Below are 57671 nucleotides of genomic sequence, written 5' to 3'. Positions count from 1 at the left end.
CGGCGGTGAGCGGTGCGTGACGCGGACGCTGGCCCGCGCGAATCCTCCTCACACACCGCCCGGCGATGGAGCCTGGCCGGCGTCAGCGGATCCGCTGCACCCGCTCGCGGTGCTTGGCGCTGTTGTCGCCGTCGATGTCGGAGTCACGGGTGCGGGAGATGTGGTCGACCTTCTCCTCCGCCCCCTGCACCGGCTGCGCCTCGATGAGGGTGTCGCGCTCGTAGGCGTGCGACTTGTCGGTGTTGCGGTAGTAGCGGTAGATCGCCCAGTAGGTGCCGATGGCGCCTGCGGGCCCGGCTGCGAGGATCCACACCGGCGCGTTGTCGCCGGCCATGACCGCCACCTGGACGGCGAGCAGCACGCTCACGACATCCCCACCAGGATCGCGCCGGCCACGCCCTCGAGGAACGTGCCGACGGTCAGGGCCGCGGCGAACAGGCGCCACTGCGAGACCGGCACGCTGCCCATCGTCTCCCCCGTGCGCGCGTTGACCGCGATGTAGTGCAGCATCTTGGTGTTCTCCTGGAAGTAGGAATAGATCCACACCGGGAGGTACATCGAGACCCACCGGGACCCGCCGACGTCCACCTTCTCGCCCTCCCAGCGCACGCCCCGGTCGAAGCGGTCGAGGGAGCCGTGGACCTGCGAGCGTCCGATCGAGAGCAGCTGGTCCTCCAGCTTGGGCTGGAGCTGCGCGACGTCGAGGTCGCGCTTCTCGCTGGTGAACCCGACCATGTAGCTGGCGTTCCACCGCACGGCGTTCTTGGTGTCGAACGGGAGGATCGTGTTGACGATGTTGTTCGTCGTCGAGCCGTCGAAGCTCGCCCGGTCGGCAGCGCCCTCCATCGTGAGGTCGTCGACGGTGAAGGCGACCGAGCGGTCGACGCGGTAGACGTCTGCGGCGTAGTAGGTGGTGGTGTTGTCGCCCGTCTTCTCCGTCCAGCGCCTGGTCTGCACCTCCCCCGTGCCGACGTACGACGCCTCCGCGCGCGCGTCGACGACGAGGTAGGGCAGGTAGACCCCCAGCACGTTCTCCGGGACGAACTCCTTCTTGAACCGCGGGTGCGCGAACAGACGGCGCTTGCCGGCGAACTCGCGGATCTTCTCCACCGCCTCGTCGCGCGTCAGGCGGAACGGCAGGACCGCGTCGGGCACGGCGCCGTTGGGCGTGCGCCTGTTGACGTTGAGGGTGTGCCGGCACCAGTGGCAGCGCGCGTTCATCGCGTGGGCGGTGTCGATCACCACGTCCGCGCCGCAGCCGTCGCAAGTGAGCGTGACGACGTCCTCGGCGTCGGCGGCGATCTGCTCGGCCCCGCTGGCGATGACGGTGCCCCGGAGGTCGTCGATGCCCTCGCCGAGCCCGAGCTCCTCCTCGACGCGCGCCTCCTGCCACTCGTGGCGGCAGAACAGGCACACCAGCATGCCCGTGGACCCACGCAGCCGCACGTCGGTCGACCCGCACTTCGGGCACCGGTTGACGCCGTCGGCGAGCGACTCGTTGACCGTCTCGATGCTCGGGCCGGGCGCCGGCTCCGCGCGTGCGGCAGCCAGCTCCTCCTCGAGCGAGAGTGGCGGTCCGTCGAAGACCGGGTCGCGGGGCCCCGCTGCGGGAGCGTCGGGGCCTTGGTCGTCCTGCGCGGTCATCTCAGAGACCCAACGCCTTCGCCTTCGCCGCGTCGTAGTCCTCCTGGGTGATCAACCCGGCGTCGAGCATCTCCTTGGCACGCTTGAGCACCGCGACCGGGTCGTCGGCAGCCGGCGCCGCGGGGGCGGCAGGAGTGGCGGGTGCAGGCGCGGCAGCGGGCTGCTGGGTGGGCTGCTGGAGACCACCGAGTCCCATGCCACCGGTGGCCATGCCCATGCCCACCAGGCCTCCGGGCCCGGCGTTCTCCCCCGCCGCCTCGATGCCGGCCGCGACCGACGCCTGGAGGTTGGAGTTGCCACGCGAGCCCGACAGGGCGTCGGCGCGCTGGACGTTCTTGAGCAGCTCGCGCGTCGTGGCGTCGTACTCGATGGAGATGATCGCGGTCTTCACGATCTCCAGCCCGCGGTCGGTGCGCCAGCGGTAGTTGGCCTCCACCGCCGCGGACAGCGACTGGGCGAAGCCCACGGAGTCCTGCTGGAGCCGGCTGATGCGGTTGCCCTTGGCCGGGTCGTTGGTGTACATCGAGAACGCCGGCGCCAGCGACCCGACGACCTCGTTGAACAGCTGCTCGCCAGCCGGGTTGTCGATGTCGGTGAAGTCGAAGACCGCCTGCCCACCGATCACGCCGGCCGGCACGAAGTTGCGGATGAAGGTCAGCGGGTCGGTGATCTTGAGGGTGTAGGTGCCGCGGGTGATGGCGCCGACCTGGGTGTTGAGGAAGGCGTCGTCCCAGTAGATCTCCGACTGGGTGCCGAACTTGTTGTTGGGCAGCTCCTTGAGCGCCACGAAGATCGCCGTCTGCTGGCTGCCCGGCCGGCCGCCGAACTTGAAGCGCTCCCAGCTCTGCTTGACGATCGAGTCGACGAGCCCGCCGCCGGAGAAGACCGACTGCGAGGCCGCCTCGTCGGAGTCCCAGACGTAGGCCCCCGGCTGGGCCGCGAAGCCGGTGAACGCGCCGTCCTGCAGCAGCACCAGGCCGTAGCCCTCCGGCACGACGATCTTCGAGCCGTTGGTGATGACGCCGTCGGAGGCGCGGTCGTTGGCGCCGCGCCCGGCGTTCTCGCCCTTGCGCACCGCGGGGAAGAGCGCCGCGGTCGGCGCCAGCCCGTCGGGCACGCCGAAGAAGTCGAGCCACTGGTCGGCGAGCGTGCCGCCGACGGCACCGCTCACTGCCTGGAAGAGTCCCATCGCGATTCCCGTCCCTGTCGTGCGGGCGTGGCGAGGTCGCCCCGCGCTCGTCGGCCGCAACACTAGCGCTCGCCGCGTGCCTGGTCTGGACGTTCGACGCGTCAGCGTCGACCCTGCTGCAGCGCCGTCCAGGTGTCGGTCGTGACCACGCCGGTCGGGTCCGCCCCGAGGCGCTGCTGGTAGCGGCGCACGGCCTTCGCGGTGCGCTCGGTCACGACCCCGTCGGGGTCCACCGAGCGAGCCCCGGCCGCCCGCAGGGCCCGCTGCAGCCGCAGGACCGCCGGGCCGGTCGAGCCGACCTTGAGCAAGGGCGCAGACCCCTGCGCGAACAGCGCGGTCCAGGTGGCGGTGTCGGCCTTGCCGGTCACCCGCAGGTCGTGGTGACGCTGGTAGGACGCGACGGCGCGGGCGACGTCGCGGTCGAAGCGCGCGTCGAGGCGGCCGCGGTAGCGCGCCTGGCTGCGCAGCAGGCACTGCAGGGCCCGCACACGCGGCCCCGTGCTGCCGTTGCGGAGCCGGGAGTAGCGGGGGAAGTCGAGTCGGGTGCCGCCGCACTGGCGCGGCACGCGGATGGGCCGCGAGCCCCCGTCGAGCTCCATGAAGTTGCGGTCGATGGTGAGCGCCACCCCGCCGTAGGCCGCGGTGGTGTGCAGGGCGTACTGGTGGACGCGCTCGCCCGACCAGCTCGCCGCGCGGACCCAGCGCGGGTCGATGTCGGCGTCGGCGCGCGCGTTGTCCCACGCGTACCAGACCTGGTCGGGCATCGCGTAGGAGCCCGGAGAGAGGTGGTCGGCGTTGTCCAGCGCGTGGATGCCGGCCGAGATGCTGGAGTAGACGCCCGAGCGGAAGCCCAGGTCGTGCAGGGCGAGCGTCCACCCGCTCAGGAAGCGCAGCGCGGAGCGGCGGCAGTCGTCCGACGTCACGTCGAACCCGCCCTCGAGGTCGTACCAGACGGTGCTGCCGGCGGGCAGCCCGAGCTCGCGGGCGCGGGTCACCGCTGCGGCCGCCTCAGCGCGCCCGCGCGCGTCGGCGGCGGCGTAGTCGGCCGCCGGGTCAGGGTCGATCAGGTCGCCGTAGCCGCTCTGGCACGCGGCCTGGGGTCCGACCCAGATCGGGAGCAACCGCCAGCCGGCGGCGCGCTGGCGCGCGACCCAGGTCGCGTCGAGGTGCTGCTGGCCGGCGTCGGTGGCGGTGGGCCAGCACGACGCCATCGAGCCGCCGATGTAGATGCCCGCGCCCCAGAAGGGCGACGAGGTCAGCCAGGCGTCCATCTGCTCCTGCGTCGGCGCGCACCGCGCGTCGAAGGCATAGCCGGTGATGCCGTCCGTGCGGCGCTCGGCGGCGACCGCCGCACCGCCGGACAGCATCGTGGCGCAGAAGGCGAGCAGGACCGCCACGACAGTGGCAGCGCGGAGTGGTGCGACGTGCATGTGTTCTCCCCCGAGACGTGGTGTGCGCAGACCCTAGCGTGGATGCCCGCCCGGGATGTCGACGTCGGGGTCGTAGGGCACGCGGGTGTAGACGAAGGTGGCGCACTCGAGGTGGTGGACCGTGCCGTCCGGGCGACGAACGACGTCGAGGCGCTCGCCGCGGTGGTAGCCCGCCACCCCCACGAGCCCGCCGTCGACCACCTCGAACCGCTCGCGCACCGGCCCCGGGCGCGCCATCAGGCGCAGCTCGAGCCCGTCGTTGTGCCAGCGGGTGTCGTAGGCGGTGTTGCCCCAGAACCACACGCCCGGCACGTCGTGCGCCTCCGGGGGCAGCGTGGTGGTGGGGCGCCAGGGCGCCGGGCGTGCGTCGTCGGCGTCGGGGTCGCCCTCGATGAGGGAGACCGCCAGCTCCTGCGGCGCGATGCCGCTGGTCGCGTTGGTGAGCACGACCGCTCCGATGCCACTGTCGGGGTCGACGTGGAGCGAGGCCATGAAGCCCGGCATCGACCCGTCGTGACCGACGAGCCGGCCGCCCGGGTGCAGCCCGAGCATCAGGCCCAGCCCGTAGTCGCGGGTGACGGGGCGCCCCATCTCGGCCAGCGAGTCGGGGGTCAGGACGTGCGGGTGCGCCCCGGCCAGCACCTGGCCCCACGTGACGAGGTCGGCGAGCGTCGACCACAGCTGGCCGGCCGGCGCCATCGCGCCGGTGTCGGTGAGCGGCTCGTGCACCCGGACGCCCGTGAAGTGGTCGACGCTCCAGCCCGGCTGGGCGCCCGGCCGGGGCAGGTACGACGTCGCCCGCATCCCCAGCGGCTGGAGCAGGCGGGTCGCGACGAGCTGGCGCCACGGCGCGCCGAGGCGACGCGACACCACCTCGCCCAGCAGGCCGTAGCCGAGGTTGGAGTAGTGGAACCACTCCCCCGGCCCCGCCACCCGTCCGGTGCCGTCGTTGGCGGCCACGAGTGCCCCGAAGTCGCCGCCGCGGGTGCGCTCCCACCAGCGGCCCCGCGGCTCGCTCTGCATGCCGGAGCTGTGCGACAGCGCGTCACGGATGCTCACCTCGCCGTAGCCCACCTCGCCGAGGTGGGCCGCCAGCGGGTCGTCGAGGTCGAGCAGTCCCTCGTCGCGCGCCTGCATGACCAGCACCGCGGTCAGGGTCTTGGTGATCGACCCGATCCGGTACTGCCCGTCGAGACCCGGTGCGTCGCCGGCGCCGCCCGCCCACACCGCGCCGTAGCGGTCGAAGACCGCGCCGACGACGGACGTCAGCCGGCCCTCAGCCTGCGCGACATCGAGGAGTCGCTGACGCTGGTCACTCACGGCCCAGACACTAGCCCCGGCTCAGTCCTGGGCGAACGCCTCCGGCGGCGGGCAGGCGCACACCAGGTTGCGGTCGCCGTAGGCCTGGTCGATGCGCGCCACCGGCGACCAGTACTTGTCGGGGTCGATGCCCTGGGGAAAGACGCCGACCTCGCGGCTGTAGGGGCGGTCCCACTCCCCGACGAGCGCGCGCGCCGTGTGCGGGGCGTGCCGCAACGGCGAGTCCTCCGGGGTCCACTCGCCCGCCTCGACCCGCGCGATCTCTCCGCGGATCGCGATCATCGCGTCGCAGAAGCGGTCGATCTCGGCGAGGTCCTCGGACTCGGTGGGCTCCACCATCAGGGTGCCGGCGACCGGGAACGACATGGTCGGGGCGTGGAAGCCGTGGTCGACGAGCCGCTTCGCGACGTCGTCCACCGTGACGCCGCTCGACTTGGTGATCTCGCGCAGGTCGAGGATGCACTCGTGGGCGACGAGGTCGCCGTGGCCGCGGTAGAGCACCGGGAAGTGCTCGCCGAGACGGTGGGCGACGTAGTTGGCCGAGAGCACCGCGACCGCCGTGGCGCGGGTGAGCCCCTCCCCGCCCATCATCCGGATGTAGGCCCACGTGATCGGCAGGATGCCGGCCGAGCCGTAGGGAGCGGCGCTGATGGGCCCGATCCCCTCGCGCTTGGCCGCCTCGGGGTGCGCAGCGTGCGAGGGCAGGTACGGCGCGAGGTGGGCACGCACGGCCACCGGGCCCACGCCGGGTCCGCCACCGCCGTGCGGGATGCAGAAGGTCTTGTGCAGGTTGAGGTGCGACACGTCGCCGCCGAGCTCCCCCGGCCGCGCGAAGCCGAGCAGGGCGTTGAGGTTGGCGCCGTCGACGTAGACCTGGCCGCCGTGGTCGTGCACGATCTTGCACAGGTCGGTGATGGTGTCCTCGTAGACCCCGTGCGTGGAGGGGTAGGTCACCATGATCGCCGCGAGCGTCTCGGCGTGCTGCTCGCACTTGGCCAGCAGGTCGTCGAGGTCGACCGAGCCGTCGTCGGAGGCCTTGACGACGACGACCTTCATCCCGGCCATCACCGCAGAGGCGGCGTTGGTGCCGTGGGCCGACGACGGGATGAGGCACACGTCGCGGACCGACCCAGTGCCGTCGGCAGACCTGTTGGCAGCGTGGTAGCCCCGGATCGCCAGCAGCCCGGCGAGCTCCCCCTGGGAGCCGGCGTTGGGCTGCACCGAGACCTGGTCGTAGCCGGTCACCTCGGCCAGCCATCGCTCGACGTCGTCGACGAGCTCGCGGTAGCCGGTGGCGTCCTGGGCGGGGGCGAACGGGTGGAGGTCGGCGAAGCCGGGCAGGCTCACCGGCTCCATCTCGGTGGTGGCGTTGAGCTTCATCGTGCACGAGCCCAGCGGGATCATGCCCCGGTCGAGGGCGTAGTCGCGGTTGGACAGCCGGGCGAGGTAGCGCAGCATCTGCGTCTCGCTGTGGTGGGAGTTGAAGACCTCGTGGGTGAGGAAGTCGGTGGTGCGGCGCAGCGGCTCGGGCAGGCCGGAGGCGGCGTCACCGTCGGCCGGGGCCACGCCGAAGGACCTCAGCACGGCCGCGACGGTCGAGGGGCTGGTGCGCTCGGACGTCGAGACGCCGACGTGGTCGGCGTCGACGGGACGCAGGTGCAGGCCGACCGTGCGTGCAGCTGCGACCACCTCCGCGGCGCGGCCGGGCACGGCGACGGTGAGGGTGTCGAACCACGTGTCGTTGACGACCTCCAGGCCGCCGGCGCGCAGCGCGGCCGCGATCCCGCTGGCGTGGTCGTGGGTGCGTCGGGCGATCCGGCGCAGTCCCTCCGGCCCGTGGTAGACGGCGTACATCGAGGCGACGACGGCCAGCAGCACCTGCGCGGTGCAGATGTTGGAGGTCGCCTTGTCGCGGCGGATGTGCTGCTCGCGGGTCTGGAGCGCCAGGCGGTAGGCCGGGCGACCCTCGGCGTCGACCGAGACGCCGACGAGACGACCGGGCAGGTGCCGCTCGAGGCCGGCCGAGACCGACATGAAGCCGGCGTGGGGGCCGCCGTAGAACAGGGGTACGCCGAAGCGCTGGGACGAGCCGACGACCACGTCGGCGCCGAGGGTGCCGGGAGCCTCGAGGAGCGCCAGCGCGAGGATGTCGGCCGCGACCACGGCGAGGCCGCCGCGCTCGTGCACCTCCTCGATGACCGGGCGCGGGTCGACTACGGCGCCCGAAGCCCCGGGGTACTGCACCAGCACCCCGCTGACGGGCCCCTCGGGGAGGCCGTCGGCGAGGTCGGCCACCACGACCTCGATGCCCAGGCCGGCCGCGCGGGTGCGCACCACGTCGATCGTCTGGGGCAGCGCGTCGGCGTCGACGACGAACGGACCGCTGGCGTTGCGCTGCGCACGGCGTACGAGCGTCATCGCCTCGGCCGCGGCGGTGCCCTCGTCGAGGAGCGAGGCGTTGGCGGTGGGCAGGCCCGTCAGGTCGGCGACGACGGTCTGGAAGTTGAGCAGCGCCTCGAGGCGACCCTGGGAGATCTCGGGCTGGTAGGGCGTGTACGCGGTGTACCAGGACGGGTCCTCGAGCACGTTGCGGCGGATCACCGGCGGGGTGATCGTGGCGTGGTAGCCCAGGCCGATCATGGCTTCCGCGGGGCGGTTCTGCGAGGCCAGCGTGCGCAGCGCGCGAGCGGTGGCCTCCTCGTCGAGCGGGGCGGGCAGGTCGAGCGCGGCCGCGCTGCGGATGCCCCCGGGCACCGCGGAGCTCATCAGGGATTCCAGCGACTCGTGCCCCACCGCCGCGAGCATGTGGGCGACGGCGGCGTCGTCGGGGCCGATGTGGCGAGCGACGAACTCGCCCAGGACGGTGTCGCCGGCGGACGAGGCGCTGGTGGGGGTGGCGTCGGGCACGAGGGGCTCCCTGAGGTCGCTTGCGTGACCTCCCCCTCTGTCGGACCGGTGACCTCCAGAGTGCCAACCCAGTGCGGTCCGGGTGCCTGAGAGGTTCCGGGGAGGAATTGCCCCTTCGGCGCACCTCGACCGGTCAGCACCGGCCTCGATGACTCTCCCGCATGGGATGTCGGCGCTGCGAGTCTAGCCCCCGCAGGCGCCAGCGCCATGCCGAAGGTGGGGTACGTGGACGCGGCCGGGCCCACAGACAGCACCAGGCCGCCCGATGGTGCGGGCGGCCTGGTGGGAGGGTCTGCGGGGTGGGCCCTGCGTCGAGGCGGGCTCAGCCGGTGTGGCGGGCGGCGCGACGCGCGGCGAGCTCGTCGCCGGCGACCGGCGCGGCCGTCTCGTCGGCGGTGCGCTCGCTCGGCAGCTCGGCGAGCGTGCCCTCGATCTCGCGCCACACGCCGCCGATCGCGATGCCGAAGACACCCTGACCGCCCTGGAGCAGGTCGATGACCTCGTCGTTGCTGGTGCACTCGTAGACCGAGGCGCCGTCACTCATCAGCGTCACGCGGGTCAGGTCGTCGGTGCCGCGCTCGCGCAGGTGGGCGGTCGCGGTGCGGATCTGCTGCAGGGAGATCCCGGCGTCGAGCAGGCGCTTGACGACCTTGAGGATCAAGATGTCGCGGAAGGAGTAGAGACGCTGCGAGCCGGAGCCCGCCGCCCCGCGCACGCTGGGCTCGACCAGGCCGGTGCGGGCCCAGTAGTCGAGCTGGCGGTAGGTGATGCCGGCGGCGTTGCACGCGGTCGGGCCGCGGTAGCCGGTGTCGCTGGGCAGCGGCGAGACGTCGTCGGCGAAGAGCAGGCCCTGCTCCTCCGCGCGGTCGGCGGCCTCGTGCGCTGCCTTCGTCTGGGCGGCGTCGGCGCCGTGCTCGTTCTCGTTGCTAGCCACAGTGACCCTCCAGGTCAATTCCTCCGCTGAGCGGTAACTCCTGGGGGAAGGGCCCGCCGGGAGCCGGACGGGCCGACAACCACAACGGTGGAGTTACAACAGAGACAGTTCAAGGTAAGCCCGGACGTCAGCCTTGTCCATCCACGCGACGGCGTGTCGCAACCCTCAACCTCAGGTTGAGAGTGAGGGTTGCGCGTCAGGTGGAGCTGTGGCTCACGGCGCTTCCTCGAAGTCGTCCGGGGAGACGTGGTCGAGGAACTCGCGGAACCGCTCGACCTCGTCCTCCTGCTCCGCCGGAACGGCGAGGCCGGCCTCCTCCAGCACCGCCTCGGCGCACACGATGCGGGTGCCCGTGCGCAGCGCGAGCGCGATCGAGTCCGACGGGCGGGCACCGACCTCGGCGCCGCCGTCGAAGACGAGCTGGGCGAAGAAGATGCCGTCCTGCACGTCGACGATCCGCACCTCGTCGAGGCGCTGACCCGTCGCCTCCAGGACGTCACGCATGAGGTCGTGCGTCAGGGGCCGCGGCGGGGTGACGCCCTGCTGGGCGAAGGCGATGGCCGTGGCCTCGACCGCCCCGATCCAGATGGGGAGGTAGCGCTCCCCCGTCACCTCGCGCAGGAGCACGATCGGCTGGTTGGAGGGCATCTCGACGCGCACTCCGACGACGTCCATTTCGCGCATGTCCCCACCCTACTCAGGTGTCCTGACCCGCGCGGGGCCGCCCGGCGGGGCGTTCAACCGCGGTCGAGCCCGACCTTCACGAGCGTCGCGTGGAGGCGCACCGACAGGGCTGCGATCTCGGACGTGGCGTCGTCGGCGCGCCCTCGCGCGGCCGCGTCGCGCCCGCGCGCGAGGGGCGCGACGACCTGCTGCACGAGGCCCACCTCGCGGTCGGCGGCGGTCTTGAAGGCGCGCAGGTGGCGGGGCTCGAAGCCGAAGTCGGCGAGCTCGCGGGCGGTCTGGGCGACCACCAGGGCGTCGCTGTCGAAGTGCCCGGTGCCGGTGCGTGCGCTGACCAGCCCGAACTGCTCGAGCTCGGTGAGCAGCTCATCGGAGATGTCGGCGACCTTGAGCAGCTCACGCCGTGACAGCCGCAGGTCGCTGGTGCGCCGGAACGACTCGGGGCTCGGCAGGCCGTCGGAGCTGAGCGCCACCTTCGGCACCGTGGGCACGACCGACTCGATGGCCGGCGGCTCGAGACCGCGGTCGATGGCGTCGAGGTGGTCGCCGATCACCTTCAGCGGCAGGTAGTGGTCGCGCTGCATGAGCAGGATGTAGCGCAACCGGGCGACGTCGTCGCCGGAGAACTTCCGGTAGCCGGAAGCGGTGCGCTCGGGCTTGACCAGCCCCTGGTCCTCGAGGAAGCGGATCTTGGGGATGGTCACACCGGGGAAGTCGGGGCGGAGCTGGTCGAGGACCTGCCCGATGTTGAGGCGGGCGCCGCGACTCGATGCCGAGGGCGTCGGGGCACTCACGGATCAGCTGCTCGGGTGCGAGGAGAAGAACACCAGGCGGTACTTGCCGATCTGCACCTCGTCGCCGTCGTTGAGCTCGACTGCGTCGATGCGGTCGCGGTTGACGTAGGTGCCGTTGAGGCTGCCCACGTCGCTGACGGTGTAGCCCGTGCCGGACCGGCGGAACTCCGCGTGGCGGCGCGAGACGGTGACGTCGTCGAGGAAGATCTCGCTGTCGGGGTGGCGTCCGGCTCCGACGACGTCGGTGTCGAGCAGGAAGCGGCTGCCGGCGCTGGGCCCGCGCTGGACCACCAGGAGGGCGTGGCCCTCCGGCAGCGCGTCGACGGCCGCGGCGTCGACCGCGCTCAGCTGGCGGTCGGAGGACTCGCGCTGGTCGGGCACGCCGAACGTGATGGTCGCGGTGGACTCGACCGGGGTGGCCCCGGTGTCTTCCCCGGCGAGCAGCTTGGTGCCGCACTGGGCACAGAAGCGGGCGTCGTCGGGGTTCTGCTTGCCACAGGCGGTGCAGAACGGCATCAGGAACTCCTCGGCGGATCGACTCCCAACCCTCAGCCGAGGGTTGAGGTTGATGGTTGCTCCGAACCTATCAGCCGGGCGGTGGCACGCGGGGGCCGATCGGCGCGGCGCTGGGTCGGGCAGGGGCAGGTCGTCGGCAGGTCAGCCGGCGAGGCCGCCCTCGTAGGTGGCGGCGTCCATGAGCCCGTCGACCTGCGAGCCGTCGGACACGGCGACCTCGAAGAGCCACCCCGCCTCGTAGGGGTCGCTGTTGACCAGCTCGGGCGTGGAGTCCAGGGCGGCGTTGGTGGCCACGACCTCGCCGGTGACGGGGGCGTAGATGTCGCTGACCGACTTGGTCGACTCCAGCTCGCCGCAGGTCTCCCCCGCGGTCACTGCGTCGCCGACCTGCGGCAGGGAGACGTACACGATGTCGCCGAGCGCGTCCTGGGCGAAGTCGGTGATGCCGATGCGCACCGAGCCCTCGGCCTCGCCGGGGGTGCGGACCCACTCGTGCTCGCTGGTGTACTTCAGGTTCTCCGGATACACGTCGAACTCCTTGGCAGAGGTGGCTGCGATCATCGGGGCACTTCGTCGGCAGGCTACTGGGCGCTGGCCGGCTCCGCATACTCAGGTCGCGACGGCTCGCGCACGCTGGTGATCTCGACCGACTCCAGGTCCTCGATCGTCACCGTGGCGCCGTCCAGGGTCTCGAGCGTCTGGACGGGGCCGGAGGAGAACGTGAGCGCGGTGCGCAGGATGTGGGGGTCACCGATCACGTCGAGGACGTACGGCGGCTCGAGCAGCTGGTCGTCGAGCTCGATCCCGCCGATGGCGTCCTCGAAGGAGCTGTCAGCACCGAGCCGGATCGAGTCGTTGAACTCCATCGCCTCCGCCCCCGCCGTGCGCAGCTCCTGCACGGTGTCGAGGAGCGAGCCGACGCTCACCGAGGTGGTCGACTCCGTGATCGTCACCCGCAGGCCCGGGCCCGAGACCGGCACCAGCCCGGCGATGACGTTGAGCGTGCGCACACGCTGCTCGGCCTCGTCGAGCGCGGCGGAGCGGGCCTGGTTCTCGTCGCGCAGCTCGTCGCGGCGGCTCTCGAGGCGGTCGACCTCGCGCCGCGCGCGCTCGGCCGTGCCGGTGAGGCCGTTGAGCACCTGCACCAGCTCGCTCTCACGCAGGCCGGCGTAGGTGTCGTTGGCCTTGGTGTCGCGCACCTGCACCACGACCGCGAACCCCAGCACGGCCAGGAGCACCGCCACCACGACCTGGCGCGACGAGGGCCGCGTCAGGGCGCTGCGGATCCGGTCGCGCTCGGGGTCGCGCTCGGGGTCGCTCGGGCGGGGCTCGTCAGGCATGGAAGACGTGCCTCCGGATGGCGGCGACGTTGGAGAAGATCCGGATGCCGAGCACCACGACGACACCGGTGGTCAGCTGGGCACCCACGCCGAGCTGGTCGCCGAGGTAGACGATCGCGGCGGCGATGACGACGTTGCTGACGAAGGAGACGACGAAGACCTTGTCGTCGAAGATGCCGTCGAGGTAGGCGCGCAGGCCACCGAACACCGCGTCGAGCGCGGCGACGACGGCGATGGGGAGGTAGTTCTGCAGGCTCAGGGGCACGTCGGGTGCGAAGACCAGACCGGCGATGATGCCGACGAGCAGGCCGAGTGCGGCGATCACGGGGTGCTCCCCTCTTCCTGTGCAGCGCCGTCGGGACCTGCGTTGAGCTCGATCACATCACGCAGCGGCCGCTCGGGCGCAGCCGGCAGCCGGATGTCGTCGACATTCTGCGGCTCGTAGACGAAGCCGTAGAAGCTGACCAGCGCGAACCACTCCTGGCCCTGGCTCGACTGGAGCAGCCGGGCCTGGAGGGTGCGGGGGTCGCCGATCGCCTGGACGACGTAGGGCGCGATGACGGGTCGGCCGTTGACGTGGATCGCCCGGGACGTGTTGCGGATGCCCCCGAGCACGTTGACCCGCTGGTCGTTGACGGCGATCGCCTCCGCGCCGGCCTCCCACAGCCCGTCGACGAGGTAGGCGAGGTCCTCGTCGCGGATCTCGTCGTTGACGTCGACGTCCGGCGGGTTGTCGACGGTGATCCGCACCCCCGGGCCCCGCACGGGCGAGAACCCCGTCACGAGCTCGGCGCGCTCGACGCGCGTCGCGAGGTCGTCGAGCTGGCCCTGGATCCGGGTGCTCGCGCCGGCTGCGGCCGCGTTGGACTGGGTGAGGTCGCCCACCTGGTGCTGCAGGTCGCGCAGCTCGCCGCTGCGGAGGTCGATCTGGTCGATCAGCGCGGCACGGCTCAGCTCGGTGACCGGGGCCTGCCGGTCGGTCTGGGCGGCGACCACGGCAGCCATCACTCCCAGCAGGGCCACCGCGGCGACGCTGGTCCAGTGGGGTCGTCCCCGCTGCGACGACGGCGCGACGCCTGCGGCGGCGCGCTGCTGGGCGACGTGCGCGTAGTCCTCGTCCATCGAGCGCGCCGTGATCAGCGAGAGCAGCGGCGTGGTCACGTGGGCCGGGAGCGGGTGCTCCGGCTGCTCGTGGGAGTGGCGCTCGTGGGAGTGGCGCTCGTGGGAGGCCCGGTGGGCGTGCGGCTCAGCCATGGTCGGTCGCGGGCGACGTACGACGCGGCGTCTCGCGCACCAGGGTGCGGACCTGCCACGCGTAGAGCACGCCGGCCCACCAGTAGAGACCGATGCCCCACCACGCGAACGCCCAGCCGAAGTTGCGGGCGAGGGTCGCGACGGTGCCGTCGCCCTCCCCGAGCAGCAGCAGCGGGAAGGCGTAGAGCAGGTTGAACGTCGCGGCCTTGCCGAGGAAGTGCACCGGGAGCGCCGAGAAGCCCCGCGTGCGCAGGATCGGCACCAGGCCCCAGAGGAGCAGGTCGCGCAGCGGGAGCGCGAGCGCGACCCACCACGGGATGATGTCGCGCAGGAACAGCCCGACGACCACGGCGAGGATGTAGAGGCGGTCGGCCACGGGGTCGAGGATCTCGCCGAGCCGGGAGAACTGTCCCAGCCGTCGCGCCAGCCAGCCGTCGAGGAAGTCGGTGAACCCCGCGACCATGAGCACGACCAGCGCGATCGCGTCGGACTCGGGGCCCAGGACGAGCCAGAGGAACAGCGGCACGCCGGCGAGCCGCACCACGCTGATCACGTTGGGCACGGTCCAGACGCGGGAGGCTTCCTCGGACACGCTCAGACCCTATCCAGCCCTCAGGGCGCGTCGACGGTGGACACGTCGTGGTGGGCGGCGTCGCGGATCTCGCCCACCAGCTCCTCCAGCACGTCCTCGAGGGTGACTAGACCGACGACCTCGCCGTCGCGCTCGACCACCCGGGCCATGTGGGCGCCCTTGACCTGCAGGCTCTCCAGCGCGTCGTGGAGCAGGTCGTCGGGGTGCACCGAGGCGAAGGGACGGATCCACTTGTCCTCGATCACGCGCGAGCGCTTGTCGTCGTCGGACTCCAGAGCGTCCTTGATGTGGAGGTAGCCGAGCAGCGTGCCGTCCGCCGCGGCCACCGGGAAGCGGCTGAAGCCGGTCGCGGCGCACACCGCCTCCACGTCGGCCACCGTCGACCCCGGCGCCACGGTGGCCAGGGTGTCGGGTGCCATGAGGATCGAGCCGACGGCCTTCTCGGTGAAGCCGAGCGCGCCCGCGAGCCGGTCGTACTCCTCGGCCTCGATGAGCCCCTCGCCCCGCGACTCCTCGACCAGGGCGGCGACCTCCTCGCGGGTGAAGCTGGAGTGCACCTCGTCCTTGGGCTCGATGCGCAGCAGGCGCAGCACCCCGTTGGCGAAGAGGTTCATGACCGCGATCACCGGGCGCAGCACGGTGACGATGACCATCATCGGCGGGCTGAGCACGAGCGCGGCGCGCTCGGCGCCGGCCAGGGCGATGTTCTTGGGCACCATCTCGCCCAGCACGACGTGGAGGTAGACCACGACCGACATCGCCACGACGAACGACACCGGGTGCAGGAAGTTGTCGGGCAACCGAGCTGCGTGGAAGAGCGGCTCGAGCAGGTGCGCCACCGCGGGCTCGCCGATGGCACCGAGGCCGAGCGAGCAGACGGTGATGCCCAGCTGGGCACCGGCCATCACCAGCGAGACGTTCTCCATCGCCCGCAGGGTCGTGCGCGCGGCGCGCGAGCCCTCCTGGGCGTGCGGCTCGATCTGGCTGCGCCGGGCGGCGAGCAGGGCGAACTCCGCGCCGACGAAGAACGCGTTGAGCACGAGCAGGACGAGGGCCAGGACCACGCCAAAGAGGTCACTGCTCACCGGAGACCTCCTCTGCGGGCGCGACGACACGCAGCTCGAGGCGGTCGATGCGCAGCCCGTCCATCCGCTCGACGGTGAGGGTCACCAGCCGCTCGCGCGGCTCGTGGGGGTCGGTGCGGTCGGGCACCGCGACCTCGACGCGGTCACCCGCGACCGGGATCTTCCCCAGCTCGCGCATCACCAGGCCCGCGACCGTGTCGTAGTCCTCGTGGTGCGGCAGCTCGACGTCGGTGGCGTCCTCGACCTCGTCGGGCCGCAGCAGCCCCGACAGCGTCCAGCTGCCGTCGCGGCGCTGGCGGATGCGTGCCCCGAGTCGGTCGTGCTCGTCGGAGATGTCGCCGACGATCTCCTCGACGACGTCCTCGAGGGTCACGATGCCGGCGTGGCCGCCGTACTCGTCGAGCACGATGGCCATCTGGAAGCCGTCCTGGCGCAGCAGCGCGAGCAGCGGGTCGAGGCGCAGGCTGTCGGGCACCACGACCGGTCGCACCATGACGTGCTTGATGCGCGTCGTGGCCCGCTCGTGCACGGGGACGGCGACGGCGTGCTTGACGTGCACGGTGCCGACGACCGTGTCCTCGGCGTCGAGCACCGGGAACCGCGAGTGACCGGTCTGGCGGGCGAGCTCGATGACCGAGGACACCCGGTCACCGTCCTCGACCGTGGTCGTGCGCACGCGCGGGGTCATGATCTCGCCGGTGGTGCGGGTGCCGAACTCCACCGAGCGCTCCATCAGCTCGGCGGTGTCGGCGTCGAGGGTGCCCTGGTCGGCCGAACGCTGGACGAGCGAGGCCAGCTCCTGCGAGCTGCGCGCCGAGCGCAGCTCCTCCTGCGGCTCGATCCCGAGGCGGCGCACGATGGCGTTGGCCGAGCCGTTGAGCACATGGATCGGCCGCTTGGTCAGCGCGGTGAAGCCGCGCATGAAGCCCTGGGTGGTGCGCGCGGTCTGCAGGGGCCGGGCGATCGCGATGTTCTTGGGCACCATCTCGCCGAAGACCATCGTGATGGCGGTGCCGAGCGCGAGACCCAGCGCGAGCGACAGCGGCGTGACCACCGACTCCGGCACGCCCGTGGCCGACAGCGGGCCGTCGATGAGGTCGGAGATGGCGGGCTCGGCCAGGAAGCCGATGGCGAGGTTCGTCACCGTGATGCCGACCTGGGCGCCGGAGAGCTGGGTCGAGAGCGAGCGCAGCGCGATCTGCACGCCTCGGGCACCTTCATCGCCCTCGGCGGCGGCGCGCTCGACGCTCGGGCGGTCGACGGTGACGAAGGAGAACTCGGCGGCGACGAACAGTCCGCAGGCCGCGACGAGCGCCAGGGAGGCCAGGAGCAGGAGGAGGGGGGTCACGACGCGCACCCGGTGGTCAGTGCGGTCGTGCGGGGACTTTGACTCTCGTCCATGGTCGGCGCGTGGGTTCCTTCGGTCGGCAGATTCTCGGCGTCGGCGAACCCACAGACTAGCCGTCCGTCACAGCTTTGCCCCAGTCGTCGTGTCGCTTTGGGGCGGTGCCCCCGACCGCCCTAGTGTGGCCCCGACATCTTGGGGCGAGCGAGAAGGACCCACGTGGGTCCGGCGGGGAATGACGACGATGCGAGCGTGGGCACAGTCGATCGCGGCCGCTCTCCTGGTGGTCCTCGTCGCCACCCTCGCCACGGTCACCGCCACCGGTGGCGCGAGCGGCGGAGCGCCCGGCGGCTCGGTGCGGATGGTCCAGACGACGCGCAGCCCGGACGCCGCCACGGGCGCGGGGCGACCCAACCTCGTCTTCGTCCTCACCGACGACATGCGCGACGACGACCTCGACCACATGCCGATCACCCGCCGGCTGCTCGTCGACCAGGGCATGCAGTTCACCGACGCGATCTCGCCGCACCCGCTGTGCTGCCCCGCCCGCGCCCAGCTGGCGACCGGTCAGTACGCCCAGAACAACGGCGTGCAGCACAACCGGGGCGTCCACGGCGGCTTCCAGGCCCTCGACCCGACGCGCGAGGCCAGCTCCTGGTTCCGCGACAGCGGCTACCGCACCGGCTTCGTCGGCAAGTTCCTCAACGGCTACGGCCCCCACGACGTGCGACCCTCCGGGTGGTCGCGGTGGGACGCGCTCACGCGCGGGGTCTACGACTACGTCGACTTCTCGATGACCGGTGACGGTGACCCGCAGCGCTACACCGACAGCTACATCACCTCGGTGATCGAGGACCACACCAACCGGGACGTGCGCGACTTCGCCGCGAGCGGCGACCCGTTCGTCGTCTACGCCTGGCACCTCGCGCCGCACTACCGCATCACGCCCGAGGGTGGTCGCGGCCTTCCGCCGGCAGCGCCGCAGGACCGCGGCCTGTTCCTCGACCAGCGGCCCTCGTCGTTCGACGCCCCGTCGTTCGACGAGAGTGACGTGAGCGACCAGCCGTCCTACCTGCGCCACCTCTCCCCCGCGCCCCGGGCCGAGGTGGCTGCGGAGAACACCGCGCGCCTCCAGGTGCTCCAGGCGGTCGACCGGGCGGTCGGCTCGCTGGTCGACACCCTCGACGAGGAGGGCGTGCTCGACGACACCTACATCGTCTTCAGCTCCGACAACGGCTACTCCCTCGGCGAGCACCGCTTCGTCGGCAAGGACGTCCTCACCGACGAGGCGCTGCAGGTGCCGCTGGTGGTGCGTGGGCCCGGGATCGCGCCCGGATCGACCTCGGACCTCCCGGTGACGCTGGTCGACCTGCCGGCCACGTTCGCCGCGCTGACCGGGGTCGCGCCCCAGTGGCTGGTCGACGGCACCTCGCTCGCCCCGACCCTGCACGGGGAGACGCAGTCCTTCCGCGACACCACCCTGATCCAGACCGGTCGCACTCTGGGCGACGGCTGGTCGCACCGCGGCGTGCGCACCGATCGCTACCTCTACGGCACCGACGGCACCGACGGGTTCCTCTACGACCACCTCATCGACCCCGACGAGATGGTCAACCGCATCGACGACCCGGCCTACGCCGACGTACGCGCCGCGCTGGAGCTGCGGCGCTCCGAGCTGGTCGGCTGCGCCGGCTGGACGTGCAACCAGCTCTTCGGGCCCGTGCCCGAGCCGTCACCCCTCGCCGACCGCCCTCAGCGCTGACGCACCGAGACCAGCACGAAGGTCTCGTCACCGCCCGCGAGGTCCTCCTCGCGCACGATGCCCACGCCCGGGGCGTAGAGCTTGGTCGACACCACGTCGGGCTCGAGCCGGCTCCACTCGAAGGTGCGCACGACGTCGCGCACCGTGCCGTAGGGGACGGTGGTCGTCGCACCGCGCTGCACCACCCACGCCTGGTCCTCCGCGGCACCCCGGTCGAGCTCCTGGCGGTAGGCGTCGGTGGCCGAGGGGTGCGCAGGCATGATCGTCCCCGCCACGGCGCCGTCGACCCCGGCCCGCCACGATCCGTCACGACTCTCGACGTCGCCGTGGTCGTCGTACGTCGCGGTGGCCTCGCCGAAGTACCAGACGTTGCCGTCGTCGTCGGCGGCGTACCAGTCGCGGGTGCGCTCTGCGAGAGAGCCGTCCGCACGACGCAGGACGTCGCGGACCACGGTGGTGGTCACGCCCTGGACCACCTTGGTGCGTGAGGTCACCACGACACGCTCGCGGAAGTGCTCCCCCTCGTCGGTGCCACGAAAGCGCGCGACGGTGCCGGGCACCAGCGGGAACCACGCGTTCGCGCGCGGGTGGTCGAAGTCGGCGGGGTCGACGACGCCGGAGCCGTGAGGGCTCGTGACCCGCGGGCTCGAGCCATGGCTCCAGGCTGTGGACGCCGTGGGCACGCCGGCTGCGCAGGTGACGGCAACGGCCAGCGCTGCGAGGTGGGTGGTCCTCATCGTGATCTCCTCTGAACGGGACGGCTCACCCGCCATCGTGCACCCGTGCGGCCGGCACGGGCACCCCCTCCCGGCGCCGGCGCGGGAGCCGGTCGTCATGCTGGCCCTCGTGCTCGACGTCCTGCAGCCCGTGCTGTCACAGGTGCTGCCGGTCGCGGTGTTCCTCCTCGCCATCACCGTGACGGCCGAGATCGCGCAGCTCGCCGGGGTCTTCGACGTCGCCGCGCACGCGCTGGCACGGCGAGCCCGGCACCGCGTCGTGCTGCTGTGGCTCGCCTTCTCCGGACTGGCAGTCGTCAGCACGGTCGTGCTGAGCCTCGACACGACCGCCGTGCTCCTGACCCCGGTCGGTCTCGCGATCGCCCAGCAGACCGGCATCGCGCCGATGCCGTTCGCCCTCACCACGCTCTGGGTCGCCAACACCGGCTCGCTCCTGCTCCCCGTCTCCAACCTCACCAACCTGCTCGCGGTGCACCGCTTCGAGGACCTCGGCGCCGACCACGCGGACTACGTGCGCACCGCAGCCCCGCCGGCGGTGGTCGCCGTCGTCCTCACCCTCGTGCTCATCGCGCTCCTGCAGCGCCGCTCGCTGCGCGGCACGTACGCCGTCGACCCACCCGCCGAGCCCCACGACCGCGCGCTGCTCGTCGTGTCCGGCGCGGTGTGCCTCGCTGTCGGCCCCCTGTTCGCCGTGGGACTCGAGCCCGCCGTGGTGGCGCTGGGCTCGGCCGCCGTGCTCGTCGGTGCGGTGCTGTGGCGCGCGCCCGCCCTGCTGCGCGACGTACGACCGCCGTGGCTGATGGCCGGCGCGTTCGTGCTGGTGGCCGGCCTGCTGCGCCTGGCGCAGGCCGAGGGCGTGCTCGACTGGCTGGGGCCGGCCGTCGGCACCGGGACGCGCCCGCTCGACCTGCTCCACCTCGCGGGCACCTCGGCCCTCGCGGCGAACCTGGTCAACAACCTGCCTGCCTACCTGGTCGTCGAGCCGTCCGCCGCCGACGACGTGCGCCGCCTGGTCGCGACGCTGGTGGGCGTCAACGCCGGGGCGATCGTCACGCCATGGGCCTCGCTCGCCACGCTGCTGTGGCTCCAGCGCTGCCGGTCGGCGGGCCTCGAGGTCCCCTTGCTGAGGCTGGCCGGGTGGGGCGCCCTGTGCGCCGCCGTCTGCGTCACGGCGGCGACGCTCGTCATCGTCTGAGCCGGGGCGGCCTGCGCCGCCCTCGACCCGGCCTGCGCCTCGCTTGCCCGGGTCTCGCGCTGGAGGAACGCGGACAGATCGCCGATGGTGCTCATCAGCGGGGCCGGGAAGACCACGGTGGTGTTCTTGTCGACGCCGATCTCGATCAGGCTCTGGAGGTTGCGCAGCTGCAGCGCCAACGGGTGCTGCATCATCGTGTCCGACGCCTCGCCCAGCGCCGAGGCCGCCGCGGCCTCGCCCTCCGCCGCGATGATCTTGGCCCGCTTCTCCCGCTCGGCCTCGGCCTGGCGCGCCATGGCGCGCTTCATGCTCTCCGGCAACGTGATGTCCTTGAGCTCCACGAGGGTCACCACCAGGCCCCACTCCGTCGTGGTCCGGTCGAGGATCTCGCGGATGTGGACGTTGATGACGTCGGTCTCGGCGAGCGTCTGGTCCAGGGTGTGCTGGCCCACGACGTTGCGCAACGTCGTCTGCGCGATCTGGTTGATGGCCGTCACGACGCTCTCGATGGCGAGGACCGACTTCACCGCGTCGACCACGTGGAAGTAGGCGACGCCGGCGACGTCGATGCTGACGTTGTCCTTGGTGATGATGCCCTGCGACTGGATCGGCATCGTGACCGTGCGCAGCGACACCACACGCAGCACGTCGACGAACGGGATGATCAGCCGGAGTCCGGGCTCCCGCACGCCGTGGAGCCGGCCCAGCCGGAACTGCACGCCCTTCTCGTACTGCCGCACGATCCGGATCGACAGTGCGAGCAGCAGCACGCAGACGATCCCGAGTGCGAGCACGATCCCCACCCATGTCTCCATGGTCCTCACCTCCGCTGGGCCCGGCACCGGGTGCGCACGGCTCCCTCCTCCACACTGCCGCTCGCACCGCCGGACGGGCAGTGGCGAACGTCATGGGGCGCGGTGGACCAAGGTCACGGTCCCGGGACGGTGGGACCTATGCCTCTCTCCGGTGGGTGGCCGATGGCCCACGCTCAGGGTCATCGCACGCGTCAGCAGGAGGTCACATGTCCGTCCAGAGCCCGCCACCGACCGCCTACCCGGCTCGCCTCGACATCGACTACGCGGAGCAGCACGACCGGGTCCGCACGTTGTTCCGGGTGGTGCTGGTCATCCCGATCGCCATCGTCTACGGGGTGCTCACGGCAGGAGTCACCCAGACGGTCTACGACCAGGGCCGCGAGGCGGTGACCACGACGAGTGGCGGGATCGTCAGCGGCCTGTTCGGCGCCACGCTGCTGATGATCGTCTTCCGTCAGCGCTACCCCCGCTGGTGGTTCGACTTCGCCCTGGAGCTCACCCGGTTCGGCACTCGCGTCTGCGCCTACGCCGCGCTCCTGACCGACGACTACCCATCCACGGTCGAGGAGCAGGAGGTCCACCTCGAGCTCGACTACCCCGACGCCGAGCGCGACCTCAACCGCTGGTTGCCGCTGGTGAAGTGGCTGCTCGCGATCCCACACTTCGTGGTGCTGTTCTTCCTGGGCGTGGGTGCGGTCGGGGCCGTGGTCGTCGCGTGGTTCTCGATCCTGCTCACCGGTCGCTTTCCGCGGGGGCTCTTCGACTACGTGGTCGGTGTCGGCCGCTGGGCGCTGCGGGTGCAGGCCTACGCGTTCCTCCTCGTCACCGACCAGTACCCGCCCTTCTCGCTGCGCTGAGGCCGGTGCCCGGCGCGGCCCATACTGGTCCCGTGCTGCTCACCCGTGACGAGGTCCTGGCCGCCCGCGAGCGGCTCGGGGGGCGCGTCCGCCGTACTCCCCTGCTCGCCCCGTCGGCAAGCGATGCGGTCTGGCTCAAGTGCGAGTTCCTCCAGCACTGCGGTGTGTTCAAGACCCGCGGCGCGTTCAACCGCCAGCTCACGGGGCTCGAGCGCGACGAGATCGGCGACGCCGGCATCGTCGTGGCGTCGGGCGGCAACGCCGGCCTGGCACAGGCGTTCGCGGCCCACGAGCTGGGGATCCGAGCCACCGTGTTCGTCCCGGAGACCGCGCCGGCCGTCAAGGTCGAGCGCATCCGCAGCTACGGGGCCGACGTGCGCCTGGTCGGCACCGAGTACGCCGAGGCACAGCAGGCCGCGCTCGAGCTCGCCCGGGTGCACGGGGCGGCGTACGCCCATGCCTACGACCAGCCCGAGGTCGCGGCCGGGGCCGGCACCCTGGCCGAGGAGGTGCTCGAGGACGAACCCGACCTCGACACGATCGTCGTCGCGGTCGGCGGCGGCGGGCTCTACGCCGGGGTCGCCGCGTCCGTGCGTGGCCGGGCGCGCGTGGTCGCCGTCGAGCCCGAGCGCATCCCGACGCTGCACGACGCGATCGCGGCCGGGCGACCCGTGGACGTCGAGGTCTCCGGGGTGGCCGCCGACGCGCTCGGCGCGCGGCGCGTCGGCGACCTCGCGTTCGCAGCAGCCGAGGCGGAGCCGCCCGTGTCGGTCCTCGTCGCCGAGGACGCGATCATCGAGGCGCGCGACAGGCTGTGGAGCGACTTCCGCATCGTGTCCGAGCACGGCGCGGCGACGGCGTACGCCGCGATCCTGTCAGGCGCCTACACCCCGGGCCCCGGCGAGCGCGTCGCCGTGGTGGTGTGCGGCGCCAACACCGACCTGACCACGTTGTCCGACTGACCCGGCCGCGTCCTGCGCCGCTCGATGCCGGGCAGGCCGTCGATGCGACAGGGCCCTGACCTGCGGTTCCGCAGATCAGGGCCCTGTCTCGTTCGGTCGGGCTGACAGGATTTGAACCTGCGACCCCCTGACCCCCAGTCAGGTGCGCTACCAAGCTGCGCTACAGCCCGAACGCCTCCGGCACGAGGCCTGCGAAGCGACCCGAACACTACCGCAGCACCCGTGCACCTCGGCAATCGACCCACCCGTGCTGCGCGCGCGTAGTCCGACCGGGCCATTTGCCGCGCTTTCGCAGCGGCGTGCGCGCACGCCGCACAAGATGAACACTCAACCTGTGGGGGGTCCACATGTCAGCTCAACCGCACCGGGCGGGTCTGCTCCTGGCCGTCGTCCTCCTGGCGCTCGGCCTGGGGCTCGCCGCGCCCCGCGCCGACGCCGCCGCTCCGGAGACCGTCGTGCGCGAGCAGGGCCAGCAGGCGCGGACACTCGAGCTCGCGGTCCGGGCGCAGGCGCAGCTCCACGAGCGCGAGCGCACGCTGCTGGCGCTCAACCGACGCGCCGACGCCCGCGAGCGGGCGCTGCTGGGGCGCAAGGCGGTGCTGGCCACCTACGGCTACCACGGCGACCCCGAGCGGGTCCGCGCCGTGCTGCCGCTGGCGTCGTACCGGCTCTCCGCCGGCTTCGGGCTCACCGGCCCGCTGTGGGAGGCCCAGCACGGCGGCCAGGACTTCAGCACGTCGCCCGGTGACGCGATCGTCGCGGTCGCCGCCGGCGTCGTGTCCGAGGTGGCGTGGTCGGGCCCCTACGGGCTGCGCACGATCGTCACGCTGCCCGACGGCACCGAGGTCTGGTACTGCCACCAGGACGACGTCTCGGTGTACGCCGGTCAGGCCGTCGAGGTGGCCGAGCGGATCGGGTCCGTCGGCTCGACCGGCAACTCCACCGGCCCGCACCTCCACCTGGAGGTGCGACCCGGCGGGGGTGGCCCGATCGACCCCCTCGACTGGCTGCGGGCCGAGGGACTCGCCCCCTGACCCGTCGCCCGGCTCAGCGCTTGCGCTTCTCGCGCGGCTTCTGGTTGATGACGATCGGCGTGCCGACGAAGCCGAACTCCTCGCGCAGGCGACGCTCGACGAAACGCTCGTAGGCGGCGTCGAGCTTGCCGCTGGTGAAGAGCACGAAGGTCGGCGGAGCCGTCGAGGGCTGCGTGGCGAAGAGGATCCTGGGCTGCTTGCCGCTGCGCACCGGGTGCGGGTGCTCGGCCACCAGGCGGCCGAGGAACGTGTTGAGGGCACCGGTGCCGATGCGCGTCTCCCAGCCCTCGAGCGCCTTGTCGATCGCCGGGACGAGCCGGTCGACGTGCCAACCGGTGCGGGCGGTGAAGTTGATGCGCGGCGCCCACTTGAGCTGCACGAGGTCGCGCTCGACCTCACGCTCGAGGTAGTGGCGGCGCTCCTCGTCGACGAGGTCCCACTTGTTGAAGGCGATGACCATCGCCCGGCCGGCGTCGCGGATCGTCTGGATGATGCGCATGTCCTGCTCGGACACGGTCTGGCTGGCGTCGAGCACCAGCACCGCCACCTCGGCGCGGTCGATCGCGGTCGAGGTGCGCAGCGAGGCGTAGTACTCGTGGCCCGAGGCCTGGTTGACCCGCTTGCGGATGCCGGCGGTGTCGATGAAGCGCCAGGTGCGGTCCCCGAGGGTGATCAGCTCGTCGACGGGGTCGACGGTGGTCCCGGCGGCGTTGTCGACGACGACCCGGTCCTCCTGGGCCAGCATGTTGAGCAGCGACGACTTGCCGACGTTGGGCTTGCCGACGATGGCGATCCGACGCGGCCCGCCCACCTCCTCGAAGCTCTCAGCAGGCGTCTCGGGCAGGGCAGCCAGGATCGCGTCGAGCATGTCGCCCGACCCGCGACCGTGGAGCGCCGACACCGGCCACGGCTCACCGAGCCCGAGGTTCCACAGGCCGTAGGCCTCCGCCTCGGTGCGAGCGTCGTCGACCTTGTTGGCCGCGAGGACGACGGGCTTGCCCGAGGCGCGCAGGATCCTCACGACGGCCTCGTCGGCGTCGGTGATGCCCACGGTCGCGTCGACGACGAAGAGCACGGCGTCGGCCAGCGTGACCGCGACCTCGGCCTGCCCTGCGATGCGCTCGGCGAGACCGCGCGCGTCGGGGTCCCAGCCGCCGGTGTCGACCACCGTGAAGGCGCGACCGTTCCAGTTGGCGTCGTAGGACACGCGGTCGCGGGTCACGCCCGGGCGGTCCTCCACCACGGCCTCGCGTCGGCCGATGATCCGGTTGACCAGGGTGGACTTGCCCACGTTGGGGCGGCCCACGACGGCCAGGACGGGGGTCGGTCCGGTGTCGGTGGCCTCGGTGTCGAGGGTGCCGGCGTCGTGCTCACTCATGTGTGTCCACAGTTCTCTGGGGGTGCTCGACGAGCCCGGTGTCGGGGTCGTCCTCGGATTGTCCCGCACTGAGGGGCCCGGGCAAGGATCGGCGCGTCTGGGAGAGGGCGCTGTCCAGCTCGGACAGCATGTGTCCCCGCAACAACACCGACGTGGCAGCCACGTGTTCCCTCGTCCGGGGCCACGCCTGCTGTGTCGTGTGCCACGCCTGCCCGAACACCACGTCGATCGCCTCGCCGGGGTCCGGGATCGAGCGCGCGCTGCCCGGCGCGCGGGTGCCGATCAGCGTCACCGGCACGACGGGAGCGCCGGTGACCAGGGCGAGGTAGGCCGCGCCGTGGTGGAAGCGGCGGAAGTCGCCGCCGCCCCGGGTGCCCTCGGGGAAGATGCCGAGCACTCCCCCGCCCCGTACGACCCGCAGGGCGGTCCGGACGGCGCCCGGGTCGGTGGCGTAGCGGTCGAGCGGGATCTGGCCCGTCGCGCGCAGGAAGCCGCCCAGCCGGCCGTCGAACATCTCCCGCTTCGTCAGCGCGTGCACCGGACGCGGGGCGTACGTCGCCAGCAGCGGGCCGTCGAGCAGCCCGATGTGGTTGGCAGCGAGGATCACCCCGCCGCTCGCGGGCACCAGCTCTGGGTGGTGCACGGTGACCGGCCAGCGGCGTCCGATCACCTGAACGGCGATCGGACGCATGATGCGCAGCAGGCGCGTCCGCGGATGCTCGGCGCTGCTGTCAGGGAGCTCGGTCACGGCCGGGCGGACGCGGCCAGCCCGACGATGGTCTCGATGACCTCGGCCAGGGTGAGGTGGGTGCTGTCGACGTGCACCGCGCCGTCGGCCATCGTCAGCGGCGCCGTCGCGCGCCCGGAGTCGATCCGGTCACGCTCCAGCAGCGACTGCTGGGTGCTGGCCACGTCGGTGCCGCCCAGCTCGGCGGAGCGGCGGGCGGCGCGAGCGTCGGGATCGGCGCTGAGGTAGACCTTGACCTGGGCGTCGGGCCACACCACGGAACCGATGTCGCGACCCTCGACGACGATGCCGCCGCCGCCGATCACCTCGCGCTGCAGGTCGAGCAGGAGCGCGCGCACCTGCGGCACGGCGCTGACCGGGCTGACGGCCGCCGTCACGTCCTCGCCCCGGATGTCGACCGAGACGTCGGTGCCGTCGACGGTGATGGTGGGGCCCAGCGGGTCGGTGCCGGACTCGATGCCCGGACGGCCGGCGTCGACGGCGGCCGCCACCGCGTCGGAGTCACGTACGTCGACGCCCTCGCGCAGCAGCCACCACGTGATCGCGCGGAACATCGCACCGGTGTCCAGGTAGCGCAGGCCGAGGCGCTCGGCCACGCCCCGCGAGGTGCTCGACTTGCCCGAGCCGGACGTGCCGTCGACGGCGACGACGAGGGACGGGTTGGCGTGGCTCACGGGCCAGAAGGTTACCGGTGAGTGGTCCACCCGCGGGATTCGAGAGCGGCGAGGAGGTGCTCGGCGCTGCCCTCCTCGACCACGAGCTCGGTGAGGCCGACGGGGCGCCCCGGGTCGTGGTCGATGTGGACGTCCTCGATGTTGACGCCGATCTCGCCGGCGTCGCCGAACAGCCGGGCCAGCTCGCCCGGGTGGTCGGGCACCGAGACGAAGACCGACCGGGTCGGACGCGCCGGCCCGCCGTGCTTGCCGGGGATGGCCTCGGTGCCGGCGTTGCCCCGGGCGAGGATCTCCACCAGGTCGGGTCCGGCGTCGTCGGCCACGGCCGTCATGAGCGCGTCGAGGTCGGCGCGCACCTCGGCGAGCAGGTCGAGCACCGCGCCTGCGTTGGCCTCCAGGATCTGGCGCCACAGGCCCGGGTCGCTGGCCGCGACGCGGGTGACGTCGCGCACGCCCTGGCCCGAGAGCGCCAGGTGCTCCGCGGGCGCGCTTGCCAGTCGCCCGGCGACCAGCACCGCGGCCAGGTGGGGCAGGTGCGAGATGCGGGCGACGGCGCGGTCGTGCTCGGCGGGCTCCATCCGGCGCGGGGTGGCCCCGCACTCGAGGACCAGTGACTCCACGAGCCCCACCGCGTGCGGGTCGGCGCCCGGGTGGGGCGTGACCGCCCACGGTCGGCCGTCGAAGAGGGCCGCGCTGGCGGCGAGTGGTCCGGAGCGCTCGCTGCCGGCCATGGGGTGCGAGCCGACGTAGCGCGACAGCTCGGGCGCCCCGACCCGCGCCGCTACGTCGGCGAGCGGGGCCGCCTTGACGCTGCCGACGTCGGTGACCACGGCCCCGGTGCGCTCGAGCGCCGCCACGACGGCGTCCGCGAGCGCCGCCGGAGGGACGGCGACGACGACCAGCTGGGGGCGGTCGCCGGGTGCGGCGGGTCGCCCGGCACCCAGCCCGTGGGCGGTGCGCAGGTTCTCCTCGGAGGCGTCGCGCAGCACCACGTCGAGCCCCAGGCGCCGGCACACGAGCGCGATGGAGGTGCCGATGAGGCCGGCTCCGACGACCTCCACCGGTCCGGTGAGGGCGGGCAGCGCGGCTTCGGTGCGGACGTCAGTCATGGCTGGTGGTGCGGGACAGGTCGCGGCGCAGGTTGGCTGCACCGTGGAGGTAGACGTGGGTGATCTCGGCCCGCGGCAGGTCGGTGTCGACGTGCGCCATGAGACGTACGACGCGCGGCATCGATCCCTCGATCTCCAGTTCGCGCGCGCACACCAGCGGGACGTCGGAGAAGCCGAGCTGTCGCGCGGCGTAGGCCGGGAACTCGCTGGTCAGGTCGCTGGTGGCGGTGAAGATGATCGAGATGAAGTCGTCGACCTCGAGGCGGTTGGCCTCCATCACGTCCGTGACCAGCTCCGCCACCCGGTCCAACATGTGCTCGCGGGTGTCCTCCTCGAGCTGGGTCGCCCCACGCACTGCCCTGACTGCCACGCTCCGAGCCTACGGGCTCGCGCGCTCAGAGCTGCGCGCTGTCCATCAGCTCGCCCAGCTCGGCCACGGTGAGCTCGCGCATCTCCCCGGACCGCAGCCGGGCCAGCGTGACGGGGCCCACCTGCGTGCGGGTCAGCCGCCGCACCGGGTGGCCCACATGGTCGAGCAGGCGCCGCACGATGCGGTTGCGGCCCTCGTGGATCGTGAGCTCGACGATCGAGCGGTTGCTCCCCTCGCGCCGGGGGTCGCCGCCCAGCACGCGGGCGTGGGTCACCGTGACCGGGCCGTCGTCGAGCACGACCCCGGCGAGCAGCTCGCGCACGGTGCGCACGTGCACCTCCCCCTCGACCTCCGCGACGTAGGTCTTGTCGACCTCGTGCGAGGGGTGGGCCAGGTGCTGGGCGAAGTCGCCGTCGTTGGTGAGGATGATCAGGCCCTCGGTGTCGGTGTCGAGCCGCCCGACGTGGAAGAGCCGCTCGGGACGGTCGGCCACCAGGTCGCCCAGCGTGCGACGGCCCTCCGGGTCGGACATCGTGGACACGACGCCGCGCGGCTTGTTGAGCACGAGGTAGACCTTGTCGCTGATCGGGGGCAGGCGCTTGCCCTCGACCCGGATCACCGCGGTGCGGGGGTCGACCTTGGTGCCGAGCCGCGTGACCACCTCGCCGTCGACCTCGACGAGGCCGTCGAGCATCAGCTCCTCGCACTTGCGCCGGCTGGCGACACCCGACTGGGCGAGCAGCTTCTGGAGCCGGATCAGGCCGTCGTCGTCGGTCTCGGGCCGCTGCGAGGCGGGCTGGTCGTTGTCGGGTGCGTCGTGGGGCTTCATTCGGGGTCCCTGCGTAAGCGCGAGCGGAGCGAGTGGTTTCGTGGGGTGGTCAAGAGATCTCGGTGCCGCCGTCGGGCTCGGTGCCGGCGCCGCTGTGCGGCGAGGCGTGGTGGGTCGGGGGGTGGGCCGGGTGGTCGGGCGTCTCGGGTGCGGGAGGCACCTCGGCGGTGGACGCGGGGGCGGGTGCGTCGAGGCCGGCGACGCTCGCCAGCTCGTCCTCGAGGTCGTCCATGTCGGGGAGGTACGGCGCCAGCTCGGGCAGGTCGTCGAGCGAGGTGACGCCGATGCGCTCGAGGAAGTACGACGTCGTGCGGTAGAGGTTGGCGCCGCTCTGCTCGTCGTGGCCGGCCTCCTCCACCAGACCCCGGGTCAGCAGCGTGCGCATCACGCCGTCGACGTTGACCCCGCGGATCGCGGACACCCGGGCCCGCGACACCGGCTGCTTGTAGGCCACCACCGAGAGTGTCTCCAGCGCGGCCTGCGTCAGGCGGGCCTGCTGGCCCTCGAGGACGAACGACTCCACGACACCGGCGTACTCCGGACGGGAGTAGAAGCGCCAGCCGCCCGCGACCGGACGCAGGTCGAAGCCGCGGCCCTGGTCGGCGTACTCCGCGGCGAGCGCCTCGAGCGCCGCCCCGACGTCGGCCACGGGATGGCCCACGACGGTGGCGAGGCGCACCTCGTCGAGCGGCTCGTCGGAGACCATGAGGATGGCCTCGAGCGCCGGGCGCAGCTCGGCGACCGCCACCTCGAGGGTCTCCACGTCGGCGGGAGTGGTCTCGGGCTCGCTCACGGGTCCTCCTGGGGTACGTCGGCGGCGTCGGCTGCCTGGGCGTCATCCTCGCCCGAGGGCTCGGCGCCGTCGAACTCGTCGTGGATCTCGACGTCGCCGTCCTCGGCCCCGGTCCAGCGCACGGTGAGCTCGCCGAGCGGGGTGACCTGGTCGAAGGAGACCGCGCCCTCGCGGAACAGCTCCAGCAGCGAGAGGAAGCGCGCGACCGTGGTCAGCCGGTCGGGTGAGTCGCCGCACAGCGCGCGGAAGGTCAGGGTGCCGCTGCGGCGCAGCCGGTCGACCACGACCTGCGCCTGCTCGCGCACGCTGACCCTCGCGGCATGGATGTGCTGGAGCGACACCTCGAGCACCGGCTTGGGCTCCATCGCCTTGGCCGCGAGCCGGGCGAACTGCTCGAGCCCGATCCCGATGAGCACCTCCGGCAGCAGCGTGGCGAAGCGCTCCTCGAGCCCCACCGCCCGTGGGTGGCTGCGCGCCTCAGAGGCGATGCGGTCCTCGAGCACCGACGCGACCTGCTTGAACGCGCGGTACTGCATGAGGCGGGCGAAGAGCAGGTCGCGCGCCTCCAGCAGCGCGAGGTCCTCCTCGTCCTCCACGTCGCCCTGCGGCAGCAGGCGCGCTGCCTTCAGGTCGAGCAGGGTCGCGGCGACCACGAGGAAGGACGTCGTCTGCTCGAGGTCCCACGCGCCGCCGAGGTTCTTCACGTGCGCGATGAACTCGTCGGTCACCTGGGAGAGCGCGACCTCGGTGATGTCGAGCTTGTGCTTGGCGATGAGGCCGAGCAGCAGGTCGAAGGGACCCTCGAAGTTGTCGAGCCGGACGGCGAAGGCCGGACCGGCATCGCCGGACGCGAGGTCGGTCGGCGCGCTCACTCGTCCAGCAGTCGCTGGACCAGCGGGCTGTCGGTGCCCTGCGCCTCGAGGTCGGCCAGGACGAGCGCGAGCGCCTCGCGCACCAGGCGCCCGCGGTCGACGGCGAGGCCGTGCTCGCGCCGCAGCGTCAGGCGGGCGTGCTCGATGTCGAGGAGCTCGTCGGCGGTCACGTAGACCGTCATCTTCTCGTCGTGCCGGATCCGTCCGCTCGGGCGCTTGGGCCCGGCCTCGGTGCCGTCCGACTCGTCGGCGACCGCGCGCACCCGGCGGGGCCGCTGGGTGGCGGACTCGTCGGCGTCGGAGGTCGGGCGGAACAGGTCGTCCGCGGCCGGCATGCTCACTCGGCGGGCCACCGGGTGAGCACCTCCCTCGCGAGCTGGCGGTAGTGGTCGGCGCCGGTCGAGGACGAGGCGTACGACGTGATCGGCTCCCCCGCCACGGTGGCGTCGGAGAACTTCACCGTGCGGCGGATGACGGTGTGGAACACGGTGTCGCCCCAGGCGGAGACGAGGCGCTCCATGACCTCACGGCTGTGGAGCGTGCGGCCGTCGAACATGGTGCCGAGGACGCCGTCGATCTCGAGCTTGGGGTTGAGCCGCTCGCGCACCTTGTCGATGGTGGTCTTGAGCAGCGCCACGCCGCGCAGGGCGAAGTACTCGCACTCCAGCGGCACGATGACCCCGTCGGAGGCGGTCAGCGCGTTGACCGTCAGCAGGCCGAGCGAGGGCTGGCAGTCGATGAGGATGACGTCGTAGTGCTCGAGGGCCGGCGCGAGCACCCGCTGGAGGGTCTGCTCGCGTGCCACCTCGTGCACCAGCTGCACCTCGGCGGCCGACAGGTCGATGTTGGAGGGGAGCAGGTCCATGCCGGGGATGCCGGAGGGCACCACCACGTCGTCGATGGCCACCTCCCGGTCCATCAGCAGGTTGTAGATCGAGAGGTCCATCTCGTGGGGGTTCAGCCCGAGGCCGACCGACAGCGAGCCCTGCGGGTCGAAGTCGACCAGCAGCACCTTGCGGCCGTACTCGGCGAGCGACGCGCCGAGGTTGATCGTGGTCGTGGTCTTGCCGACCCCGCCCTTCTGGTTGCACATCGACACCACGCGGGCGCGGGAGCCGGCGGGACGCGTGAGCGGCGTCGGCTCCGGGAAGACCGGCATCGGGCGGCCCGTCGGGCCCAGCGGCACCACCGGGTCGGGCCGGGGAGCCTCTGCGACCGGTCGTTCGAAGGGGATCGGCTGCGTCACTGTGTGCTCGTCTCGAGAGGTGGTGTCGGGGTGCTGCGGTCGGGGTGGTCGGTGGAGCGGCGGCATCTGTGCGGCGCTGCTGCCGCTGTCCGAACCCGGGAGTCCCGCACCGCTCATGTCCGCTCCTTCTCGCCTCGACCAAGGCCTCGATTGGATCACGCCGAACGGCCCGGACTTTGTCGACACGTCGACAGTTCCGAGAACGGCTCGGCGCGACTCTAGGTGCGGGGTGTGGCCGCCACAACATCGCGGCGCCAGACCCACAGGCAGCGGACCAGATCTGTGCACGGGCTCCCGTTCCCGTGCACAGGACGACGTCGCCTGTGGACAGACCTGTGCACGCGCCGGCGTCAGGGTGTGGCGATGCCCGCGCAGCCGTCGAGCGCCTCCGCGTGCCGTTGCGCGGTGCGGTAGGCCTCGAGGTCGCGCACGCCCTGGTGCCACATCGAGAGCCACATCCGCGTCGCCTCGTCGGGCGACAGGTCGCCCATGCGCAGCATGTCCATGTCGGTGATGTGGCGGTCCCAGGTGTCGATCGACGTACGAGCGGCGCGCAGCACCGCGATCTCCGCCTGCACCTGTCGCGCGCAGCCGGGCAGCCGCCGTGACCCCGGGGCGAGGAGGTCGGGGTCGGGACAGTCCACGCCGTCGCGGCGCACCTGCTGCACGGTGTCGCGGAACCCCGCGACCTTGTGCTGCGCGCCGACCCGCGTGCGGTTCCAGAAGTCGGTGGCCTGCTGGAGGGTGATCTCGCCGACGACCAGCTGGTTCATCGCGTCCACGTGCACCTTCCACTGCTCGAGCGCCGGTCCGGCAGCGTCGAGGGCCTGCGCCAGCGTGTGCTCGGCGCTGGCGCAGCGCGCCAGCCGGGACGGCGCCGGCCGCGTCGCGACCGGTGCCGGGCTGCTCGCGCCCGGGTCCCCCGTCGCGCCGGGCGACGGGCCCTGCCCCTGGTCGAGCAGGTCGGTCCCCTGCGCGAGTCCTGCCTGGGCTGCTCGCGGCTCGTCGTCGCCGGTCAGCAGCCCCCACGTGAGCACCAGCACGAGGCTGGTGACCACGCCGAGGAGGAACGTCGCGGCCAGCACGAGCTCCGCCCCACGCGACCCGGGCTCCCGTGGGCCGGCCTGGTCCTCGTCCGTCACCTGTCTCACCCCCGAAACGTGTGGTCGACCTCCCGGCACGCTAGCTCCGGAGGGTGCGCCGGATCGCCCCCCATCTGGGGGATGACCATGCACGACGACACGCCCGGGCCGGCGTGGTCCCGGGTCAGGGGTGGCGGCTCAGAGGTCGCCCAGGCGACGCATGGCGAGCGTGGCCAGCACCAGCTCCCCCGCGCTGTCGGTGGCGTCGCAGTCCACGACCGCCTCGATGACCCAGTCGTGGTCGCCCTCGGGGTCGTGGATCGTCTGCCGCACGTCGCGCAGGCGCGAGGTGGTGCCCTCCTCGGCGCCGACCGGCTCCCCCGTGCGCTCCTCGCCCACGCGGAGCAGGTCGGGGCCCCGCGCGTCGGCGTCGGTCAGCACCCGGTCATGCTCGGCGTAGTAGGTCTCCAGTGCGGCGTCCCACACGGAGCGCCCGACGACGACCTCGCGCGGCGGGTCGGTGCGGTCCGCCGCCGCACGCTCGAGGCGTACGAGGACGTCGAGGTCGTCGCGCGCGACTGCCTCGACCCGCGCCCACATCGCGTTGCGCAGCATCACCCGGAACGGCCGCTCCTGGCGCGAGAGCGGACGCGGCGGAGGCGGCGGCTCGTGGTGCGACACCGCCCCGGGCACGTGCTCGGGGTCCGACAGCGCCTCCCACTCGTCGAGCAGGGAGGAGTCGGTCTGGCGCACCGTCTCCCCCAGCCACTCCACGACGTCCTCCACCTCCGGCGAGCGGTGCGCCTCGGGGACGGTCTGGCGCAGGGTGCGGTAGGCGTCGGTGAGGTAGCGCAGCACCAGCCCCTCGGAGCGGGCGAGCTGGTAGCGGCCGACGAAGTCGGTGAACCCCATCCCGTTCTCCCACATCTCGCGCACCACCGACTTCGGGCCCAGGGCGTCGTCGGGCAGCCACGGGTGCGTCTGGCGGTAGGTCTCGTAGAGCGCCTCGAGCAGCTCGCGCAGCGGCTGGGGCCAGGTGATCTCCTCCAGCAGCGCCATCCGCTCGTCGTACTCCAGGCCGTCGGCCTTCATCTCACCGATGGCGTCCCCGCGCGCGGCGTGCTGCTGCGCCATGAGGATCTGCCGGGGCGCCTCGAGCACCGCCTCCACGATCGACACGACGTCGAGGCCGTAGGTCTCCGACTCGGGGTCGAGCACGTCGAAGGCGGCCAGCGCGAAGTGCGCGAGAGGCTGGTTGATCGCGAAGTCGTCGGGCAGGTCCACGGCCAGGACGTAGCGGCGACCGTGCTCGTCGACCTCGTCGAGGCGGGTGACGATGCCGGTGCGCACCAGGGACCGCGCGAGCCGCAGCGCACGGCGGGCCAGGCGCAGCTGCCCGCGTCGGTCCTCGTGGTTGTCGGTGACCAGACGACGCATGACCGCGAAGGCGTCCTCCTCGCGCGACACCACGTTGACGAGCATGGCGTTGTCGACCTTCATCCGGCTGGTCAGGCGCTCCGGCACGCCCGCGACCAGCTTGTCGAAGGTCTGCTCGGTCCACACGACGGTGCCTTCTGCCGGCTTCTTCAGCTGGGCCTTGGACTTCTTCTTGCCCGCCGCCACGCGTGCCGCGGCCTTGGCCTTGGCCTGCTCGTTCTCGATGACGTGCTCGGGGGCCTGTACGACGACGTAGCCGGCCGTGTCGTAGCCCGCGCGGCCCGCCCTGCCTGCGATCTGCTGGAACTCCCGGGTGCGCAGCACGCGCTGCTTGGTGCCGTCGAACTTGGCCAGCCCGGTGAACAACACCGTGCGGATCGGCACGTTGATGCCGACCCCGAGCGTGTCGGTGCCGCAGATGACGCGCAGCAGCCCGGCCTGGGCGAGCGTCTCCACCAGCCGGCGGTACTTCGGAAGCATGCCGGCGTGGTGCACGCCCACCCCGTTGCGGACCAGGCGCGACAGCGTCTTGCCAAACCCGGCACCGAACCGGAAGCCGCCGATCCGCTCGGCGATCGCCTCCTTGTCCACCTTCAGTCCCCCGCCGGCGGAGACGAGGCGCGACTTCAGCAGGTTGGTGGCGTGCTCGACGGCTGCGGCCTGGGTGAAGTGGACGACGTAGACCGGGTCCTGTCCGGTGGTCACCAGCTCCTCGAGGGTCTCGTCGAGCGGCTCCATCGACCAGCGGAAGCTCAGAGGGACCGGGCGCTCGGCGTCGTCGACGACGGCGGTGTCGCGACCGGTGCGCCGCTTGAGGTCCTCGACGAAGAAGCCGACGTCGCCCAGCGTCGCCGACATGAGCAGGAACTGCGCGTCGACGAGCTCGATCAGCGGCACCTGCCACGCCCACCCGCGGTCGTGCTCGCCGTAGAAGTGGAACTCGTCCATGACCACCAGGCCGACGTCGGCGGCACGCCCCTCGCGCAGGGCGATGTTGGCCAGCACCTCGGCGGTGCAGCAGATGATCGGCGCGTCGGGGTTCACCGCGGCGTCGCCGGTGAGCATCCCCACGTTGTCGGCGCCGAAGACCTCGATGAGGGCGAAGAACTTCTCGCTGACCAGCGCCTTGATGGGGGCGGTGTAGAAGCTGACCTTGTCCTGCGCGAGCGCCGCCAGGTGCGCGCCGATGGCGACGAGCGACTTCCCCGACCCGGTCGGGGTGGCCAGGATGACGTGGTTGCCGCCGAGGAGCTCGATGACCGCCTCGTCCTGGTGCGGGTAGAGCGAGAGCCCCTGGTCCGTGACCCAGCCCGCGAACGCGTCGTAGACCTCGTCGGCGTCGCCCTGCACCCGCGACAGGTGGGTGCTCATGCCCGCGCCCGGGGGTGGGCGGTGGCGAAGACCTCGCGCAGGTTGTCGACCGTGACGAGCGTGTAGACCTGCGTCGTCGTGACCGACGCGTGGCCGAGGAGCTCCTGCACGACCCGCACGTCGGCGCCGCCGTCGAGCAGGTGGGTGGCGAACGAGTGACGCAGGGTGTGCGGGGAGACCGACGCGGTGACGCCGGCACGGTCGGCCGCCTTCACCAGCACCGCCCAGGCACTCTGCCGCGACAGCCTGCCGCCCCGGGAGTTGAGGAACATCGCCGGCCCGCCGCGTCCGGCGCCGACGAGCTCCGGCCGCGCCCGGGTCAGGTAGGCCGCGACGGCGTCGCGGGCGTAGCCGCCCACCGGCACCAGCCGCTCCTTGCCGCCCTTGCCGCGCAGCAGCACGGTGCCGTCGACCTGGTCGAGGTCGTCGATGTCGAGCCCGACGGCCTCGGAGATGCGCGCGCCCGTGCCGTAGAGCACCTCGAGCAGCGCGCGGTCGCGCAGGGCGAGCACCGTCTCGGGCGCACCCGCGGCGTCGAGGATCGCCTCGACGTCGGAGAGCGGAAGCGCCTTCGGCAGCCGCTTGGCGGGCGTCGGCGGCTTGACCGCCGCCGCCGGGTCCGCGGCGGCCAGGCCGTCGGCCACGGCGAACTTGTGGAAGCCGCGCACCGCCACCACGGTCCGCGCCGCGGACGTCGCGCTCAGGGGCGGGTGGCCCTCACTGCCCTCGCGCAGGCTCACCAGGAACGCGGCCACCGTGTTCTCGGTGACCGCGTCCAGGTCGTCGATGCCCTGTGCGGTGAGGAACTCGTCGTAGCGGCCGAGGTCACGCCGGTAGGAGCTCAGCGTGTTGGCTGCGAGCCCGCGCTCGACCGTGAGGTGGTCGAGGTAGGTGCGGACCGCGCGGCCCAGCGTCACCCCCGGGCTCACCCCAGGACGCTGTCGAGCCCCACGGACTCGATGCCCACCGCCGCACCCACCGGTGCGTTCGTCAGCTGTCCTGCGTGGGTGTTGAGGCCGAGCGCGAGGCTCCGGTCGTCGCGCAGCGCCTGCTGCCAGCCCTTGTCGGCCAGCGCCACGGCGTAGGGCAGGGTCGCGTTGGTCAGGGCGTACGTCGAGGTGTTGGGCACCGCGCCGGGCATGTTGGCGACGCAGTAGAACACCGAGTCGTGCACCGCGTAGGTCGGGTCGTCGTGCGTGGTGGCGTGCGAGTCCTCGAAGCAGCCGCCCTGGTCGATGGCGATGTCGACGAGCACCGAGCCCGGCTTCATCCGCGAGACCAGGTCGTTGCTGACCAGCTTCGGCGCGGCCGCACCGGGGATCAGCACGGCGCCGATGACCATGTCGGCCTCCATGACCTGCTGCTCGATCGCGAGCTTGGAGGAGGCGAGGCCGTGGACGCGGTTGTTGTAGCGCCAGAACGACATCCGCAGCTTGTCGAGGTCGGTGTCGAGGAGCGTGACGTCGGCGCCCATGCCGAGCGCGATGTTGGCGGCGTTCTGTCCCGACACGCCGGCACCGATGATGACGACCTTGGCGTTGGCCACGCCGCCGACGCCGCCCATCAGGACGCCGCGTCCGCCGTTGGCCTTCATCAGCGAGTAGGCGCCGACCTGGGGCGCGAGGCAGCCGGCGACCTCCGACATCGGGTAGAGCAACGGCAGCCCGCCCGAGGGCAGCTGCACCGTCTCGTAGGCGATGGCGGTGACCTTGCGCTTCATCAGCTCCTCGGTCAGCGGCTTGTCCGCGGCGAGGTGGAGGTAGGTGAAGAGGGTCTGGCCCTCCCGCATGCGGCCGTACTCCTCCGCGACGGGCTCCTTGACCTTGAGGATCATGTCGGCGCTGCCCCACACGTCGTCGGCTGTGTCGAGCATGGTGGCCCCGGCAGCGACGTACTCCTCGTCGGGGATCTGCGAGCCCACGCCGGCGCTCTTCTCGACGACGACCTCGTGGCCGTGCTGGACCAGCTCGTGCACTCCGATGGGCGTCAGGGCCACGCGGTACTCGCGGTTCTTGACTTCCTTGGGTACGCCGACCTTCATTCCGTGCTCCTAGAGATCATTGAGGGGCCACGGATGTGGCTCGCCTCACAGCGGGAGCGAGACTACTCCCGGGATCGCCTCACGGGCTCGAGGGCCCCTCGCTGGTCCAGCACGGCGTAGACCAGCACGGCTTGGGCGAGCGGCCCCTGGCGCACCCGGCCCTCCAGCACGGACTCCAGCAGGTCGGCCATCGGCACCCACAGGCGCTCCATCTCCGCCTCCTCGTGGCGCATCTCGAAGTCCCCGCGCGGGGCGTGCGTGAGCCCGCGGGCCAGGAAGATCTCGTGGACCTCGTCGGTGATGCCCGCGCTCGGGAAGGTGCTCAGCAGCAGGCGCCAGTCGGAGGCCTCGAGCTCCACCTCCTCGCGCAGCTCGCGCCTCGCGGTCTCGACGGCCGGCTCGTCACCGGCGTCGCGCAGCCCGGCCGGCAGCTCGACGAACTCGTGGCCGCTGGTGTGGCGGTACTGCCGCAGGCACATCACGCGCTCGTCGTCGTCGACCGCGAGGACGATGACCGCGCCGGGGTGCTCGAGGCTGATCCGGCTGAACTGCTCGGGGTGGCCGGGGCGGGTGATCACGTCCTCGCGCAGCGCGACGACCCAGTCGTCGCGGTGCAGGTCACGGCTGGAGACCACCGGCCAGGACATCGGCCGGTCGGCGGGCGGGTCGGCAGGAGATCCTGCGGGCGGCGAGCCGGGAGCGTCGGACATGCCCCGCACGCTAGCGCGGATGGACACAGTGAGTACGGTCACCTCCATGAGGTTGTCCACGCTCACCAAGCACGAAGCAGCCGCCCGCTCGGACCTCCTGGAGGTCCAGCGCTACGACATCTCGGTCGACATGACCGGGCTGCTCGAGGGCGAGCTCTTCTCCTCCGTCAGCACGATCACGTTCACCTGCGCCGAGCCCGGCGCGACGACCTTCGTCGACGTCGCGATGGACGTCAGCAGGGCGACCCTCAACGGCCAGGACGTCGACGTGTCCGCGGCCGCCGACGGACGACTGCCGCTCCCCGCGCTGGCAGCCGACAACGTGCTCGTGGTCGAGGCGAGCACCACCAACACCGGCACGGGCGAGGGCATCCTGCGCACCGTCGACCCGACCGACAAGCTCGTCTACGTCTGGACCAGCCTCGAGCCCGACGAGGCGCGGCGCGTCTGGGCCTGCTTCGACCAGCCCGACCTCAAGGCCCCCCACCGCTTCACCGTGACCGCCCCGGCCTCGTGGCTCGTGACCTCCAACGGCGCGCCGGAGTCGGTCGAGGACGCGGACCCCGACGTGGCCGTCGACGCGAAGGTGTGGACGTTCCCCGACACCCCCCGCCTCTCGACGTACGTCGTGGTGGTCAACGCGGGTCCGTTCCACGAGGTGCGCCGCCAGCACGACGGCTACGACCTCGGCTTCTACTGCCGCCAGTCACTGGTGCCGATCCTCGAGCGCGACCTCGACGAGATGGTGACCCTCACCCGGCAGGGGCTCGCGTTCTTCGGCGAGCGCTTCGGCTACCCGTTCCCGCAGGAGCGCTACGACCAGGTCTTCGTGCCCAACCTCGGCGGTGCGATGGAGAACTGGGGCTGCGTCACCTACGGCGACGGCCAGCTGTTCCGCACTCCCCCGACCCACGCGCAGCGCGCGGTCCGGGCGGAGTTCATCTTCCACGAGATGGCGCACATGTGGTTCGGCGACCTGGTGACCATGCAGTGGTGGGACGACCTCTGGCTCAACGAGGCCTTCGCGTCGTGGGCCGCCAACTGGGGCATGGCCGGTGCCAGCGAGTTCACCGAGCAGTGGGCCACGTTCCTCGCCGTCTCCAAGCGCACCGCCTACGAGATGGACATGAGCCCGGCCCGGCACCCGATCCGCGGCGACGTCCCCGACGTGTCGGCGGCGATGTCGAGCTTCGACGCCATCACCTACGTCAAGGGCCAGAGCGTCCTGCACCAGCTCGTCGCCTACATCGGCGAGGACGCGTTCGTGGAGGGCCTGCGCGACTACTTCTCGCGCTACGCCTTCACCAACACCCGCCTCGACGACCTGATGGACTGCTACGCCCGCGCCTCGGGCCGCGACCTGTCCGCCTGGACCAAGGCGTGGCTCGACGAGGCCGGCACCGACGTCATCTCGCTCGTCGACGACGAGCTGGTGGTCGAGACGACCAACGACCAGGAGCCGCGTCCCCACCGACTGGACATCGCGGTCTTCGACACCTCCGGGGGCGCCCTGGAGCCGGTCGGCCGCTCGTCGCACGAGGTCGCGGGTCTCCGCACGCCCGTGCAGCTCCCGGCCGGCGACCTCCGCCTCGTCAACGCGGGCGACCACACGTTCGCGGCGGTCAAGCCCGACCCGACGTCGCTGGAGAAGATGCTCGCGCACGTCCACGAGCTCACCGACCCCCTCGACCGGGCGCTGGTGGCGGCCACGGCCGGACAGCTGCTGCTGCTCGGCGACGTGGCCCCGCGTGAGGTGTCGCGGGCCCTGACCCGGGCGCTGGCCGCGGAGACCAGTCCTGCCCTGATCGAGCCGTTCCTCAACCAGGCGCTGCTGGTCGCCGACCGATGGGCACCGGCCGCGGAGTCCCCCGACCTGCTGCGCGGGCTCGCCGACGCCGTCCTCGGGCTCGTCGACGTGCCCGACGCCCGGCAGGCTGCCCTGCGCACCCTCGCCGCGTCCGCCTCCACCGACGAGCACTGGCAGGTGCTCGAGACCGCCGCGGGGCAGGCGAGCGACCTCGACCTCGCCTGGCGGATGGCCGTGCGACGTGCCGAGCTCGGCGACTACGACGAGGACGGGGTGGCCCGCCTCCTGGAGTCCGACCCCGACCCCGACGCGGGCATGCGACGCCTGGCTGTGCTCGCAGCGCGCCCCGACGTCGAGGCCAAGGAGGAGGTCTGGCGCGCGTTCTTCGTCGACTACGCCGTCCCGGCGAGCCGCGAGACCCTGGTGCTCGGCAGCACGTTCTGGCGCCCCGGGCAGGCAGAGCTGCTCGCCCCGTTCACCCACCGCTACCTCGAGGAGCTCCACACGCTCAAGGGCGGCCTGCTCAACCAGGGCCTCACCATCCGCGCGATGTTCCCCCTCGGCGCGGGCGACGCGTCGTTCCTCGCCGCCGCGGAGGCCGCCGCCGACGACACCAGCCTGATGGCGTACGCCCGCAACCAGCTCCGCGCGAACTCCTTCGTGCTCGGCCGGATCCTGCAGGCCCGCCAGCTCTGACCCGTCACTTCACGCCGAGAGGGCACTTCGTGCCCTCTCGGCGTGGGTGGGCTCAGACCTCGGCGTCCTCGTCCTTGCGGCGCAGACCGGACTCGTCGATCGGGAAGCGCTCGGAGCGCTGCCGCTCGATCGCGGCACCCACCAGCCCGGCGAAGAGCGGGTGCGGACGGGTCGGACGCGAGCGCAGCTCGGGGTGCGCCTGCGTGGCGACGTAGTAGGGGTGCACGTCGGCCGGCAGCTCGACGAACTCGACCAGGCCGAGCTCGGGGTTGGTCCCGGAGAACACCAGGCCGGCCTTGGCCAGGGTGTCGCGGTAGACGTCGTTGAACTCGTAGCGGTGGCGGTGCCGCTCCTCGACCACCCCGGAGCCGTACGCCGCCCGCACCACGCTGCCCTCGAGCAGCTCGGCCTGCTGCAGGCCCAGCCGCATCGTGCCGCCGAGGTCACCGGCGCCCTCGACGAACTTCTTCTGCTCCTCGATGGTCGAGATGACGGGCTCGACGGTGTCGGGGTCGAACTCGGTCGACCCGGCCTTCGTCAGCCCGGCGACGTTGCGGGCGTACTCGATCACCATGCACTGCAGTCCCAGGCACAGGCCGAGCGTGGGGATCTTGTGGGTGCGCGCGTAGTGGAGCGCGCCCAGCTTGCCCTCGATGCCGCGCACGCCGAAGCCGCCGGGCACCAGGACCGCGTCGACGTCGCCGAGCTGCTTGGCCGCCCCTGCCTCGGTGTCGCACAGGTCGGAGGCCACCCAGCGGATGTTGACCTTCGCCTCGTGGGCGAAGCCGCCGGCGCGCAGTGCCTCGCTCACCGAGAGGTAGGCGTCGGGCAGGTCGATGTACTTGCCGACCAGTGCGACCGTCACCTCCTCCGACGGGTGGTGCACCCGGCGCAGCAGGTCGTCCCACGTCGTCCAGTCGACGTCGCGAAACGGCAGGTCGAGGCGGCGTACGACGTAGGCGTCGAGGCCCTCGCGGTGCAGCACCTTGGGGATGTCGTAGATCGAGGGGGCGTCGGCGGCGGTGACGACGGCCTCGTCGTCGACGTCGCACATCAGCGCGATCTTGCGCTTGATGCCGTCGGGCAGCTCACGGTCGGCGCGGCACACGATGGCGTCCGGCTGGATGCCGATCGAGCGCAGCGCGGCCACCGAGTGCTGGGTGGGCTTGGTCTTCAGCTCGCCCGACGGGCCGATGTAGGGCACGAGGGAGACGTGGATGAAGAAGCAGTTGTCGCGCCCGATCTCGTGACGCGTCTGCCGGGCCGCCTCGAGGAAGGGCAGCGACTCGATGTCGCCGACGGTGCCACCGATCTCGGTGATCACCACGTCGATGTCGGGGCCGCCCATCGCGAGGATGCGGTCCTTGATCTCGTTGGTGATGTGCGGGATGACCTGCACCGTGTCGCCGAGGTAGTCGCCGCGGCGCTCCTTGGCGATGACGGTGGAGTAGACCTGACCGGTCGTCACGTTGGCGATCTGGTTGAGGTCGGTGTCCAGGAACCGCTCGTAGTGCCCGATGTCGAGGTCGGTCTCCGCGCCGTCGTTGGTCACGAAGACCTCACCGTGCTGGAACGGGTTCATCGTGCCCGGATCCACGTTGAGGTAGGGGTCCAGCTTCTGCATCGTCACGCGCAGGCCGCGCGACTTCAGCAGCTGGCCCAGGCTGGAGGCGGTGAGCCCCTTGCCGAGGGAGGAGGCGACGCCTCCAGTGACGAATACGTGCTTGGTCGGCGTGCGGCTCTTCACGGGCTTCGATCCTACCCGAGGGGTACGGGTCCGTCGGCACCCGACGCTCCGAACGCACCACCCTGGGTCGTCAGCGAGCGCTGGAGGGTCATCACGGCGGCCACCCGACCCGCCGTCGTGTCGATCCCGTCGACGGTCGCGATGCGGGCGGCCGCAGGGTCCGCGCGCAGCCGGCCGAGCTGGCCGTCCTCGCCGTCGGCGGTGACGCCGACCGCCACTACGCCGACGGCCTGGGCCGACAGGCCCTCCACGAGACCGGCCAGCACGGCGTCGGCGCCGTCGTCGGCGGCATCGTCGCCGAGCACCAGCAGCACGAGCGGCGCACGCCGCTCGACGTCGCCGGCCTCGCCCATCAGACCGGCGCCGCTGACGGCGTCGAGCACCGCCCGCGCCTTGCCGGTGACGTCCTGCCCGGCCGGGTCCTTGCTGGCGATCGCGAGCCCCAGCAGCTGGCCGATCCGGTCGTACGTCGATGCGTCGGCCGCGACGTCGTCCTTGGCCTGCTGGGTGAGCAGCTGGCTGCCGAGGGTGTCGACCAGCGACTTCTGGGTCGGGTCGACGAGATCGGCGGTGAGGTCGTAGCGAGCAGCGACGGTGCCGCCGGCGGCGTCGACCTGCTGGCCCAGTGCGGTGACCAGCTGCTCGTCGGCACCGGGCACGGTGACGAGCGCGACCGAGCGGTCGGCCAGGCGACCGGACAGCACCGGGGGCGCCAGCGTGGAGACGAAGGCCTCGGTGTAGTCGGCCTGCGCGCCGCCGTCGGCCTCGGCCGAGGCGTCGTCACGGCTGGACGCGGCGACCGTCGGTCCGACGTCGGACAGCGGCCCCCCGCCCAGCACGATGCCGGCGGCCAGCGCGAGGAAGACGGCGACGATGGTCAGGAGGTGGTGGCGCAGGGTGATCACGGGAGGATTCCTCGGACGTTGTCGATCAGGTCGGACGTGGTGCTGGAGACGGCCGGCGACACCTCGTCGACCCACTGCTGGCCGACCGGGGTCACGCTGACCGCGGCTGCCACCGCGACCAGGCCCGCCAGGAGCGCGCCCAGCAGGTGACGCGGTCGCACCGCGCCGTCGTAGAGGCGTGGCACGGCGGCCGCGTCCACGAGGTCGGGGCCCAGCTTCAGGCGGGTCAGGAAGGTGCTCGCCAGTCCGGCGCGACGGCGGTCGAGGAACTCGTCGAGCGTGGCGTGCATGCCGACGCCCACGATCAGCGACGCCTCGCGCGCGGAGGCGAGCAGCAGAGCGGCGTCCTCGGTGGTGGCCGTGGTCTCGAAGCGGAGGGGGCGGATGCCGAGGCGCTCGAGCTGCTCGGTGGCGCTGCGCTGGGCACCTCGCTCGACCAGCACCACCACGTCGCGGGCCTTGCGGAGCACGGCCGCGCTGGGCAGCTCGTCGCCGGCGGTCACGACCACGACGTCCGGGCGGTGCCCAGCATCGGCGAGCGCGTCGGCGCCGCGGTCGACGCCGACCAGGACCGGCCGCTGCTCCCGGACGAAGGGCCTGATGCCACGCAGCTCCTCCTCCCACCCGTGCGAGCGCACGACCACGACCACGGGACGACCCGCCATCTCGGTCGAGGTCCGCGGGACCCCCTGGCCGTGCAGGAGCAGGTCCTGCTCCCGGCGCAGGAACTCGGTGCTGTTGTGCGTGAAGCTCTCGAGCTGGGCCGTCAGCCCGGAGCGCGCCCGACCCATCTCGGTGCGCACGAGGTCGGCGGTGACCTCACGCGCGGGTGCGACCAGGGTGTCGCCGGCATGGACGACGCCGGCGTCGATGCGCACGGGCGCACCGTCGCGGAGCCGGTCGAAGATCTCCGTGCCGGCGTTGTCGACGACCACCACGCCGGCCTCGACGAGACGCTCGGGGCCGAGGTTGGGGAAGCGGCCCGACACCATCGGCCCGGCGTTGACCACGGCCACCACGCCGGCGTCGATGAGCGCCTGGGCGGTGTCCCGGTCCATGTCGAGGTGGTCGATCACGGCCACGTCCCCGGGGTGGAGGCGACCGAGCAGGCTTGCCGTACGCCGGTGGATGCGGGCGGGACCATGCACACCGGGCAGGCTGGGGGCGGGGCGGGAGCGGACTGCGAACTTCATGACCGCGCCATGGTGTCAGCCGCGACGCGACCCTTCGGGGAGGCACGCCCGCTCGGGCGCGGCGGCGACCAGCAGCTCACGGGCATGGGCCCGGGCACTGTCGGAGTCCTCGACGCCGGCCAGCATCCGGGAGAGCTCGCGCTCGCGCTCGGCCTCGTCGAGCGTGACGAGACCGGACGTGGTCACCGACCCGTCGCTGGACTTGTGGACCACCACGTGGCGGTCGGCGTAGGCAGCGACCTGCGGCAGGTGGGTCACGACGAGGACCTGCGAGGTCCTCGCCAGCGCGGCGAGGCGCCGGCCGACCTCGATGGCGGCCTTGCCCCCGACGCCCGCGTCGACCTCGTCGAAGACGAAGGTCGGCACCGATCCGGTCTCGGCGAGCGACACCTCGAGGGCGAGCATCACCCGGGACAGCTCGCCCCCGGACGCGCCCTTGTGCAGTGGGCGCGGGTCGGCGCCGGTGTTGGCGGCCAGCAGCAGCTCGACCTCGTCCACCCCGGACGACGTGGCGCGCAGCCACCGGCCGTCGACCTGCAGGACCGGGCCGGACGGCGCCTCGGGGACCGCGACCTCGGTCTGGGTGACCGCGACGGTGACCGTCGCGTGCGGCATGGCAAGCGAGGTCAGCTCGTCACTCACCGCGGTGCCGAGCCGGGTGGCCGCCTCGGTGCGCCGCCGGCTGAGGGTGGACGCCAGGGCACCCAGCTCCGCGCGGATGCGGTCGCGCCGTGCCTCGAGCTCGGCGATGCGGCCGTCGGTGTCGTCGAGGTCGAGGAGCCGCTTGGCACCGTCCTCGGCCCAGGCCAGCACCTCGTCGATCGTCTCGCCGTACTTCCGCGTCAGCGCCGTCAAGGCGGCGCGCCGCTCGGAGACGTGGGCCAGGCGGGCGGGGTCGGTCTCCAGGCTCGAGGCGTACGACGCCACGTCGCCGGCGACGTCGACGAGCAGGTGCCCGAGCTCGACGAGGCGGTCGGCGAGCTCTCCGGCGGCAGCGTCGTGCTCCCGCACGCCGTCGAGCGCGTGACGGGCGGTGCTCGTGGTGCCGAGCGCGTCGGGGGCGCCCTCCTCGCTGGAGAGGGCCTCGCGGGCGGTCTCCGCGGCTGCGCGGAGGGTGTCGGCGAACCCGAGCCGGGCCTCCTCGGCCGCGAGCTCGGCGTCCTCGCCGGGGCGGGGGTCGACCGCCTCCACCTCGCCCAGGCCGAACCGCAGCTGGTCGGCCTCGCGGGCGCGTTCGCGGGCGGAGCCGACGACCTCGGCGAGGGTGCGTTCGGTGGCCGCGAGCTCGGCCCAGAGCTGGGCGTAGTCGGCCGCAGTGGCGGCCATCTCCTCGCCGCCGAAGCGGTCCAGCGCGGCGCGCTGGGCGCCGGCTCGCAGGAGCCGGTGCTGGTCGGACTGCCCGTGCACCGCGACTAGGGGCTCGGCGACCTCGCCGAGGGTGGTCACCGGCACGGACGCGCCGCCCACCCATGCGCGCGAGCGCCCCTGGGCGGCGACGTTGCGGGCCAGGACCACGCGGTCGTCCTCGACCTCTCCCCCGGCCTCCTCGACCGCCGCGCGGAACGACTCGAGCCCGCCCGTCGAGACGACTCCCTCGACGCGCGCCTGCTTGGCGCCCGAGCGCACGGCGCCGGAGTCGGCCCGGCCGCCGAGCAGGAGTCCGAGTGCCGTGACCACCATGGTCTTGCCGGCCCCGGTCTCACCGGTGATCACCGTGAGCCCCGGTCCGAGCTCGAGCGTCGAGGAGTCGATGACGCCCAGCGAGCTGATGCGCAGCTCCTCAAGCATCGTTGTCGCCCCCGTCGCGCCGGCGTCGTTCGGCCGCACCGCGCCAACCCTCGACCGGGAGTCCGAACTTGGCCACCAGCCGATCGGTGAAGGGCGCCTGGTGCAGGCGCACCAGGCGCACGGGGCGCTCGCCGCGGCGGACCTCGATGCGGGCGCCGGGGGGCAGGTCGACGGTGCGTCGACCGTCGCACCACAGCACGCCCGATCCCTCGTTGTTGGCCAGCACCTCGACGGCCAGCACCGACGAGGGTCCCACCACCATCGGGCGCGCGAAGAGGGCGTGCGCGCTCAGCGGCACCATGAGCAGCGCCTCCACCTCGGGCCACACCACGGGCCCACCGGCGCTGAAGTTGTACGCCGTCGACCCCGTCGGCGTCGCGCAGACGACGCCGTCGCAGCCCCAGCGCGACAGCGGCCGGTTGTCCACCTCGACGACCACCTCGAGCATCCGCTCCCGGGCGGCCTTCTCCACGCTGGCCTCGTTGAGCGCGAACGTCGAGAACAGCGTCTCCTGCCCCACCTTGACCCTCACGTCGAGCGTGAGCCGGTCCTCGGCGGTGTAGGCGCGGGCGACGATCGCAGCGATCGTGGACTCGACGTCCTCCTGCTCGGCCTCGGCCAGGAAGCCGACGTGGCCCAGGTTCACCCCGAGCAGGGGCGTGCTGGTCGCGTGGGTCAGCTCGGCGGCGCGCAGGATCGAGCCGTCACCGCCGATCACCAGCACCAGCTCGCAGCCCTCACCGGGCACGTGGTCGGGCAGCGTCGTCTCGACCGGGCCGGTGCTGCCGGGGCCCGGGTCCAGGCCGAGGTCGGCGGCCTCGTCGGCCAGGAGGCGTACGGCGATCCCGTGCTCGGTCAGCTGCTGGACACACGCCCGGGCGACCTCACGGACCTCGGCGCGTCCGGTGTGGGCCAGCACCAGCACGCGGCGCACGGGGCTCGGGTCGCTCACGGGTCCACCCTCTCACCCGCCACCCCCAGCGAAGCGGCACGCTCCACCTCGGCGGTGATGTCGTCGGCGCCGATGCCGGCCGGGCCATGGCGCAGCAGGAGGAAGAACTCCACGTTGCCCGACGGTCCGGGCAGCGGGCTGACGGTCACCGCCACCGCACCCCAGCCACGCTCGGCCGCGAGGTCGGCGATGGTCGTGACCGCCTCGGCACGCAGCGCCAGGTCGCGTACGACGCCGCCCTTGCCCACCCGGTCCTTGCCGACCTCGAACTGTGGCTTGACCATCAGCGCCAGCGCGCCGTCGCTGCGCGTGACCGACAGCAGCGGGTCGAGCACGAGCGCCAACGAGATGAACGACAGGTCTCCGACCACGAGGTCGACCGGCTCGCCGATCGTCTCCAGGGTCAGCTCACGGATGTTGGTGCGATCGTGCACGTGCACGCGGTCGTCGCTCTGCAGCGACCACGCCAGCTGGCCGTAGCCGACGTCGACGGCCACGACCTCGCGAGCCCCGGCCCGCAGGAGGACATCGGTGAAGCCGCCGGTCGAGGCGCCGGCGTCGAGGCACCGCTTGCCCTGCACGACGAGGCCGTGGGCGGCGAACGCCTCCAGCGCGCCGGCCAGCTTGTGCCCGCCGCGGGAGACGTAGTCGACGGAGTCCGGGTCGTCGCGGACCACGATCGCGAGGTCGGTCGTCACCCCGGTCGCCGGCTTGGTGGCCACAGCACCGGAGACCGTCACCCTCCCGGCCGCCACGAGCTCGCTCGCGTGCTCACGCGAGCGCGCCAGCCCGCGCCGGACGAGCTCCTGGTCCAGTCGAAGTCGTCGTGGTGGCACGAGGTCAGGGACCCTGCTCGCCGTCGAGGGGGCCCGGCTGGGCGTCGAGGGCACGCCGCAGCTGCTCGTGCGCCCGCTCGTAGACCTCGACGTGATCCCCCACGGGAGCCGATGCGAGGGCCGCGACCTCGGCCAGCACGCGGTCGACGGACTCGACGCCCGTGGGCTCGTGGTCGGGTGCGTGACGGTCCTCGTCCATGGCGCGGAGCCTACTCGGCACCGACGACACGACCCGGCCCGGGCGGCGTGGTGTCGGCGACCTCGGCGGGAGTCCCGGACTCGTCGAGGTGGCGCCAGCACGCGCTCGCCGCCACGCGCCACCAGTCGGCGTCGGTGCCCTCCCCCGTGACCTCGAGGTGCCCGTCGACCACGGATCCCGACCACCCGCCCAGCTCGAGGGCGCCCCCCTTCTCACTCGGCACGGGGTGAGGCTCGAACAGCCCCTCGAGCGTCGGGGAGATGTACGTCGGCCTCTGCTCGGGGGCGGCCCCAGCCAGCTCGGGCAGCCAGGTGACGCCGGTGAGGACCAGCAGGGACGGCGCGTCGATCGCCCGCGCACCTTCGATGTCGGTGTCGAGCCGGTCCCCGACCATGATCGGCCGATCGCCTCCGACGCGCAGCACCGTCTCCTCCATCAGCGGCTTCTCGGGCTTGCCCGCCACCGTGGCCTCCACGCCGGCGAAGCCCGTGATCGTGCGGACCAGCACCCCGTGGCCGGGCGCGAGGCCGTAGGGCGTGGGGATCGTCAGGTCGGTGTTGCTGGCGACGTAGGGCAGGCCGTCACGCACCAGGACGGAGGCGCGCATGATGTCGCGCCACCGCACGTCAGGGCCGTAGCCGCTGGCGAGGGCCACAGCACCTTCGGGGTCCTCGACCGGTTGCAGACCTGCATCGAGCAGTGCGACGCGCAGGCCCTCACCGCCCAGCAGCAGGATCTTCGCCCCATCACCGTGCGCCTCGTGGAGCAGCCGGGCTGCAGCCTGCGCGGAGGTCACCACGTCGGTGGCCTCCGCGTGCACCCCGAGCCCGACGAGCTTCTCCGCGACGCGGTCGGGGGTGCGCGAGGCGTTGTTGGTGACGAACGCGACGTGCGCGCCCGTCGCGCGGATCCGGTCGACCCGGTCTGCGACGCCGTCGACCGCCTCCCCCCCGACGTAGACGACGCCGTCGAGGTCGAACATCACCAGGTCGTGCGCCTCGACGATCGGGGTCGTCGACTCCTCGAGCATGCTCCACCCCTCTCCGATCTGTGACGAGCGTCCCCCTACGATGCTCCGATGGACTTCGCCCACGTCGTGCCGCCGTACGTCGCGAAGCCCCTCCAGCTCCTGCCGTTCCGGGCCATCATGCTGGCTCCGGAGCGGGTAGGGGATCCCGCGTCGGCAAGGGCGCTGGCGCGACCCTACCGCGACGTCGCCGCCCGGCTGACCCAGTGGATCTCGCAGGGCCGCGCCGTCGAGGACGTCGAGCCCGCGATCTACCTCCACGAGTACACCGCGGGCGGCCTGACCGTCCGCGGGCTCGTCGGCGCGCTCGGGATGTCGCACCGCGCCGAGTCCCTCGAGGAGCGCGCCATCTGGCCGCACGAGGCGATCCACCCCGAGCAGGCCGGCGAGCTCGCCGACCGGATGCTGCAGATGGACCTCAACCCGGCACCGATCCTCCTGGTGCACCACGGGCGCGCCGAGCTGCGAGCGATCCTCGGCGAGGTCGCGCGCACCGCACCCGACTGGCGCTACCTCGACCGCACGGGCCAGCGCCAGCGGATCTGGGCGATCCGCGACCCCGACCGCCTCCGGGCCATCGGCGAGCTCCTCGCCTCGTCTCGTTGCCTGCTCGCAGACGGTCATCACCGCTACGCGGCCTACCTCCGCCTGCAGGAGGACCACCCCGGCACCCCGTGGGACTCCGGACTCGCGATGGTCGTGGACCAGGACGACACTCCCCTGTTCCTCGGTGCCATCCACCGCACCCTCCCCGGCACCACCCTCCCCGCCCTGGTGGAGGCATGTCGGGTGGCGGGAGCCGAGGTGGTGACACACTCCCGACGTCGGGCGCTGCGCGCCCTCGACAGCACTCACCTGGTGCTCACCGACGGGCAGACGTGGCACACCGTCAGCCCCGGTGAGCTCGCCGGTGCCGCCGCGGTCTCCTGGCTGCACGATCGCGTGCTGCCGGTCCTGGCCGTCGCACCCGCTCGCACGGTGCACCACCACAACGTCGATGACGCTCTCGGGGCGGCACGTCCTGACGCACCGGCGGTGCTGCTCCCCAGCCCCGACTTCGACCAGGTCCGTGCGCTGGTCGAGTCGGGCGGACTGTTGCCCGAGAAGGCCACGTCGTTCCAGCCCAAGCCGAGCCTCGGTGTGCTCATGCGGCCGGTGACCGGCGGGTGATCCGGGCCGATGTCACCTCGACCTCCACGCGCGAACGCGTCGCGCCACCAGCTTGGTAGAACCGGCACCGCACGGCGCCCGCCACCTCGACCAGGTCGCCGGCGCGCCAGGTGAGGATCCCCCGACGCAGCCGAGGCGCCCACGCCGTGCACGGGACCGAATCCACGCGCTGCCCGCTGTCGACCCCGCGGGGCACCGACAACCTGAACGTCACCAGGGCGTCCCCGCTCGGCAGCTCCACGAGCAGCGGCGTGCCGGTGACCTTCCCGGCCAGTCGTACGTCGTTCGCGACGGCCGGCTCCATGTCCTTCGTCTGTGTCTTCGTCTGTGTCTTCGTCACAGTCCACCTCCTGCCACCACACGCTGCCGGTCCGCACCGACACGACGTGTTCAGCGAAGGCTCGTCCTGTGGAGAAGCACACGGAGCGACGTCCTGTGGACGATTGATGGCCAGGAAATGCAAAAGTGGGGCCACCCGAAGGTGACCCCACTTCCACAATGTTTGTCCGGCGGCGTCCTACTCTCCCACAACCTCTCGGTTGCAGTACCATCGGCGCTGAAAGGCTTAACTTCCGGGTTCGGTATGGGACCGGGTNAATGTTTGTCCGGCGGCGTCCTACTCTCCCACAACCTCTCGGTTGCAGTACCATCGGCGCTGAAAGGCTTAACTTCCGGGTTCGGTATGGGACCGGGTGTTTCCCGTTTCGCTATGGCCGCCGTAACTCTTTCAACCTCCACAAACCACATGGGTTTGTTGGTTGGGAACTGCCTAGTGGACGCGAACAAGCTCAGTGGCTTGTGGTTCGTGTGTGCGCGGTGTGGGTGTCTCATGATCACGTGTGTGTGTTCTTGTACGTGGTTGGGACAAGCCCTCGGCCTATTAGTACCGGTCGGCTGGGCATTACTGCTGTACACCTCCGGCCTATCAACCCCATGTTCTGTGGGGGGCCTTACCCCATTACTGGGTGGGAAACCTCATCTTGAAACGTGCTTCCCGCTTAGATGCATTCAGCGGTTATCACTTCCGAACGTAGCCAACCAGCCGTGCTCTTGGCAGAACAACTGGCACACCAGAGGTTCGTCCATCCCGGTCCTCTCGTACTAGGGACAGCCTTTCTCAAGTTTCCTGCGCGCGCGGCGGATAGGGACCGAACTGTCTCACGACGTTCTAAACCCAGCTCGCGTGCCGCTTTAATGGGCGAACAGCCCAACCCTTGGGACCTACTCCAGCCCCAGGATGCGACGAGCCGACATCGAGGTGCCAAACCATCCCGTCGATATGGACTCTTGGGGAAGATCAGCCTGTTATCCCCGGGGTACCTTTTATCCGTTGAGTGACCACGCTTCCACATGCCGTGGCCAGATCACTAGTTCCGACTTTCGTCCCTGCTCGACATGTCTGTCTCACAGTCAAGCTCCCTTGTGCACTTACACTCGCCACCTGATTGCCAACCAGGCTGAGGGAACCTTTGAGCGCCTCCGTTACATTTTAGGAGGCAACCGCCCCAGTTAAACTACCCATCAGGCACTGTCCCTGATCCGGATAACGGACCTAGGTTAGACATCTAGTACGACCAGAGTGGTATTTCAACGTTGACTCCACAACCACTGGCGTGATCGCTTCACAGTCTCCCACCTATCCTACACAAGCCGTACCAAACACCAATACCAAACTATAGTAAAGGTCCCGGGGTCTTTCCGTCCTGCCGCGCGTAACGAGCATCTTTACTCGTAGTGCAATTTCGCCGAGTCCATGGTTGAGACAGTGGGAAAGTCGTTACTCCATTCGTGCAGGTCGGAACTTACCCGACAAGGAATTTCGCTACCTTAGGATGGTTATAGTTACCACCGCCGTTTACTGGGGCTTAAATTCTCAGCTTCGGCCCAAAGGCCTAACCGGTCCTCTTAACCTTCCAGCACCGGGCAGGAGTCAGTCCGTATACATCGTCTTACAACTTCGCACGGACCTGTGTTTTTAGTAAACAGTCGCTTTCCCCTGGTCTCTGCGGCCATCACCGCTTCCCCCAGCAAGTGGGTTCACGGATCCGGCCCCCCTTCTCCCGAAGTTACGGGGGCATTTTGCCGAGTTCCTTAACCATGGTTGTCTCGATCGCCTTAGTATTCTCTACTTGATCACCTGAGTCGGTTTGGGGTACGGGCGGCTCGTTGCTCGCTAGAGGTTTTTCTCGACAGCATAGGATCACCCACTTCGCCAATAAGGCTCCGCGTCACGTCTCAGACTCCACACTGAAGTGCATGGTGCGGATTTGCCTACACCACGTCCTACACGCTTGCCCACAGACAACCATCGCTGTGGCTGGGCTACCTTCCTGTGTCACCCCATCGCTTGACTACTACCAGCTCGGGTCCCACGCTCCACCCACCAGCCTCGCCCCGAAGGGTCCGGTCCGATGAGCTTCGGGTGGTTAGCATCACCAGGTTCGTCATGGGCGCAACTTCGCCGGTACGGGAATATCAACCCGTTGTCCATCGACTACGCCTGTCGGCCTCGCCTTAGGTCCCGACTTACCCAGGGCAGATTAGCTTGACCCTGGAACCCTTGATCATTCGGCGCACGGGTTTCTCACCCGTGATTCGCTACTCATGCCTGCATTCTCACTCGTGTGGGCTCCACACCTGGATCACTCCGGCGCTTCACTGCCCACACGACGCTCCCCTACCCATCCAGCGCACTGAACACCGATCAAGTCGATGCTGATGTATTCGCTGAATGCCATAGCTTCGGCGGATGACTTGAGCCCCGCTACATTGTCGGCGCGGAATCACTTGACCAGTGAGCTATTACGCACTCTTTCAAGGGTGGCTGCTTCCAAGCCAACCTCCTGGTTGTCAATGCGACTCCACATCCTTTTCCACTTAGTCACCGCTTAGGGGCCTTAGCTGATGGTCTGGGCTGTTTCCCTCTCGACTACGGAGCTTATCCCCCGCAGTCTCACTGCTGCGCTCTCACTTACCGGCATTCGGAGTTTGGCTAACGTCAGTAACCTTGTAGGGCCCATTAGCTATCCAGTGCTCTACCTCCGGCAAGAAACACGCAACGCTGCACCTAAATGCATTTCGGGGAGAACCAGCTATCACGAAGTTTGATTGGCCTTTCACCCCTATCCACAGGTCATCCCCTCAGTTTTCAACCTAAGTGGGTTCGGTCCTCCACGTCGTCTTACCGACGCTTCAACCTGCCCATGGATAGATCACTTCGCTTCGGGTCTTGAGCGCGCTACTGAATCGCCCTATTCGGACTCGCTTTCGCTACGGCTTCCCCACACGGGTTAACCTCGCAACACACCGCAAACTCGCAGGCTCATTCTTCAAAAGGCACGCCGTCACCCCCACCACAAGTGGCACAAGGCTCCGACGGATTGTAGGCACACGGTTTCAGGTACTATTTCACTCCCCGCCAGGGGTACTTTTCACCTTTCCCTCACGGTACTTGTCCGCTATCGGTCATCAAGGAGTATTTAGGCTTAACGGGTGGTCCCGCCAGATTCACACGGAATTTCAGGGGTTCCGTGTTACTTGGGAACACTCTCCAGAGCCAGCGCTTTACGTCTACGGGCCTATCACCCTCTACGGTACGGCTTTCCAACCGACTTCGACTTCCACACTGGTTTCTTACTCTGTACCGAGCCGGCAGACTCAGTCGAAAGGTCCCACGACCCCCCAGATGCAACCCCTGCCGGGTATCACACACCTGAGGTTTAGCCTCATCCGATTTCGCTCGCCACTACTCTCGGAATCACTGTTGTTTTCTCTTCCTGTCGGTACTGAGATGTTTCACTTCCCGACGTTCCCTCCACACACCCTATGTGTTCAGGTGCAGGTAGCACGACATGACTCGTGCTGGGTTTCCCCATTCGGACACCCCCGGATCACAGCTTGGTTGCCAACTCCCCAGGGCTTATCGCAGGCTCCAACGTCCTTCATCGGCTCTTGATGCCAAGGCATCCACCATGTGCCCTTCATAGCTTGTCTCAACAACGTCAAGACAACACACACGAAGAAACACACCAGCCCACCCCCCAATCAAAGAGGCAGGCGGCTCACAACTACGACGCAACCGGCAAGGAAAGAGCCGGCCACGCCAACGCAACTACACCCACCACCCACCCATGGGACAAACCCATCAGGGCAGATGATGAACAAGCTACAAAGATGCTCGCGTCCACTATGCAGATCTCAAACAACAACCCCACCAACACCCCCACACACCCGAAGGCACGAGAAAGCAAAGGGAGGAACAGAAGCCCAACCACCCACCACCACTCCCACCAGGGCGAACCCCAGCCAGAACAGCAGCACGACGGCTGATCCCTCAGGACCCAACAGTGTGCTTGACCCCATCCCCCACCAACGCAGGGCCATGAGTAACCAGACCACCAGCACCCCAACAACAGCTGAGACACCAACAACCTGACCATCGACGATTCCACTAGTGAACACCACCATGCGTGCCAGGACGTACGCCTGACATCGGGGCGTGTGCTCCTTAGAAAGGAGGTGATCCAGCCGCACCTTCCGGTACGGCTACCTTGTTACGACTTCGTCCCAATCGCCAGCCCCACCTTCGACGGCTCCCTCCACAAGGGTTGGGCCACCGGCTTCGGGTGTTGCCGACTTTCGTGACGTGACGGGCGGTGTGTACAAGGCCCGGGAACGTATTCACCGCAGCGTTGCTGATCTGCGATTACTAGCGACTCCGACTTCATGGGGTCGAGTTGCAGACCCCAATCCGAACTGAGACCGGCTTTTTGGGATTCGCTCCCCCTCACGGGATCGCAGCCCTTTGTACCGGCCATTGTAGCATGCGTGAAGCCCTGGACATAAGGGGCATGATGACTTGACGTCATCCCCACCTTCCTCCGAGTTGACCCCGGCAGTCTCCTATGAGTCCCCACCATTACGTGCTGGCAACATAGAACGAGGGTTGCGCTCGTTGCGGGACTTAACCCAACATCTCACGACACGAGCTGACGACAGCCATGCACCACCTGTACACCCCCAAAAGAAGCCCCATCTCTGGAGCGGCAGGGTGTATGTCAAACCCAGGTAAGGTTCTTCGCGTTGCATCGAATTAATCCGCATGCTCCGCCGCTTGTGCGGGCCCCCGTCAATTCCTTTGAGTTTTAGCCTTGCGGCCGTACTCCCCAGGCGGGGCGCTTAATGCGTTAGCTGCGGCACGGAATCCGTGGAATGGACCCCACACCTAGCGCCCAACGTTTACGGTGTGGACTACCAGGGTATCTAATCCTGTTCGCTCCCCACACTTTCGCTCCTCAGCGTCAGGTCATTCCCAGAGAACCGCCTTCGCCACCGGTGTTCCTCCTGATATCTGCGCATTTCACCGCTACACCAGGAATTCCGTTCTCCCCTGAATACCTCTAGTCTGCCCGTATCGAAAGCAAGCGCCGTGTTAAGCACGGCGTTTTCACTCCCGACGCGACAAACCGCCTACGAGCCCTTTACGCCCAATAATTCCGGACAACGCTCGCACCCTACGTATTACCGCGGCTGCTGGCACGTAGTTGGCCGGTGCTTCTTCTGTACCTACCGTCACTTGCGCTTCGTCGGTACTGAAAGAGGTTTACAACCCGAAGGCCGTCATCCCTCACGCGGCGTTGCTGGATCAGGCTTCCGCCCATTGTCCAATATTCCCCACTGCTGCCTCCCGTAGGAGTCTGGGCCGTGTCTCAGTCCCAGTGTGACCGGTCACCCTCTCAGGCCGGCTACCCGTCGAAGCCATGGTGAGCCATTACCTCACCATCAAGCTGATAGGCCGCGAGCACATCCCTGGCCGAAAAACTTTCCACCACCCATCATGCGAAAAGTGGTCATATCCGGTATTAATCACCGTTTCCGGTGGCTATCCCGAAGCCAGGGGCAGATTACTCACGTGTTACTCACCCGTTCGCCGCTCGAGTACCCCCGAAAGGGCCTTTCCGCTCGACTTGCATGTGTTAAGCACGCCGCCAGCGTTCGTCCTGAGCCAGGATCAAACTCTCCATCGAAAACTACGCCCACCCACCAGCCAAAACCAGCAGACAGACACAATCAATAAGAGCCACATCCATGACAAAAAACGAAACTGACATGTTGTCAGAATCATCGTCAAAGAAACCGCGACACCACCACCACCCAAAGGCAGCCATGACGTCAACGGGGCATAACAAACTAATTCGTCGACTAATCAAACACACTGTTGAGTTCTCAAGTATCAGACGCACCCACATCGCGATCCGGCGAGGGCCCGGCGCGCCTACACGTTCCTCAGCCTCTT

The 57671-nt window shown here is 70.8% G+C and carries 50 protein-coding genes, 1 tRNA gene, 3 rRNA genes, 1 pseudogene and 1 riboswitch; of the genes and pseudogenes, 7 read left to right on the top strand and 48 right to left on the bottom strand.

Annotated features, from left to right (window positions below; translation table 11 throughout):
- Nucleotides 1–82: 82 nt before the first annotated feature.
- The 17 genes from ASG76_RS03205 to ASG76_RS03125 all read right to left on the bottom strand — a co-directional run bounded on the left by ASG76_RS03205 (nucleotide 83) and on the right by ASG76_RS03125 (nucleotide 17037).
- Nucleotides 83–367 (bottom strand): hypothetical protein, encoded by a 285-nt coding sequence (locus ASG76_RS03205; protein WP_200948048.1) that lies wholly within the window; start codon nucleotides 365–367, stop codon nucleotides 83–85.
- On the bottom strand, nucleotides 364–1644 hold the full coding sequence (locus ASG76_RS03200; RefSeq protein ID WP_056600036.1) for a hypothetical protein: 1281 nt from the start codon (nucleotides 1642–1644) through the stop codon (nucleotides 364–366). Before ASG76_RS03200 ends, ASG76_RS03205 begins: the two co-directional genes overlap by 4 nt.
- 1 nt (nucleotide 1645) lies before the next feature.
- Nucleotides 1646–2833 (bottom strand): SHOCT domain-containing protein, encoded by a 1188-nt coding sequence (locus ASG76_RS03195; protein WP_056600034.1) that lies wholly within the window; start codon nucleotides 2831–2833, stop codon nucleotides 1646–1648.
- A 101-nt stretch (nucleotides 2834–2934) separates the two neighbouring features.
- Nucleotides 2935–4263, bottom strand: a complete 1329-nt coding sequence (locus ASG76_RS03190) for a glycoside hydrolase domain-containing protein (protein WP_082587221.1) — start codon at nucleotides 4261–4263, stop codon at nucleotides 2935–2937.
- 33 nt (nucleotides 4264–4296) lie between these two features.
- Nucleotides 4297–5583 (bottom strand): serine hydrolase domain-containing protein, encoded by a 1287-nt coding sequence (locus ASG76_RS03185; RefSeq protein WP_056600029.1) that lies wholly within the window; start codon nucleotides 5581–5583, stop codon nucleotides 4297–4299.
- Between the two features lie 21 nt (nucleotides 5584–5604).
- The gene (gcvP, locus tag ASG76_RS03180) at nucleotides 5605–8388 is read right to left on the bottom strand and encodes an aminomethyl-transferring glycine dehydrogenase (RefSeq protein WP_235529415.1); all 2784 of its coding nucleotides are present in this window, start codon (nucleotides 8386–8388) and stop codon (nucleotides 5605–5607) included.
- A 166-nt stretch (nucleotides 8389–8554) separates the two neighbouring features.
- A riboswitch (glycine riboswitch) is annotated at nucleotides 8555–8660 on the bottom strand.
- Nucleotides 8661–8812: 152 nt separating this feature from the next.
- Nucleotides 8813–9424, bottom strand: coding sequence for a MerR family transcriptional regulator (locus ASG76_RS03175; protein WP_056600026.1), 612 nt, complete (start codon nucleotides 9422–9424; stop codon nucleotides 8813–8815).
- A gap of 213 nt (nucleotides 9425–9637) precedes the next feature.
- The gene (locus ASG76_RS03170; RefSeq protein ID WP_056600023.1) at nucleotides 9638–10108 is read right to left on the bottom strand and encodes a bifunctional nuclease family protein; all 471 of its coding nucleotides are present in this window, start codon (nucleotides 10106–10108) and stop codon (nucleotides 9638–9640) included.
- A 53-nt stretch (nucleotides 10109–10161) separates the two neighbouring features.
- Nucleotides 10162–10902 (bottom strand): MerR family transcriptional regulator, encoded by a 741-nt coding sequence (locus tag ASG76_RS03165; RefSeq protein ID WP_056600020.1) that lies wholly within the window; start codon nucleotides 10900–10902, stop codon nucleotides 10162–10164.
- A 3-nt stretch (nucleotides 10903–10905) separates the two neighbouring features.
- A complete protein-coding gene (locus ASG76_RS03160; RefSeq protein ID WP_056600018.1) occupies nucleotides 10906–11418 on the bottom strand; it encodes an FHA domain-containing protein in 513 nt (170 codons plus the stop codon).
- A 141-nt stretch (nucleotides 11419–11559) separates the two neighbouring features.
- Nucleotides 11560–11979 (bottom strand): glycine cleavage system protein GcvH, encoded by a 420-nt coding sequence (gcvH, locus tag ASG76_RS03155; RefSeq protein ID WP_082587220.1) that lies wholly within the window; start codon nucleotides 11977–11979, stop codon nucleotides 11560–11562.
- A gap of 20 nt (nucleotides 11980–11999) precedes the next feature.
- A complete protein-coding gene (locus tag ASG76_RS03150) occupies nucleotides 12000–12758 on the bottom strand; it encodes a DUF881 domain-containing protein (protein WP_056600016.1) in 759 nt (252 codons plus the stop codon).
- Complete coding sequence (locus tag ASG76_RS03145; protein ID WP_056600013.1) at nucleotides 12751–13083, bottom strand: small basic family protein; 333 nt, start codon at nucleotides 13081–13083, stop codon at nucleotides 12751–12753. The genes ASG76_RS03150 and ASG76_RS03145 overlap by 8 nt, the downstream gene beginning before the upstream one ends.
- The gene (locus ASG76_RS03140; RefSeq protein WP_056600010.1) at nucleotides 13080–14012 is read right to left on the bottom strand and encodes a DUF881 domain-containing protein; all 933 of its coding nucleotides are present in this window, start codon (nucleotides 14010–14012) and stop codon (nucleotides 13080–13082) included. The genes ASG76_RS03145 and ASG76_RS03140 overlap by 4 nt, the downstream gene beginning before the upstream one ends.
- Complete coding sequence (locus ASG76_RS03135; RefSeq protein ID WP_414858312.1) at nucleotides 14005–14604, bottom strand: CDP-alcohol phosphatidyltransferase family protein; 600 nt, start codon at nucleotides 14602–14604, stop codon at nucleotides 14005–14007. The genes ASG76_RS03140 and ASG76_RS03135 overlap by 8 nt, the downstream gene beginning before the upstream one ends.
- A 20-nt stretch (nucleotides 14605–14624) precedes the next feature.
- The gene (locus ASG76_RS03130) at nucleotides 14625–15689 is read right to left on the bottom strand and encodes a hemolysin family protein (protein ID WP_056600004.1); all 1065 of its coding nucleotides are present in this window, start codon (nucleotides 15687–15689) and stop codon (nucleotides 14625–14627) included.
- Entirely contained in the window at nucleotides 15679–17037 is a 1359-nt protein-coding gene (locus ASG76_RS03125; RefSeq protein ID WP_056600961.1) for a hemolysin family protein, read from the bottom strand. Before ASG76_RS03125 ends, ASG76_RS03130 begins: the two co-directional genes overlap by 11 nt.
- Before the next feature lie 241 nt (nucleotides 17038–17278).
- Here ASG76_RS03125 and ASG76_RS03120 point away from each other — a divergent pair, with 241 nt between their 5' ends.
- Nucleotides 17279–18796: a sulfatase-like hydrolase/transferase gene (locus ASG76_RS03120; protein WP_162254070.1), complete on the top strand. Its 1518-nt coding sequence runs from the start codon at nucleotides 17279–17281 to the stop codon at nucleotides 18794–18796.
- On the opposite strand, the gene ASG76_RS03115 is transcribed toward ASG76_RS03120, so the two are convergent.
- Nucleotides 18787–19533 carry a hypothetical protein gene (locus tag ASG76_RS03115; protein WP_056599998.1) on the bottom strand — a complete coding sequence of 249 codons (747 nt, stop codon included), beginning with the start codon at nucleotides 19531–19533 and terminating at the stop codon, nucleotides 18787–18789. The two genes, ASG76_RS03120 and ASG76_RS03115, sit on opposite strands and share 10 nt — an antisense overlap.
- Before the next feature lie 97 nt (nucleotides 19534–19630).
- Here ASG76_RS03115 and ASG76_RS03110 point away from each other — a divergent pair, with 97 nt between their 5' ends.
- Nucleotides 19631–20728, top strand: coding sequence for an SLC13 family permease (locus ASG76_RS03110; protein WP_056600959.1), 1098 nt, complete (start codon nucleotides 19631–19633; stop codon nucleotides 20726–20728).
- Between the two features lie 242 nt (nucleotides 20729–20970).
- Here ASG76_RS03110 and ASG76_RS18660 read toward each other — a convergent pair.
- A pseudogene (locus ASG76_RS18660) lies at nucleotides 20971–21543 on the bottom strand (SPFH domain-containing protein); the annotation flags it as partial.
- Nucleotides 21544–21749: 206 nt separating this feature from the next.
- Between ASG76_RS18660 and ASG76_RS03105 the strand changes: the two are divergent.
- On the top strand, nucleotides 21750–22400 hold the full coding sequence (locus ASG76_RS03105; protein ID WP_056599995.1) for a DUF4389 domain-containing protein: 651 nt from the start codon (nucleotides 21750–21752) through the stop codon (nucleotides 22398–22400).
- A gap of 32 nt (nucleotides 22401–22432) precedes the next feature.
- Nucleotides 22433–23362, top strand: a complete 930-nt coding sequence (locus tag ASG76_RS03100) for a threonine/serine dehydratase (protein ID WP_200948047.1) — start codon at nucleotides 22433–22435, stop codon at nucleotides 23360–23362.
- Nucleotides 23363–23458: 96 nt separating this feature from the next.
- On the opposite strand, the gene ASG76_RS03095 is transcribed toward ASG76_RS03100, so the two are convergent.
- Nucleotides 23459–23532 (bottom strand) — tRNA-Pro (locus ASG76_RS03095).
- Nucleotides 23533–23709: 177 nt separating this feature from the next.
- Between ASG76_RS03095 and ASG76_RS03090 the strand changes: the two genes are divergently transcribed.
- The gene (locus ASG76_RS03090; RefSeq protein ID WP_056599992.1) at nucleotides 23710–24396 is read left to right on the top strand and encodes a M23 family metallopeptidase; all 687 of its coding nucleotides are present in this window, start codon (nucleotides 23710–23712) and stop codon (nucleotides 24394–24396) included.
- A gap of 13 nt (nucleotides 24397–24409) precedes the next feature.
- Here the strand turns inward: ASG76_RS03090 and der are convergent, their stop codons facing one another.
- From der to ASG76_RS03015, 15 genes are all read right to left on the bottom strand, one after another.
- A complete protein-coding gene (gene der / locus ASG76_RS03085) occupies nucleotides 24410–25774 on the bottom strand; it encodes a ribosome biogenesis GTPase Der (protein WP_056599989.1) in 1365 nt (454 codons plus the stop codon).
- The gene (locus ASG76_RS03080) at nucleotides 25767–26522 is read right to left on the bottom strand and encodes a lysophospholipid acyltransferase family protein (protein WP_056599985.1); all 756 of its coding nucleotides are present in this window, start codon (nucleotides 26520–26522) and stop codon (nucleotides 25767–25769) included. Before ASG76_RS03080 ends, der begins: the two co-directional genes overlap by 8 nt.
- Nucleotides 26519–27196: a (d)CMP kinase gene (gene cmk, locus ASG76_RS03075; RefSeq protein WP_056599982.1), complete on the bottom strand. Its 678-nt coding sequence runs from the start codon at nucleotides 27194–27196 to the stop codon at nucleotides 26519–26521. The genes ASG76_RS03080 and cmk overlap by 4 nt, the downstream gene beginning before the upstream one ends.
- An 11-nt stretch (nucleotides 27197–27207) precedes the next feature.
- On the bottom strand, nucleotides 27208–28305 hold the full coding sequence (locus ASG76_RS03070; RefSeq protein WP_056599980.1) for a prephenate dehydrogenase: 1098 nt from the start codon (nucleotides 28303–28305) through the stop codon (nucleotides 27208–27210).
- Entirely contained in the window at nucleotides 28298–28675 is a 378-nt protein-coding gene (gene aroH / locus ASG76_RS03065; protein ID WP_056599977.1) for a chorismate mutase, read from the bottom strand. The genes ASG76_RS03070 and aroH overlap by 8 nt, the downstream gene beginning before the upstream one ends.
- A 25-nt stretch (nucleotides 28676–28700) precedes the next feature.
- Nucleotides 28701–29504, bottom strand: coding sequence for a pseudouridine synthase (locus ASG76_RS03060; protein WP_056599975.1), 804 nt, complete (start codon nucleotides 29502–29504; stop codon nucleotides 28701–28703).
- A 49-nt stretch (nucleotides 29505–29553) separates the two neighbouring features.
- On the bottom strand, nucleotides 29554–30297 hold the full coding sequence (scpB, locus tag ASG76_RS03055) for an SMC-Scp complex subunit ScpB (protein WP_056599972.1): 744 nt from the start codon (nucleotides 30295–30297) through the stop codon (nucleotides 29554–29556).
- Entirely contained in the window at nucleotides 30294–31169 is an 876-nt protein-coding gene (locus ASG76_RS03050) for a segregation and condensation protein A (RefSeq protein ID WP_056599969.1), read from the bottom strand. Before ASG76_RS03050 ends, scpB begins: the two co-directional genes overlap by 4 nt.
- The gene (locus ASG76_RS03045; RefSeq protein WP_082587219.1) at nucleotides 31166–31522 is read right to left on the bottom strand and encodes a hypothetical protein; all 357 of its coding nucleotides are present in this window, start codon (nucleotides 31520–31522) and stop codon (nucleotides 31166–31168) included. Before ASG76_RS03045 ends, ASG76_RS03050 begins: the two co-directional genes overlap by 4 nt.
- Entirely contained in the window at nucleotides 31507–32328 is an 822-nt protein-coding gene (locus ASG76_RS03040; RefSeq protein WP_235529414.1) for a ParA family protein, read from the bottom strand. Before ASG76_RS03040 ends, ASG76_RS03045 begins: the two co-directional genes overlap by 16 nt.
- A 437-nt stretch (nucleotides 32329–32765) precedes the next feature.
- On the bottom strand, nucleotides 32766–33566 hold the full coding sequence (locus ASG76_RS03035) for a hypothetical protein (protein ID WP_157558923.1): 801 nt from the start codon (nucleotides 33564–33566) through the stop codon (nucleotides 32766–32768).
- Nucleotides 33567–33695: 129 nt separating this feature from the next.
- Entirely contained in the window at nucleotides 33696–36305 is a 2610-nt protein-coding gene (locus ASG76_RS03030; RefSeq protein WP_056599957.1) for a DEAD/DEAH box helicase, read from the bottom strand.
- Entirely contained in the window at nucleotides 36302–37234 is a 933-nt protein-coding gene (xerD, locus tag ASG76_RS03025; RefSeq protein WP_082587218.1) for a site-specific tyrosine recombinase XerD, read from the bottom strand. Before xerD ends, ASG76_RS03030 begins: the two co-directional genes overlap by 4 nt.
- Nucleotides 37231–38346, bottom strand: a complete 1116-nt coding sequence (gene ald / locus ASG76_RS03020; protein ID WP_056599950.1) for an alanine dehydrogenase — start codon at nucleotides 38344–38346, stop codon at nucleotides 37231–37233. The genes xerD and ald overlap by 4 nt, the downstream gene beginning before the upstream one ends.
- Before the next feature lie 62 nt (nucleotides 38347–38408).
- Entirely contained in the window at nucleotides 38409–39056 is a 648-nt protein-coding gene (locus ASG76_RS03015; RefSeq protein WP_056599947.1) for an NUDIX domain-containing protein, read from the bottom strand.
- A gap of 46 nt (nucleotides 39057–39102) precedes the next feature.
- Between ASG76_RS03015 and pepN the strand changes: the two genes are divergently transcribed.
- Entirely contained in the window at nucleotides 39103–41559 is a 2457-nt protein-coding gene (gene pepN, locus ASG76_RS03010; RefSeq protein WP_056599944.1) for an aminopeptidase N, read from the top strand.
- Nucleotides 41560–41611: 52 nt separating this feature from the next.
- Here the strand turns inward: pepN and ASG76_RS03005 are convergent, their stop codons facing one another.
- Genes ASG76_RS03005 through ASG76_RS02970 form a run of 8 tightly spaced genes read right to left on the bottom strand, consistent with a single transcriptional unit; the run spans nucleotide 41612 to nucleotide 50209 of the window.
- Nucleotides 41612–43306, bottom strand: coding sequence for a CTP synthase (locus ASG76_RS03005; RefSeq protein WP_056599940.1), 1695 nt, complete (start codon nucleotides 43304–43306; stop codon nucleotides 41612–41614).
- Between the two features lie 11 nt (nucleotides 43307–43317).
- A complete protein-coding gene (locus tag ASG76_RS03000) occupies nucleotides 43318–44211 on the bottom strand; it encodes a copper transporter (protein WP_056599937.1) in 894 nt (297 codons plus the stop codon).
- A complete protein-coding gene (steA, locus tag ASG76_RS02995; protein ID WP_157558921.1) occupies nucleotides 44208–45404 on the bottom strand; it encodes a putative cytokinetic ring protein SteA in 1197 nt (398 codons plus the stop codon). The genes ASG76_RS03000 and steA overlap by 4 nt, the downstream gene beginning before the upstream one ends.
- A gap of 15 nt (nucleotides 45405–45419) precedes the next feature.
- On the bottom strand, nucleotides 45420–47192 hold the full coding sequence (gene recN, locus ASG76_RS02990) for a DNA repair protein RecN (RefSeq protein WP_056599931.1): 1773 nt from the start codon (nucleotides 47190–47192) through the stop codon (nucleotides 45420–45422).
- On the bottom strand, nucleotides 47185–48144 hold the full coding sequence (locus ASG76_RS02985) for an NAD kinase (RefSeq protein WP_056599927.1): 960 nt from the start codon (nucleotides 48142–48144) through the stop codon (nucleotides 47185–47187). The genes recN and ASG76_RS02985 overlap by 8 nt, the downstream gene beginning before the upstream one ends.
- The gene (locus ASG76_RS02980; protein ID WP_056599924.1) at nucleotides 48141–48980 is read right to left on the bottom strand and encodes a TlyA family RNA methyltransferase; all 840 of its coding nucleotides are present in this window, start codon (nucleotides 48978–48980) and stop codon (nucleotides 48141–48143) included. The genes ASG76_RS02985 and ASG76_RS02980 overlap by 4 nt, the downstream gene beginning before the upstream one ends.
- 4 nt (nucleotides 48981–48984) lie before the next feature.
- Nucleotides 48985–49179, bottom strand: a complete 195-nt coding sequence (locus ASG76_RS02975; RefSeq protein ID WP_056599921.1) for a hypothetical protein — start codon at nucleotides 49177–49179, stop codon at nucleotides 48985–48987.
- Nucleotides 49180–49189: 10 nt separating this feature from the next.
- The gene (locus tag ASG76_RS02970) at nucleotides 49190–50209 is read right to left on the bottom strand and encodes an HAD-IIA family hydrolase (RefSeq protein WP_056599917.1); all 1020 of its coding nucleotides are present in this window, start codon (nucleotides 50207–50209) and stop codon (nucleotides 49190–49192) included.
- Between the two features lie 48 nt (nucleotides 50210–50257).
- Between ASG76_RS02970 and ASG76_RS02965 the strand changes: the two genes are divergently transcribed.
- Entirely contained in the window at nucleotides 50258–51376 is a 1119-nt protein-coding gene (locus ASG76_RS02965; RefSeq protein ID WP_056599915.1) for a DUF1015 family protein, read from the top strand.
- On the opposite strand, the gene ASG76_RS02960 is transcribed toward ASG76_RS02965, so the two are convergent.
- The 5 genes from ASG76_RS02960 to ASG76_RS19520 all read right to left on the bottom strand — a co-directional run.
- Nucleotides 51351–51716, bottom strand: coding sequence for a single-stranded DNA-binding protein (locus ASG76_RS02960; RefSeq protein WP_235529389.1), 366 nt, complete (start codon nucleotides 51714–51716; stop codon nucleotides 51351–51353). The two genes, ASG76_RS02965 and ASG76_RS02960, sit on opposite strands and share 26 nt — an antisense overlap.
- 263 nt (nucleotides 51717–51979) lie before the next feature.
- A 5S ribosomal RNA gene (gene rrf, locus ASG76_RS02955) occupies nucleotides 51980–52097 on the bottom strand.
- Between the two features lie 139 nt (nucleotides 52098–52236).
- Nucleotides 52237–55369, bottom strand: a 23S ribosomal RNA gene (locus tag ASG76_RS02950).
- Between the two features lie 518 nt (nucleotides 55370–55887).
- Nucleotides 55888–57402 (bottom strand): 16S ribosomal RNA (locus ASG76_RS02945).
- Together the 16S, 23S and 5S rRNA genes form the textbook arrangement of a ribosomal RNA operon.
- Nucleotides 57403–57405: 3 nt before the next feature.
- Nucleotides 57406–57671: hypothetical protein (locus ASG76_RS19520; protein ID WP_235529388.1), on the bottom strand; the 266-nt coding region annotated here is incomplete at its 5' end.

Origin of the sequence: Nocardioides sp. Soil774 (assembly GCF_001428125.1) — a bacterium.
Classification (GTDB): Bacteria; Actinomycetota; Actinomycetes; order Propionibacteriales; family Nocardioidaceae; genus Nocardioides.
The sequence above is the reverse complement of the archived record's forward strand: the minus strand, read 5'-3'. Positions and strand labels throughout refer to the sequence as shown.

Excerpts from the sequence above, each read along its gene's own strand:
- gcvP (WP_235529415.1), bottom strand. The coding sequence starts at position 8,388 with ATGCTCGCGGCGGTGGGGCACGAGTCGCTGGAATCCCTGATGAGCTCC.
- recN (WP_056599931.1), bottom strand. The coding sequence starts at position 47,192 with ATGCTTGAGGAGCTGCGCATCAGCTCGCTGGGCGTCATCGACTCCTCG.
- ASG76_RS03170 (WP_056600023.1), bottom strand. The coding sequence starts at position 10,108 with ATGCGCGAAATGGACGTCGTCGGAGTGCGCGTCGAGATGCCCTCCAAC.
- ASG76_RS03115 (WP_056599998.1), bottom strand. The coding sequence starts at position 19,533 with ATGAGGACCACCCACCTCGCAGCGCTGGCCGTTGCCGTCACCTGCGCA.
- ASG76_RS03105 (WP_056599995.1), top strand. The coding sequence starts at position 21,750 with ATGTCCGTCCAGAGCCCGCCACCGACCGCCTACCCGGCTCGCCTCGAC.
- ASG76_RS03110 (WP_056600959.1), top strand. The coding sequence starts at position 19,631 with ATGCTGGCCCTCGTGCTCGACGTCCTGCAGCCCGTGCTGTCACAGGTG.
- ASG76_RS03195 (WP_056600034.1), bottom strand. The coding sequence starts at position 2,833 with ATGGGACTCTTCCAGGCAGTGAGCGGTGCCGTCGGCGGCACGCTCGCC.
- ASG76_RS03150 (WP_056600016.1), bottom strand. The coding sequence starts at position 12,758 with ATGCCTGACGAGCCCCGCCCGAGCGACCCCGAGCGCGACCCCGAGCGC.
- ASG76_RS03030 (WP_056599957.1), bottom strand. The coding sequence starts at position 36,305 with ATGAGCACCCACCTGTCGCGGGTGCAGGGCGACGCCGACGAGGTCTAC.
- ASG76_RS03140 (WP_056600010.1), bottom strand. The coding sequence starts at position 14,012 with ATGGCTGAGCCGCACGCCCACCGGGCCTCCCACGAGCGCCACTCCCAC.
- ASG76_RS03060 (WP_056599975.1), bottom strand. The coding sequence starts at position 29,504 with ATGAAGCCCCACGACGCACCCGACAACGACCAGCCCGCCTCGCAGCGG.
- ASG76_RS03120 (WP_162254070.1), top strand. The coding sequence starts at position 17,279 with ATGCGAGCGTGGGCACAGTCGATCGCGGCCGCTCTCCTGGTGGTCCTC.
- ASG76_RS03190 (WP_082587221.1), bottom strand. The coding sequence starts at position 4,263 with ATGCACGTCGCACCACTCCGCGCTGCCACTGTCGTGGCGGTCCTGCTC.
- der (WP_056599989.1), bottom strand. The coding sequence starts at position 25,774 with ATGAGTGAGCACGACGCCGGCACCCTCGACACCGAGGCCACCGACACC.
- ASG76_RS03090 (WP_056599992.1), top strand. The coding sequence starts at position 23,710 with ATGTCAGCTCAACCGCACCGGGCGGGTCTGCTCCTGGCCGTCGTCCTC.
- ASG76_RS03015 (WP_056599947.1), bottom strand. The coding sequence starts at position 39,056 with ATGTCCGACGCTCCCGGCTCGCCGCCCGCAGGATCTCCTGCCGACCCG.
- ASG76_RS02970 (WP_056599917.1), bottom strand. The coding sequence starts at position 50,209 with ATGCTCGAGGAGTCGACGACCCCGATCGTCGAGGCGCACGACCTGGTG.
- ASG76_RS03040 (WP_235529414.1), bottom strand. The coding sequence starts at position 32,328 with ATGCCGGTCTTCCCGGAGCCGACGCCGCTCACGCGTCCCGCCGGCTCC.
- ald (WP_056599950.1), bottom strand. The coding sequence starts at position 38,346 with ATGAAGGTCGGCGTACCCAAGGAAGTCAAGAACCGCGAGTACCGCGTG.
- ASG76_RS03070 (WP_056599980.1), bottom strand. The coding sequence starts at position 28,305 with ATGACTGACGTCCGCACCGAAGCCGCGCTGCCCGCCCTCACCGGACCG.
- pepN (WP_056599944.1), top strand. The coding sequence starts at position 39,103 with ATGAGGTTGTCCACGCTCACCAAGCACGAAGCAGCCGCCCGCTCGGAC.
- ASG76_RS03160 (WP_056600018.1), bottom strand. The coding sequence starts at position 11,418 with ATGCCGTTCTGCACCGCCTGTGGCAAGCAGAACCCCGACGACGCCCGC.
- steA (WP_157558921.1), bottom strand. The coding sequence starts at position 45,404 with ATGAAGTTCGCAGTCCGCTCCCGCCCCGCCCCCAGCCTGCCCGGTGTG.
- gcvH (WP_082587220.1), bottom strand. The coding sequence starts at position 11,979 with ATGATCGCAGCCACCTCTGCCAAGGAGTTCGACGTGTATCCGGAGAAC.
- ASG76_RS02965 (WP_056599915.1), top strand. The coding sequence starts at position 50,258 with ATGGACTTCGCCCACGTCGTGCCGCCGTACGTCGCGAAGCCCCTCCAG.
- ASG76_RS03200 (WP_056600036.1), bottom strand. The coding sequence starts at position 1,644 with ATGACCGCGCAGGACGACCAAGGCCCCGACGCTCCCGCAGCGGGGCCC.
- ASG76_RS02975 (WP_056599921.1), bottom strand. The coding sequence starts at position 49,179 with ATGGACGAGGACCGTCACGCACCCGACCACGAGCCCACGGGCGTCGAG.